Origin of the sequence: Streptomyces sp. NPDC052036, from assembly GCF_040680495.1 — a bacterium.
GTDB lineage: Bacteria > Actinomycetota > Actinomycetes > Streptomycetales > Streptomycetaceae > Streptomyces.
This window is the reverse complement of the sequence record NZ_JBFAWW010000050.1, coordinates 1-56,581: the sequence shown is the minus strand read 5'-3', so window position 1 is coordinate 56,581 and position 56,581 is coordinate 1. Positions and strand designations below refer to the sequence as shown.

Below are 56,581 nucleotides of genomic sequence, written 5' to 3'. Positions count from 1 at the left end.
CCCCGACAACGCGGCGAGGTGCCGTGCCTGGGGGCACCTCCCAGCCGCCGGGCTGGGGGAGTCGCGGGCCAGACGGGACTTTCGAAACACGCCCTGGTTCTCTGCCGTCGTACGACGGTCGCGACGGGCGCCACCCGCAGCACGACACCCGCACCACGAGAAGCGGGACCGGATGGACCCCCCGGCCCTCCGGTCCCGCTCTCTTGTGCTCCCCCGTGTTTCCCCCGTGCTCTTGCGGTTCCCCCCGGTACCGCTCCCCCGTTACTCCCCCGCGATGACACTCCCCCGTGTCACGCGGCGGCCTTCCCCCGTGGCCCCCGTGTCCCCCCGTCCCTCAGGCGACAAGCTCCCCGAAGGACTCCTCCTGGTCACGGCCGAAGCTCAGGACCTCGTCGTCGCGCAGCCGGCGCAGCGAACGCCAGATGCTGGACTTCACCGTGCCGACGCTGATGTCGAGGATCTCCGCGATCTCCGGGTCCGTGCGGCCCTCGTAGTAGCGCAGGACCAGCATGGTGCGCTGGAGTTCCGGCAGCCGGGCGAGCGCCTGCCACAGGACGGCGCGCAGTTCCGTGCCGCGCATCGCGTCCGTGTCGCCGGCGGTCTCCGGCAGCTCCTCGGTCGGGTACTCGTTCAGCTTGCGGCGGCGCCACGCGCTGATGTGCAGATTGGTCATGGTCCGCCGCAGATAGCCACCCACCGCGGCCTTGTCACTGATCCGGTCCCAGGCCCGGTACGTCGAGAACAGCGCGCTCTGCAGCAGGTCCTCGGCCTCGAAGCGGTCACCGGTCAGGTGGTAGGCGGTGGCGTACAGGGAGGCGCGGCGCTCCTCGACGTAGGCGGTGAACTCCGCCTCCGTCAGGGAGCGCCGCTCCCCCGATGCCTCCCCGTACGCGGCTCCCCCGTGCGCTTCCCCCGTGTGCGCGTCAACCACCGTCATGTACGCGGTGTGCTGACGTCCGGTGCCGCGAGCGCACCCCCGTCCGCTCACCGCACCAGACTTCTCCGTGTGCCGGGTCACGTCGTGAAGACGCGTGACAACTGCGCCCGTGCTGGTGCTGTGCAGCGTGTTCATCCCGCGCCCCCCGTCGTGGAGTCCCGTACTTCCGTGCGGCCTTGCTTGTGTCGAAAAGCTTGCCCGGGCCACTTCATGGCCGTGTCCGCCGACTGTCACAGACCTGTCACAGGGCCCCCTCCCCAGTCGCGGCACAGGTTCGTCACAGAGAAGAGTCGTACGGCTACGCAGCCGCACCGATGACCCGCGTTCCGGGCGTGCGGGAGCGGCGGGCGCGCTCCAGCAGTCGAAAGACAGCCGCGGCATGGGCCAGAATGGCCCCCGTGCCTTCCCTGTTGCTGATCGAGGACGACGACGCCATCCGAACGGCCCTGGAGCTCTCACTGACGCGCCAGGGACACCGTGTGGCCACGGCTGCCACCGGAGAGGACGGCCTGAAACTACTGCGTGAGCAGCGGCCGGATCTGATCGTGCTGGACGTCATGCTGCCCGGCATCGACGGTTTCGAGGTGTGCCGACGTATCCGGCGCACCGACCAGCTGCCGATCATCCTGCTGACCGCGCGCAACGACGACATCGACGTCGTGGTCGGACTGGAGTCCGGCGCCGACGACTATGTCGTCAAGCCCGTGCAGGGCCGGGTCCTCGACGCCCGGATCCGGGCGGTGCTGCGGCGCGGCGAGCGGGAGTCCAGCGACTCGGCGACGTTCGGCAACGTCGTCATCGACCGGTCGGCGATGACGGTCACCAAGAACGGCGAGGATCTGCAACTCACCCCGACCGAGCTGCGGTTGCTGCTGGAGCTGAGCCGGCGGCCCGGACAGGCCCTGTCCCGGCAGCAGTTGCTGCGCCTGGTGTGGGAGCACGACTACCTGGGCGACTCACGGCTCGTCGACGCGTGCGTCCAGCGGCTGCGCGCCAAGGTCGAGGACGTGCCGTCGTCCCCCACGCTGATCCGTACGGTCCGTGGTGTCGGTTACCGGCTGGACGCTCCTCAGTGACCGATCCGCACAGGGGACTCCGCGGCTGGGCCGCGGCACGCAGGGCCGTACAGTCACGCCTGCGCTTCACCAGCCTCCGGCTGCGCCTGGTCGTGGTCTTCGGTCTCGTCGCGCTGACCGCCGCGGTGTCGGCCTCCGCCATCGCGTACTGGCTCAACCGTGAGGCCGTGCTCACCCGCACCCAGGACGCGGTGCTGCGCGACTTCCAGCAGGAGATGCAGAACCGGGCGAGTTCGCTGCCGGTGCACCCGACACGGGACCAGTTGCAGCACACCGCCGGGCAGATGGCCAACAGCAGCCAGCGCTTCAGTGTGCTGCTGATCGCCCAGGACGAGCACGGCAGGACCGTGACCGGCAACTCCGACCTGGACACCTTCACGCTTCAGGACGTGCCCGCCTCGCTGCGCAAGGCCGTCGCCAAACAGCAGGTGTCGTCGGGCGGCAAGGATACCTACCACCTGTACTGGCAGCGGGTCATCGAGGACGACAAGCCGTATCTGGTGGGCGGCGCCAAGGTGACAGGCGGCGGCCCGACCGGCTACATGCTCAAGTCCCTGGAGCCGGAGGCGAAGGACCTCAACTCGCTGGCCTGGTCGCTCGGTATCGCCACCGGTCTGGCGCTGATCGGCTCCGCGCTGCTCGCGCAGGCCGCCGCCACGACCGTGTTGAAGCCGGTGCACCGCCTCGGCATCGCGGCCCGCCGGCTGGGCGAGGGCAAGCTGGACACCCGGCTGCGTGTGTCGGGGACCGACGAACTGGCCGAGCTGTCCCGGACGTTCAACCGTGCCGCCGAGTCCCTGGAGAAGACGGTCGCGGACATGAGCGCCCGCGAAGAGGCGTCCCGGCGCTTCGTCGCCGACATGTCGCACGAGCTGCGTACGCCGCTCACCGCGATCACGGCCGTCACCGAGGTCCTGGAGGAGGAACTGGACGCGGAGTCGGGCGGCATCGATCCCATGATCGAGCCGGCCGTACGGCTCGTGGTCAGCGAGACCCGGCGGCTGAACGACCTCGTCGAGAACCTGATGGAGGTCACCCGGTTCGACGCCGGAACGGCCCGGCTGGTCCTGGACTACGTGGACATCGCCGACCAGATCACCGCGTGCATCGACGCCCGCGCCTGGCTGGACGCCGTCGAGCTGGACGCCGAGCGCGGCAACATGTCCCGCCTCGACCCGCGCCGGCTCGACGTGATCCTGGCGAACCTGATCGGCAACGCGCTCAAGCACGGCGGATCACCGGTCCGGGTGTCCGTGCGCGAGGAGGGCGAGGAACTGGTCATCAGCGTGCGGGACCACGGTCCGGGCATCCCGGAGGACGTCCTGCCGCACGTCTTCGACCGCTTCTACAAGGCGAGCGCCTCACGCCCGCGCTCCGAGGGCAGCGGTCTCGGCCTGTCCATCGCGATGGAGAACGCGCACATCCACGGCGGGGAGATCACCGCCGCCAACTCCCCCGAGGGCGGGGCGGTGTTCACGCTGCGGCTGCCGCGGGACGCGTCGCCGCTGGTCGAGGAGGAGCTGCGGAACGGCAACGGCACCAAGGGGAACGCCCGATGAGCATACGAGGCGGACGCCCCTGGCTCGCCACCGCGCTGCTGGCCGCGTTGCTGTCCGGCTGCGGCATCCGCGCCACCCAGGTGCCGACGGACTTCGGTCCCGCGCCGTCCCGGATGCCCTGCGCCCTGTCCGGCACGGACGCGTCGACGCAGGCGGGCCGCGGCATTCCGGTCCAGGTGTTCCTGCTGTGCGCCGCGCAGCTGGTGACCGTGGACCGTTTCGTACGCATCCCGGACGGTGCCGCGGAGGCGGAGCGCCGGGTGCTGGTCGCGCAGGGGCTGCTCGACCAGCTCGCCGTGAAGCCGTCGCCCGCGGAGAAGCAGGCCGGGTACACGACGGACGTGACCGACGGGATCAAGGTCAGCGGTCCGCGCGGCAAGGACCCGTCGGACACGTTCCGGCTGAGCACCCGCCCGGACGGCCTCACCTCGTACGCCCTCGGCCAGATCGTCTGTACGTTCGCCGACTCGGAGGCGACCACCGCCGACGACGGCAGTGTCGTGCTCGGCGGCCCGGACGCACAGCCGCTGCGCCGCTACGAGTGCACGGCCGACGTGCGTTCCCGTCCGGGCACCGTGGCACCGCCGTCGAGGGGGGTCTCCGGCGAGTGAGCCTCGGGCGCCGACGACGCCGGTGCCCGAGGCCGACGGCCGAAATGGCGGAAGGGGAACCGATCCCGCACGGCGTGGCGTCTAGGAGGGCGTGCAGCGTCAAGGCTCAGACGGCGGCAGTGCCGTGTTCCGCATCCGTGTGGCTGGGGGTGTTCTCCTCGTCGCGCATCTGGCCCTCGTCGCCTGGATCACGCTGCGCCCGCTGGACGTGCCCTGGGTGAGTCCCGCCAATCTGCATCCGCTGGCCGGTATCAGAGCCGATCTGGCGCTGGGCTGGCCGGAGGCCGCCCGCCGGATCGGCAGGGGGCTCGCGCTGCTCGCGCCGCTCGGGGTGCTGCTGCCGCTGACCGGCGGCCGGCTCGTCGGCTCGCCGTTCGCCTCGATGGTCCGTACGGTCGCCACGGGCACCCTGATCTCGCTGGGCATCGAACTGGTGCAGACGGGAGTGCCCGGTCAGGTCGTCGACATCGACTCGATCCTGCTGAACACCGTCGGGGTGGCGCTGGCCCACGTGCTGGTCGTGCCCGCGGCCCGGGCCAGGCTCCGTCGCCAAGCCGAGTCACGGCGGCGGGCCGCCCACCCTCGGGAGGAGACGACTCAGGGGCGGACCCCGACGATTCCCAGGGTCGGAATAGCTCCCTAGAGTGACCCTTCTCCCGCTTCGTCCCCGTAGCGTGGAACACATCGGAACACCGTCGAAGTCATCGGCAGCGTCGAGGACTCGCACTCCGACCGGACGTCCCGGCAGCCGCCGGGAGCCGCTTCCCGCCACGGTTCGCGAAGGAGCCACCATGACCGCCATTTCCCGCCCCACCCACGGACGGATGATCGGCGGAGTGTGCGCAGCGCTGGCACGGCGCTTCGGCACCTCCGCGACCACGATGCGGGTGATCTTCCTGCTGTCGTGTCTGCTTCCCGGCCCGCAGTTCCTGCTCTACATAGCCCTGTGGATCCTGTTCCCGTCGGAGGACAAGGCGGGCGCCCACACGGCCTGGTGACGGGACGCGGTCCGGTCCGCCGGACGCACTGACGCCGATGGGCGGCCCCCGGCCGGGGGCCGCCCATCGGCGTCACGGATTGCGCTCGTGTCAGGCCAGCGGGATGCCGTTCAGCGGCAGGCCCTGCGTGGGCAGCGGCTTGACGGGCAGGCCGCCGAGCAGTCCGCCGACCGGCACGACCGGTCCGTCGGCCGCGGCCCGCTGCACGGCGGGCACCGCGGTGCCGAGGGCGCGCTGCCCCTGGCCGAGCACCTCACCCGCGCCGGGCAGCGCCCCGGTGACGTTGTCCAGCGGCAGCGCCTGGGTCGCGGTGTCCGGCCCGGCGATGTCCTGCGCGGCCGGGGCCGCGCTCGCGACGCCCGCGCCCGCGGCGGCGAAGGCGGCACCGAGAGCGGCGACCCCGAGGGTTTTGGCAGCAGACTGCTTCATGATGAATGCGTCCTTGGATCCGTTGACGGGGATGTGAGCGGTCCCGAAACCGTAAGCACGTGAAAGCGGCTCCGCAAACGCCCCCGAACGGACGGACCCTTGCCGCCCGGACGCCGGAAATCGGTCCCCGTCAGCCCTCGTTGACCGGGGAAGCGCTGGTGGAGGCGGTCTGTCGGAACAGCCATTCGGACTTCAACTCGGCGTAGCCCGGCTTGATGACGTCATTGATCATCGCCAGCCGTTCGTCGAAAGGAATGAATGCCGACTTCATGGCATTGACGGAGAACCACTGGAGATCGTCGAGCGTATAGCCGAAAGCCTCGACCAGGTGCTCGCATTCCCGGCTCATGCTGGTCCCCGACATCAGACGGTTGTCCGTGTTCACCGTGGCCCGGAAATGCAGCCGCCGCAGCAGCCCGATGGGGTGGTCGGCGTAGGAGTCGGCGGCTCCGGTCTGGAGGTTGGAACTGGGGCACAGTTCCAGGGGGATGCGCTTGTCGCGTACGTACGAGGCGAGACGCCCGAGCTTCACCGAGCCGTCCTGAAGGACCTCGATGTCATCGATGATGCGCACCCCGTGCCCGAGTCGGTCGGCGCCGCACCACTGCAGCGCCTGCCAGATGGACGGCAGTCCGAAGGCCTCCCCGGCGTGGATGGTGAAGTGGTTGTTCTCCCGCTTCAGGTACTCGAAGGCGTCGAGGTGGCGGGTGGGCGGGTAGCCGGCCTCGGCGCCGGCGATGTCGAAGCCCACCACTCCCAGATCGCGGTAGCGGTTGGCCAGTTCGGCGATCTCCAGGGCACGGGCCGCGTGGCGCATGGCGGTGAGCAGGGCGCCGACGCGGATGCGGTGGCCGTTCCCCTTCGCGCGCCGCTCGCCCTCCCGGAAGCCCTCGTTGACCGCCTCGACGACCTCCTCCAGGGTGAGTCCGCCCTCCAGGTGCTGCTCGGGGGCGTAGCGCACCTCGGCGTAGACGACCCCGTCCTCGGCGAGGTCCTCGGCGCACTCGGCGGCCACCCGCACGAGCGCGTCCCGGGCCTGCATCACGCCGACGGTGTGGGAGAAGGTCTCCAGATACCGCTCCAGGGACCCGGAGTCGGCGGCCTCGCGGAACCAGATCCCGAGCTTGTCCGGGTCCGTCTCGGGGAGGTGTGAGTACCCCGTCTCCCGGGCGAGTTCGACGATCGTGCCGGGGCGCAGGCCCCCGTCGAGGTGATCGTGCAGCAGGACCTTGGGCGCCCGGCGGATCTGATCCCAGCTCGGGGTGTTCTGGTGCTGGCTCGTCATTTCCGCACCATACGCCCTACGCGCGTAGAGCATGGGAGGACGGCGAGACGTCGATACGCAAAGGTGACCCGAAGGACGGGTCGCGTACACCGTCGCTTCTGACACTGTTCTGTCATGGCACACCAAGCGACGCCGGTTCGCAGAGCCCGGCTGGGGAGGGCGCTCGGCCCGGAGCCGACGACCGTGAGCGGCGCGGTGCTGCTGCTCCCGGGCTGCGACGAGATCTCGGCCCGCAGGCCTTCCGCCCTGCTCGCGACCGCCTCCGTCCACACGCTGGGGCGCCGACTGGCCCGGGCCGGGCACGGCGAGGGCCTGATCACGCATGTGGTGCACTACCGTTACGGGGGGTGGAACGGCAGCGAGGCGCATCCGGCGCGGGACGCCGCATGGGCCGCCGACGAGGTCGTACGACGCCATGGGGATGTGCCGGTGTGTCTCATCGGCGTGGGCATGGGCGGCCGGGCGGCGCTGCGCGCGGCCGGGCACTCGGCCGTCGTCTCCGCGCTCGCCATGTCACCCTGGCTGCCCGAGGAGGACATGGCCGCGTCGCCCGAACCGGTGAAGCAACTCGTCGGCCGGCGCGTGCTGATCGTGCACGGCACGAACGACGAGCGCACGGACCCGGAGCTGTCCTTCCGGCTGGCGGCACGCTCGAAGAAGGCCAACCGCGACATCTGCCGCTTCGAAGTGCACACGGACGGGCACGGGTTGCGCCAGTACCGCTCCGAAGTGCACGCGCTGGCCCAGGACTTCGTGATGGGCACGCTGTTCGGGCGGCCCTTCTCCCGCCCGGTGGAGGACGCCCTCGCGGCTCCCCCGCCCATCGGGTTGCGGATGCCGCTCGCGGCCGGGTTCGGGCGGTCGTTGCGCAAGTGAGGGTGGCCGGCGCCGCTCAGTCGGGCAGCAGCCGTCCCCTTCTCGACAGCAGGAACTTCTTGAAGGCCGCCACCGGCGGGGTGTCGGCATGCCCCTCCAGCCATGCGACACCGATCTCCCGCACCGCTCGGGGCGCCGTGACCGTCAGCTCGACGACACCGGGCCGCGGCACCGTCGGCGGCGGCAGCAGCGCGACGCCCAGTCCCGCCGCGACCAGGCCCCGCAGGGTCTCGGCCTCCTCGCCCTCGAAGGCGATCCGCGGCTTGAACCCGGCCTCGCGGCACACGTCGTCGGTGATGCGGCGCAGCCCGTAGCCGGGTTCCAGGGTCACGAACGTCTCGTCCGCGGCCTCGGCGAGACGGATGCGCCGACGGCTCGCGAGCCGGTGGTCGGCGGGCACGACGAGCCGCAGCTTCTGCTCGTCGAGGCGGCGCGCGACCAGATCGGGCGCGTCGGGCACCGGCGAGGTCAGACACAGGTCCAGCTCCCCGGCGCGCAGTTTCTCCAGCATCGCCTCGCCGTAGTTCTGCACCAGACTGAAACGGACCCGCGGATGGTCGGCGCGGAAGGCGTGCAGCAGACCGGGGACGGTCTCGGCACCCATCGTGTGCAGAAAGCCGAAGGCGACCTTGCCGGTGGCCGGGTCGGCGTCCGCGCGCACCTCCTCGGCGGCCCGCTCGATCTCCGCGAGGGCGCGCTCGACGGACGCGAGGAAGGTCCGCCCTGCGGGGGTGAGGGCGACCGTGCGCCCGCGCCGCGCGAACAGTTCGACGCCCAGGTCCTTCTCCAGGCGCACGAGCGCGCGGGACAGGGTGGACTGGGGGACCTGCATCTCCTGCGCGGCACGCGTCACATGCTCGGTTCGGGCGACACCCGCGAAGTGCGCCAGGCGCGGCGCGAGCAGCGCAACGATGTCTTCTGCGTCACTTGTGTCACTGGACGGTGACAGGCGTCCGGCTGACCTCTGCTGATGCACCATGGGATCGATTATCGCGTTTCTGTGCATTGGACGGATGAGTCACGGCGTTCGTACGGTCGAGACATGCCTGCCGCTGATATCGGGGCGTCCACCACCACCGTGGGCGCCGACACCGTGACCGCCCCCGTCGACACCTCCCGGCTGACCCCGGGCGGCCCCGGCTACCGCAGGATGAGCCTCGCCCTCTTCCTCGCCGGGGTCGCGACCTTCGCTCTCCTCTACTCCACGCAGGCCCTGCTGCCGCTCGTCTCCCGCGACTTCGGGGCGACGGCGAGCGCGGCGAGCTGGACGGTGTCCGGCGCCACCGGCGGACTGGCGCTGTTCGTCCTCCCCATGAGCGCGCTCTCCGAGCGCTTCGGACGGCGGACGCTGATGACGGCGTCGCTGGCGGTCGCGGTGGCGGTGGGGCTGCTGGTCCCGTTCGCCCCGTCGCTCGGCACGCTGATCGCGCTGCGCGCGGTCCAGGGCGCGGCCCTGGCCGGACTGCCCGCGTCGGCGACCGCGTACCTCGCCGAGGAGGTCACCCCCAAAGCGCTGATCACGGCGATCGGCCTGTTCGTGGCCGGCAACAGCGTCGGCGGGATGAGCGGCCGGGTCATCACGGGCTGGGTCGCGCAGGAATGGGGCTGGCGGGTCTCCGTCGGCACGATCGGGGTGATCGCGGTGGGGTGCGCGGTGGCCTTCCGGCTGCTGCTGCCGGAGCCGAAGCACTTCACGCCGGGGTCGCTGCGCCCGCGGGTGCTGGCCCGCACGGTCCGCGACCACCTGGCCAACCCGCTGCTGTGCCGGCTCTACGCGATCGGCGCGCTGTTCATGATGGTGTTCGGCGGTGTCTACACCGTGATCGGCTACCGCCTGACGGAGCAGCCGTTCGGGCTGCCGCAGGGCCTCATCGGCTCGATCTTCCTGGTGTACCTGGTGGGCACGGTCGCGGCGTCGACGGCGGGCCGTCTGGTGAGCCGGCTGGGCCGCCGCGGGGCGCTCTATCTGGCGGGCGGCACCACGACGGCCGGCCTGCTGCTGTCCCTGACCTCCACCCTGGCGCTGGTCCTGCTGGGTCTGGTCCTGATCACGGCGGGCTTCTTCGCGGGCCACGCGGTGGCATCGTCGGCGGTCAGCCACACGGCGCAGCGGGGTCGTGCCCAGGCGTCGGCGCTGTATCAGTCGTCGTACTACCTCGGCTCCAGTACGGGCAGCACGGTCGGCGCGATGGCGTTCCACTCGGCCGGCTGGTCCGGGACGGTGGGCATGGGCGTGCTGGCGGTCCTCGGCGTCGTGACGATCACGGTGTTCGGATCCCGCGCGGCCCGCGCCGAACGGCGGCTCGCCACGGCCTGAGTCCGGGCCCGGCCCGGATGTGGGGCCGAACCCGTTCCGCATTCCCCCTGGTCGGCACCGGTTGTCAGCGGTCACCTATAGCGTCCGCTGATCGACTGGGCCGAGCAGGGGGTTTGTTCATGGAGTTCCGGATCGACCGCAGGGACCTCGCCGAGGCCGTGGCGTGGGCGGGCCGTGTGCTGCCCGCGCGGACGCCGGTGCCCGTGCTGGGCGGGCTGCTGCTGGAGGCGACGGCGGGGCGGCTGACCGTGTCGGGGTTCGACTTCGAGACGGCCGCGCGCATCGAGACCGGGGCGGAGACGGCGACGGACGGGCAGGTGCTCGTCCTGGGCCGTCGGCTGCTGGACATCTGCCGGGTGCTGCCGGACGGTCCGGTGAGCTGTGGGCTGGAGGGGACACGGTTCACGGTCGAGGCGGGCGGTACGCGCTTCGGGCTGTCGACGCTGCCGCGCGAGGAGTACCCCCCGCTGCCGGTCCCTCCCGAACCGTACGGAAGCGTGGACGCCGCCGCCTTCGCGACCGCCGTGGGCCAGGTCGCCGTGGCCGCGGGCCGCGACGACACCCTTCCCGCGCTCACGGGTGTGCAACTGCGGCTGGACGGCGACACGATGACGCTGTCCTCCTCCGACCGGTACCGGTATGCCGTACGACGGCTGGGGTGGAAACCGGAGGCCGTGGCGTCCGGCGGCACGGCGGAGGCGCTGCTGTCCGCCCGCCGGCTGCTCGACGTCGCGCGGTCGCTGGCCCGTACGGGCCGGGTGCGGATCGGCCTGGCCCCGTCGGGCGGGGGGCTGATCGGCTTCGAGGGCGGCGGCATGCGCACGGCGGTACGGCTGTTGGACGGCCGGCTGCCGGGGTACGGATCGCTGTTCGCCATGGCGGGGGCCGCGGTCGCCGAGGTGGAGTGCGGGGCGCTGGCGGAGGCGGTGCGGCGGGTCGCGGTGGTGGCGGAGGCGAACAGTCCGGTGCGGCTGGACTTCGCGGCCGGCGGATCCGTGCTGCTGAGAGCCGGATACGGGGACGACGTCGCCGCGCAGCAGCTGCCGGCCGGGCTGCACGGGGCCGCCGAGATGTCCGTGGCCTTCAACCCGGTGTATCTGCTGGACGCGCTGGCGTCCTTCGAGTCGCCGCGCGTACGGATGGAGCTGCTGGGGCCGGGACAGCGTGCGCTGCTCACGGGGGTGACGGCCGAGGGCTCCGCCGCCGCGGAGGGACCGGAGGCGGACCACCGCCATCTGCTCATGTCCGTCAAGCAGCTGGTCTGACCTGGGCCTTCGCCCGCTCCGGGGGCCGTTGTCAGTGGGCTGGGGTAGCTTCCGAAGGGCTGGGGCGCAAGGGTGCGCCCCAGGTACGGCCACGTGGGGTGGGTGGACCATGAGTGACAGTACGGCGCCGGTTGACGACCTCGACGTCCGGCTGGAGAAGCACAGGACCGAGCTGACGGGGTACTGCTATCGGATGCTCGGCTCGTCCTTCGAGGCCGAGGACGCGGTGCAGGACACGATGGTCCGCGCCTGGCGGAGCCACGAGAAGTTCGAGGGCCGCTCCTCGCTCCGCTCCTGGCTGTACCGGATCGCGACGAACGTCTGCCTGGACATGCTGAGCGCGGGCAACCGACGTGCCCGTCCGATGGATCTGACCGAGTCCACGCCCCTCGCCCGGGCCGCCCTCTCCCCGCGCCCGGACAGCATCTGGCTGGAGCCGATGCCCGACGCGCGCGTCCTGCCGACGACCGGCGACCCGGCGGAGGCGGCGGTCGCCAAGGAGTCCGTCCGGCTGGCCTTCATGGCAGCCCTCCAGCAGCTGCCCGCCAAGCAGCGCGCGGTGCTCATCCTGCGCGAGGTGCTGGCCTGGCGGGCGAGCGAGGTGGCCGAACTGCTCGACACCTCGGTCGCCTCGGTCAACAGCGCGCTCCAGCGGGCGCGGGCGACGCTGGCGGAGCGCGCGGGCGAGGGCGCGGACGCCGCCGTCTCGGACCCCCTGGACGCGGAGCAGCAGCAGCTCCTGGAGCGCTATGTGGCGGCCTTCGAGGGGTACGACATGGCGGCGCTGACGGCCCTGCTGCACGAGGACGCGGTGATGACGATGCCGCCGTTCGACCTGTGGCTGCGCGGCACGCGGGACATCACCCGTTTCATGACCACGCTCGGCTCCGCCTGCGCGGGCTCCCGTCTGGTGCCGGTGGCGGTCAACGGCCTGCCGGGCTTCGCCCAGTACAAGCCGGACCCGGACACCGGCGCCTTCTCGGCGTGGGCGGTCCAGGTCCTGGAGACATCACAGGGCAGGATCTCCGGGTTCCACTGCTTCCTCGACACGAAGCGCTGGTTCCCGCTGTTCGACCTGCCCCTCCAGCTCGATGGGGAGGCCGGAGAGGTCGAGTAGCGCACGGAGAGCGGGCGCCGGATCTCGCAGCCGGATCCGGCCCCCGGCCCGCCGGGCGGCGAGCTGCAACCGGGCGAGCGCGTCAACGGTCGTGAGTGCCGGTGGGCCCAGCCCGGACGCATCGCACACCACGACCTCGGCCCTGTCGGACACCAGCCGCACGCGCACGTCCTCGCACAGCGCCACCACCTCGTGACGGCCGAGGGAGGCGGGCAGATGCAGCACCGCTGGTGTTGTCGCGTCCACGCTCGGTAGACGGCCGCAGCACGCGGAAGTCATCGGCGGACGGACTCGGCGGCGTGGCTAGACCTCCCACTCCTCAGGAATCACGGAAATCAGGCGGCGGTGGATTCGCGCGGCAATGACGTTGCGGCCGTACGCGGGAGCGGTGACACGGTGACGACCCCTTCGATGATCTCCACCTTGCTGCCCTCGGGCCATTCCATCTCCTCCCAGAACCGGACGAGGTCGTCCCAGCTCTGATCGGGGTCCTGGCTCACGGTGAGTGCGCTCATGGCGGTGTCTCCTATCGGTGCGTCACCGAACCCAGCGTGCCGAACGGGACCGGTGCAGGTCCACCGGTCCCGTTCACCCGAACGATAAAAGCCCAGGTCAGGCGATGCGTTCCAGCACCACCGGCGAGGCGGTGAAGTCCGTGCCCGGGGCCGCCACGTCGTACGAGCCCTCGATCGCCTGAAGGGCGTACTCGAAGCGCTCGGGGGTGTCCGTGTGCAGGGTCAGCAGCGGCTGGCCCGCCGTCACCGTGTCGCCCGGCTTGGCGTGCATCTCGACGCCCGCCGCGGCCTGCACCGGGTCCTCCTTGCGGGCGCGGCCCGCGCCGAGGCGCCAGGCGGCGACACCGATGCCGTAGGCGTCGAGCCGGGTCAGGACGCCCGAGGACGGGGCCTTGATCACGTGCTGTTCCTTCGACGTCGGCAGCGTCGCGTCCGGGTCGCCGCCCTGGGCCGCGATCATCCGGCGCCAGACGTCCATCGCCGAACCGTCAGCCAGTGCCTTCGCCGGGTCCGCGTCCTTCACGCCGGCCGCGTCCAGCATCTCGCGCGCCAGGGCGATCGTGAGCTCCACGACGTCCGCCGGACCGCCGCCCGCCAGGACCTCGACCGACTCACGGACCTCCAGCGCGTTGCCCGCCGTCAGGCCCAGCGGCGTGGACATGTCGGTGAGCAGCGCCACCGTCTTCACGCCGTGGTCCGTTCCGAGGCCCACCATCGTGGAGGCCAGCTCCCGGGCGTCCTCGATCGTCTTCATGAAGGCGCCCGAGCCGACCTTGACGTCCAGGACCAGCGAGCCCGTGCCCTCCGCGATCTTCTTCGACATGATCGAGGAGGCGATCAGCGGGATCGCCTCGACCGTGCCGGTGACGTCGCGCAGCGCGTAGAGCTTCTTGTCGGCGGGGGCCAGACCATCGCCCGCCGCGCAGATCACCGCGCCCGTCGTGTCGAGGACGTGCAGCATCTCCTCGTTCGACAGCAGGGCGCGCCAGCCGGGGATCGACTCCAGCTTGTCCAGGGTGCCGCCGGTGTGGCCGAGGCCGCGGCCGGACAGCTGCGGGACGGCCGCGCCGCAGGCGGCGACGAGCGGCGCCAGCGGAAGGGTGATCTTGTCGCCGACGCCGCCGGTCGAGTGCTTGTCGGCCGTCGGGCGGGACAGCGACGAGAAGTCCATCCGCTCGCCGGAGGCGATCATCGCGGCGGTCCAGCGGGCGATCTCACGGCGGTTCATGCCGTTGAGCAGGATGGCCATCGCGAGCGCGGACATCTGCTCGTCGGCGACCTCGCCCCGCGTGTACGCGTCGATGACCCAGTCGATCTGCTCGTCGCTGAGTTCACCGCGGTCCCGCTTGGTGCGGATGACGGAGATGGCGTCCATGGCCATGGTTTCCTTCCGAAGGTCCGAAGGTGTGCGGCCCCCTGAGCCAGGAGGTTCGACTCGGGGGGCCGCACGGGAGTTACTTGGTGAGATGGTCCGGGCCGAACGCCTGGGGAAGCATCTCCGACAGCGGCAGGATGCCCGCCGGGGTCTCCAGGAGCAGATCCGGGCCGCCGAACTCGTACAGCAGCTGGCGGCAGCGGCCGCACGGCACGAGGATGTCGCCCTTGCCGTCGACACACGTGAAGTGCGTCAGCCGGCCGCCCCCGGTGTTCTGCAACTGGGAGACGAGTCCGCACTCCGCGCACAGGCCGAGACCGTAGGAGGCGTTCTCGACATTACAGCCGGTGACGACACGTCCGTCGTCGACCAGCGCCGCGACACCGACCGGGTAGCCCGAGTAGGGGGCGTACGCGCGGGCCATCGCCGTGCGCGCCTGCTCCCGCAGGGCTTCCCAGTCGACCGTGGCGGGCGGGGTCACTTGCCCTGTCCCTTCCGGTACGGCAGACCGTCCGCCTTCGGCATCCGCAGGCTCTGCGCGGACAGCGACAGGACCAGCAGGGTGACGAGGTACGGGGTCGCCGTCACGAGCTGCGCGGGGACGTCGTTCGTGGTGGAGTACCAGACGAAGAGCAGCGCCGCGGCCACGGCGGTGACCACCGCGGGGACGTACCGCTTCTTCCAGGCGAGGTAGGCCGCGCCGAACACCACCAGGATCCCGAGCAGCAGGATCAGGGCGTGCACGTTGGTGGTGCCGCCGCGCAGGTTCAGGCTGTCGGTGTAGCCGAACAGGCCCGCGCCGAGGGCGAGTCCGCCCGGCATCCAGTTACCGAAGATCATCGCGGCGAGACCGATGTAGCCGCGGCCGGCGGTCTGGCCGTCCAGGTACACGTTGGACGCCACGATCGACAGGAACGCGCCGCCGAGGCCCGCGAAGCCACCGGAGATGATCACGGCGATGTACTTGTACTTGTACACGTTGACGCCGAGGGACTCCGCCGCCACCGGGTTCTCGCCGCAGGAGCGCAGCCGCAGACCGAAGGCCGTGCGCCACAGCACCCACCAGCTGAGGGGGACCAGCGCCACCGCGATCACGGTGAGCGGGGACAGGTCGGTGACCAGACCGCCGATCAGGCCGGCGATGTCGGAGACCAGGAACCAGTGCTTCTGGTTGAGCGTGTCCAGGGCGCTGGACAGGCCCGGGATGTCGAAGGTGCCGAGCGAGTCGATCGGCGGGGACTGCTTGGAGGAGCCCTGGGGCGCGTTCTCGAAGGTGAACTTCGACAGATAGCGGGTGGTGCCGAGGGCCAGGATGTTGATCGCCACACCGGAGACGATGTGGTTCACGTTGAAGGTGACGGTGGCGATGGCGTGCAGGACGGCGCCGAGCGCACCGCCGATGATGCCGAAGACGACACCGGTCCACGGGCCCCACTGGTAGCCGGCCCAGGCACCGAACCAGGTGCCGAGGATCATCATGCCTTCGAGGCCGATGTTCACGACGCCGGAGCGCTCGGCCCACAGGCCGCCGAGGCCCGCGAGACCGATCGGGACGGCCAGGCGCAGCGCCGTGGACATCTGGCCGGTCGAGGTGATGCCGTCCGCGCCGGTGATCAGGCGGACGATCGAGGTCAGGATCAGTACACCGGCGATGATCAGCAGGAGTACCGGGAGCGACATGCGGCGGCTGCCCTTGCCGGGCTGCTGCGCCTTCGGTTTGGCGACGGTCGCGGTGGTCATCAGGCAGCCACCTCCTTCTTGTGCGAGTTGTTGAGGGCCCGGGCGGCCAGCTCCGCGCCGACGCGCTTCTGCTGGCGGCGCAGGCCCCACTGGCGTACGGCCTCGTACGAGATGACGACCGCGAAGACGATCAGGCCCTGCATGATCGTGGCGATCTCCTTCTCGTACGCCACCGGGGTCGCGTAGTCGAGGGCGGGAGACGCCTTGTCCAGGAAGGCGATCAGCAGCGCGGCGAAGGCGATGCCGACCGGGTTGTTGCGGCCGAGCAGGGCGATGGTGATGCCGGTGAAGCCGAGGCCCGTCGGGAAGCTCAGGCTGTAGGTGTGGGCGTCGCCGAGCAGCAGCGGCAGGCCGGACAGGCCCGCGACCGCGCCGGAGATCAGCATCGCGGTGAGGACCATCCTCTTGGCGTCGACACCGGAGGCCGCGGCGGCGGTCTCGGAGGCGCCGGTGGCGCGCAGGTCGAAGCCGAAGCGGGTGCGGTTGAGGACGAGCCAGTACAGGACGCCCGCGACGACCGCGAGGAAGACCAGGCCGTAGATCTCGCCGACGTCGGAGCCCAGGTTGATGCCCGGGAACCAGCCGGACTTCTTCATGATGCCGGTCGTCATGTTGTTGCCGACCTGCACGCCCCAGACGTTGGAAAGGGTGAGGTAGCCGATGACGCTGGTGGCGATGGCGTTGAGCATGATCGTCGCGACGACCTCGCTCACACCCCGGGTGGTCTTCAGCAGGCCCGCGATACCGGACCAGAAGGCGCCGGTGAGCATGGCGACCAGCATGAGCACCGGGATCTGCAGGAAGGACGGCAGCGCGAGGTGGGCGCCGACGACGGCGGTCATCATCGCGGCGAGGCGGTACTGGCCGTCGACGCCGATGTTGAACAGGTTCATGCGGAAGCCGATGGCCACCGCGAGCGCCGCCAGGTAGTACATCGATGCCTGGTTGACGATCAGCACCTGGACGTCGGAGTACGTCGCCTGCTCGATCATCAGCCGGTACGGCTCGAACGGGTTCTTGCCGGAGGCGATCAGCACGACCGAGGTGAGCAGGATCGCCGAGACGAGCGCGATGACCGGGCCGGCCACCGCGAGGAGCACCCGCTCCTTGTCGAACTTCTTCATCGGGCGTCGTCCTCCGGGCCGGCGTCTGCGTCGCCTTCAGTGGCGTTTTCTACGTGTTCCAGGTGACCGGTGGCGGCACCCGTCATGGCCGAGCCCAGTTCCTCCGGGGTGATGGTGGCGGGGTCGGCGTCGGCGACGAGGCGGCCGTTGTAGATCACCCGCAGGGTGTCGGAGAGACCGATCAGCTCGTCCAGGTCGGCGGAGATCAGCAGCACGGCCAGGCCCTCGCGGCGGGCCGCGCGGATGTGGTCCCAGATCGCGGCCTGCGCACCGACGTCCACACCGCGGGTGGGGTGGGCGGCGATCAGGAACTTCGGCGCGTGGCTCATCTCGCGGCCGACGATCAGCTTCTGCTGGTTGCCGCCGGAGAGGGAGGCGGCGGTGACGTCGATGCCGGGCGTGCGGACGTCGTACTCCTTGACGATCCGCCGGGTGTCCTCCTGGGCGCCCTTCGGGTCGAGCCAGAAGCCCCTGGCGTTGGGGCGCTCGGTGACATGGCCGAGGATGCGGTTCTCCCACAGCGGGGCCTCGAGGAGGAGGCCGTGGCGGTGGCGGTCCTCGGGGATGTAGCCGACGCCCTGTTCGCGACGCTTGCGGGTGGGCCAGGAGGTGATGTCGTCGCCGAGGAAGGCGATGGAACCGGAGTCGGCGTTCTTCAGGCCGATCAGGGCCTCGATCAGCTCGGTCTGGCCGTTGCCCTCGACACCGGCGATGCCCATGACCTCACCGGCGTGGATGGTGAAAGTGACGTCGTCGAGGACGCGGCGCACAGCCGCCGCGCTCTCGGCGGTCGTCTCGGTGAGCAGGCCGGTGGAGGCGGGTTCGTCGAGGTCGCCGAGCGAGGAGCCGCCGGTGGCGCGGATGGTGAGGTTCGTGACTTCGATCACCGGCCGGTCCGTCACGGTCGACTCCGCGGTCTCCGGGGTGGGCAGCTCGCTGCCGACCATCAGCTCGGCGAGCTGGCGCGGAGTCGTCTCGGAGGGCACGGCGGTACCGACCGTCGTGCCGCGCCTTATGACGGTGATGTCATCGGCGACCGACAGGACCTCACCCAGCTTGTGGGAGATGAAGATGACGGACAGGCCCTCGGACTTCAGCTCGCGCAGGTTGTCGAAGAGTGCGTCGACCTCCTGCGGCACGAGCACGGCGGTCGGCTCGTCGAGGATGAGGGTCTTGGCGCCGCGGTAGAGGACCTTGAGGATCTCGACACGCTGGCGGTCGGCGACGCCGAGGTCCTCGACCAGGACGTCGGGGCGTACGCCGAGGCCGTAGCGCTCGGAGATCTCCTTGATCTTCTTGCGGGCGCCGCTGCCGATGCCGTACAGCTTCTCGCTGCCGAGGACCACGTTCTCCAGGACCGTGAGGTTGTCGGCGAGCATGAAGTGCTGGTGGACCATGCCGATGCCGCGCGCGATGGCGTCGCCGGGGCTGTTGAAGGTCACCTGCTCGCCGTCGATGGTGATGGTGCCCTCGTCCGGCTTCTGCATGCCGTAGAGGATCTTCATCAGCGTCGACTTGCCGGCGCCGTTCTCGCCGACGAGGGCGTGCACGGTGCCCTTTCGGACAGTCAGGTGGATGTCGTGGTTGGCGACGACACCGGGGAATCGTTTGGTGATCCCCGCCAGCTCGACCGCGGTCGTCGACGGTGCGGTGAGCGGAGGGCTGCTGGACGCGTCGATGGCGCACTCTCCTTGGGAAAGGGGCCATCTACGCGCGTAGCGCCCCTGCTTTAAATAGTGCTCGGATCTGATCACTTTCGATCCGTTCCGAGCATTCTGCCGCGCGAACGGGGCGCGAGTGGGTCATCCTTCCCGCGCCCCGTTCCGCGACCGTAACGCTGTCATTACAGCGTCCTTTTGGCCATGCTTGCGGCCGACCGAGACCGTTCGGTCAGTTGGTCTTGACCTTGATCGAGCCGTCCTTGATGCCCTGCTCGGCCTTCTTCAGGGCGGCCTGGAGGTCGGCGTTGTTCTTGAAGACCGGGTTGGAGTCGGCCAGGCTGACGCCACCGTTGGAGAGGCTGCCGCGGATCTCGCCGGACAGCGGCTTCTTGTCCTGGATGACCGACTTGGCCAGGTCGTACACCGCACCCGAGACGTTCTTCATGGCGGAGGTGAGGATGTAGTTCTTGTACGACGCCAGGGCGCTCTGGGTGTACTGGTCGGAGTCGACACCGATCGCCCACACCTTGTGCGTGGCGGCGGCCTTGATGACACCCTGGCCGGACAGGCCCGCGGCGTGGTAGATCACGTCGGCGCCGGCGTCGATCTGGCCGTTCGCGGCGTTCTCGCCCTTGTCGGGGCTGGCGAAGCCGCCTTCCTGGGCGGTCTGCGTCAGGAACTGGGTCTCGATCTTGATCTTCGGGTTGACCGACTGGGCACCCTGGACGAAGCCCGCCTCGAACTTGTGGATCAGCGGGATGTCCACGCCGCCGATGAAGCCGATGTGGTTCTTCTTGGTGGTCTTGGCGGCGGTGACACCGGCGAGGTAGGAGGACTCCTCCTCGTGGAAGACCATGTCGGTGACGTTCTTCGCGTGGATCTCGTTGTCGTCGATGATGCCGAAGGTCACCTTCGGGAACTTCGCCGCGACCTCCTTGACGGCCGGCGCGTAGACGAAGCCGACGCCGATGACGGGGTTGTAACCCGCCTTGGCGAGCGTCTCCAGGCGCTGGGCCTTGTCGGCGTCCGTCTCGCCGTCCTGCGGCTCGACGTCCCGGCCGCTGACGCCGAAGTCCTTCTCGGCCTTCTGGAAACCGGCGTACGCGGCGTCGTTGAAGGACTGGTCCCCCTTGCCGCCGATGTCGTAGGCGAGGCCTATGCCCTTGGACTTGCCACTGCCCCCCGCGGACGAGGTGGAAGAGCTGCCACAGGCGGATACGGTGATGGCGAGAGCTGCGGTCGCAACCCCCGCGGCGGCAATACGGGACACCCGGCGCATGGAACGTGACTCCTTTGTGCAAGCGCCCATACCAGGCGCTGGTTCCGCGGCAGCGTAACGCGCGTAGACCGGACGGAAAACCCCTTCTGTCCGGTCCGTTATCGAGATGTGGCCACGGTCTCAGGGACAGGTTACGGAGAGCGCCGGGGCCCTTGCGTGAGGCGAGGAAGCCGGCGGGGGTGGGGCCGGGGAGCCCTGCGGGGCTGGGGACGGCCCTGAGGTGCAAGGGGTGTTTCTGGCCACTGATGCCGACGTGCCCAGTGTGCCGCACGGGAACGCACGGAACCCACCCCGCACGCGGGGTGGGTTCGGTGTCCGAGCGTCAGGCCGTCGGCCCAACCGCCGGTGTCACTGCGTGGCGACGGTGACCTTGCCGTCGATGATGTCCTGCTTGGCCTTGTCGACCGCCGCGACGACGTCCTTCAGCGCCTTGTACTTCGGGTTGGAGTCGGCGAAGCCGACGCCGCCCGTCTTGAGGTCGCCGCGCTGTTCGCCGTTCAGCGGCTTGCCGTCGACGACCGACTTGGTCAGGTCGTAGACCGCGCCGCCGACGTTCTTGAGGGCCGAGCCGAGGATGTAGTCCTTGTACTTGGCCAGGGCGCTCTGCTGGTACTGGTCGGAGTCGACGCCGATCGCCCACACCTTGTGCGCGGCGGCGGCCTGGATCACGCCCTGGCCCGAGAGACCCGCCGCCTGGTAGAGCACGTCGGCGCCCGCCTCGATCTGACCGTTCGCCGCGTCCTTGCCCTTGTCGGGGCTGGCGAAGCCGCCCTCCTGGGGCGTCTGGGTCAGATACTGCGACTCGATCTTGATCTTCGGGTTGACGGACTTGGCGCCCTCGACGAAGCCCGCCCTGAACTTGTGGATGAGAGGGATGTCCACGCCGCCGATGAACCCGATGTGGTTCTTCTTGGTGGCCTTCGCCGCGGCGACACCGGCCAGGTACGAGGACTGCTCCTCGTGGAAGACCATGTCGGCGACGTTGCTCGCCTTGACCGTGTCGTCGTCGATGATGCCGAAGGTGATCTTCGGGTACTTGGCCGCGACCTCCTTGACGGCGGGCGCGTAGACGAAACCGACCCCGATGATCGGGTTGTAGCCGGCCTTCGCGAGCTGCTCCAGACGCTGCACCTTGTCGGCGTCGGTCTCGTTGTCACTCGGCTCGACGTCCCGGCCGCCGATCTTGAGTTCCTTCTCGGCCTTCTGGAAACCGGCGTACGCGGCGTCGTTGAAGGACTGGTCGCCCTTGCCGCCGATGTCGTAGGCCAGGCCTATGCCCTTGCCCGAGTAGCCGGACGAGTTCTTGCCACCCGAGGTGCCCGTGGACTCGCTGCTGGACTTGCCGCATCCGGCGGCGGCGAGAGCGATGACCGCGACGGCCACCGCAGCTTGGGAGAACCTCGTCCTCCGAGAGATCAGACGCACAACAAGCACCCCTTCATCCCCACGGCACCGTCACCGGTCCGCTTCCCCAATGCGCCGCCACCGCAGCGATTTCGGCGCACAGTAACGCGCGTAGAAGGGGAGGGGAACGGGGTTCCTCCTGGCCGTTATCGATTCGTGCCGACATCCGGGCGCAATTCCGCGTCGCCTGTTACGGGCGGGTCACGCAGGCGGACGAAGGGGGTGAAGGGGACGGCTGCTTCGGCCGTCGGGGAGGATGGGGGCGAGCGAGGCCCCGGCAGGTGAGCTGGGCGCTCCCACGGGCGAGGCTGAGCGCTCCCACGGGCGTGGTCGGGCACCCCGCGGGAGCGCGGGGCGCCCGGCGCCGCATCCGGTGCTGCGACCGCGCCCTAGCGTTCCGCGTCCAGCAGCGCCGCCGCCGTGAACAGCTCCACCCCGACCGTGATCGCGTGCTCGTCCACGTCGAAGTCGCCCTGGTGGAGGTCGCGGACGGTGCGCTCGCCCGGCCGGCGGACGCCGAGGCGGGCCATGGCGCCGGGCACCTGCTCCAGATACCAGGAGAAGTCCTCGCCGCCGAGGCTCTGCTGGGTGTCCTCGATGGAGTGGACACCGCGGCGTGCGGCCATGGCGTCGTGGAGGAGTTCGGTGACGGCCATGTCGTTGACGACGGGCGGCACTCCGCGCACGTAGTTGATCTCGGACTTGGCCTTGTAGAGGTTCGCGATCTCGTCGATCGCCGCATGGACGACGTCGGGCGCGTGCCGCCAGGTGTCCAGATCCAGGCAGCGCACGGTCCCGGCCAGCTCGGCGTGTTGCGGGATGACGTTGCACGCGTGCCCGGACTCGATGCGCCCCCAGGTGACCGAGAGCCCGCTGCGCGCGTCGACGCGGCGTGCGACCAGGCCCGGCACGTCCGCCGCGACCCGCGCGACGGCCGTGACCAGGTCGGTGGTGAGGTGCGGGCGCGCGGTGTGGCCGCCCGCGCCGGCGAGCGTGACCTCCAGCCGGTCGCACGCGGAGGTGATGGGGCCGTGGCGCAGCCCGATGCGTCCCGCGTCGACCCTCGGGTCGCAGTGCACGGCGATGATCTGTCCGACCCCGTCGAGCGCACCGGTCGCGATCACGTCGGTGGCCCCGCCGGGCAGGACCTCCTCGGCGGGCTGGAAGATCAGCCGGACCGGCCGTGGCAGCCTGCCCTCGCGGTGCAGCTCGGCGAGGACGAGTCCGGCCCCGAGAACGACCGTGGTGTGCACATCGTGTCCGCAGGCATGGGCGCGGTCGGGCACGGTGGAGCGGTAGGCACAGTCGGTCTTGGTGTCGGGGATCGGGAGCGCGTCGATGTCGCCGCGCAGCGCGAGGATCGGGCGTACGCCGTCCGGCTCGCCGATGTCACAGATGAGCCCGGTGCCGGCAGGAAGCACACGCGGCGCGAGTCCCGCCTGTTCCAGGCGGGCCTTGATCGCGGCGGTCGTGCGGAACTCCTGGTTGCCCAGTTCCGGATGCATGTGCAGGTCGCGGCGGAAGGCCACGAGTTCGGCACGCAGCGGCTCGGGCAGGGAACCGGGGAGCAGGCTGTCCCCGGGGTGATCGGCCTCGGACTCTCGGGACATCAATTGGTTCACCCTTTGAAGGGTAGGGCGATCGGGCGGTCGTTCTCCCCACGATCAACAAAACTTCATACCGTCAGGGGAAGAAAAACCGGCCGCGCGTCGCATAGCCGACGGTGACGATGGGTACACTCGCCCGTCTTTCCGGACGATGGGATCCTTGGAAGGCCGTGAGCGGGTCCGCCGGGGTGACCGCGGAGCCGTCCCGGCGCCGCCGACGGCGCCCGGTGATCCCTGCCCGGGACCGCTCCCGTGTCCGAGCGTCCCGCCGGGGCAACGCTCGGAGAGCCCGATCCGTTCCCCTCCGCCAGGGGTGTCACGCCGGCCTCTCCTCTCCCCGGTGCCTCCGGCACACCGCCGGGCCTACCGTCTCCTCCGGGTACCCCGCCACGCCGCCGTCTCCCGCCCCGCCTTCTCCTCCTCCGGGGATTCGCGAAGCCCTCCCCCTGCCCCGGTGACAAGCGGATGAACCCTCGGAAGCAGCCCCCGGCGCGCCCGCCCCAGTCAGTAGCGTGCGTCAGTGTGAACGCCGAGGAACCGGACTTCCTGCGCACCGCCCGGGCGTCGTACGACGCCATGGCCCCCGACTACGCCACCCACGTGCCCGACGGCCTGGTCACCCGCCCCCTGGACCGGGCCCTGGTGACCGCCTTCGCGGACCTCGTACGGGAGAACGGACCCGCACCCGTCGCCGACCTCGGCTGCGGACTGGGCCATGTCACGGCGCGGCTGGACGCCCTCGGCGTCCCCGTGTTCGGCGTCGATCTGTCCCCGCGCATGGTGCACCTGGCCCGCCGCGCCCACCCGGGGCTGCGGTTCCATGTGGGCACCGCGACGGCCCTGGATCTGCCGCCGGAGACGCTGGGCGGCATCGCCGCGCTCGACGTGGTCGGCCATGTGCCGACCGGGCATCTGGCGACGGTGTTCACCGAGTTCCGGCGGATCCTGGTGCCCGGCGGCCAGGTCCTGCTGGGATTCCGGGCGGGCACGGACGACCGCACCCGCCTCACCGAGCGCTTCGGGCACGGCGTCGAGCTGGACCACTACTGGCATGCCCCGGACACGATCACCGGGCAGCTCGCGGAGGCCGGTCTGCTCGTCCACGCGCGTACGCTGCTCGACCCGGACGAGGACGGGAAGCGGGACCGAGTGTTCCTGCTGGCGCGCAAGCCGTCGGCCGGGCGGCCCCAGCGGCCCATCGCGTAGTCGGCGGCCCGCCGGGCGGCCGACGCCACCCGCCGCGTAGTCGGCGGCCCGCCGGGGCGGCCGCCCGCCACATCCACGCCGCCCGCCGGGCAACCGAAACCGCCCGCGACACAGCGGTCATCTCAGGCCTCGCTCTGTGCACCGGACCGGGAGCGGGCAACGACGGAGGCGGTGAAGTTGACCGCCAGGGTGAACAGGAACAGCGCCAGGCCCGCTGCCATCAGCGCCGACATGCCGAAGGTGGAGGCGGCTCCGTAGTGCAGGGCGATCAGCGAGAAGACCGAGTTCGAGCCGGTCTGGAGGATGTGCGGCCGGATGACGAAGACCGGCGAGATGATCAGGTAGACCGCGATGGTCTCGCCGAGCGCCCGCCCGAGACGGAGCATCGTGCCGCCGATGATGCCGCCCTTGCCGTAGGGCAGGACGACCGAAAGGGCAGGCCCCGTGCCGTCAGCCGACGGTCGCGGTCCTGCCCCGCAGTCCCGCGCCGGACCAGCCGGCCCCTACGCCGAACTCGCAGAGCGCGGGGAGTCCGCCGGGATCGTCGAGGACAGCCGGTCCACGTCCCGGGCCGTCCCGGTCACTCCCGACAGGAAGCCCTGGGCACGGGGTGAGGCCCCGTCCGTCAGCCAGGCCGGGTCGATGTCGCACACCGCCACCCGCACCTCCGTGCCGACCAGGGCCAGGGGAAGGGTGTGGACGACCGTGGACGGGAAGCTCAGAATCGTACGGCCGATGGGGCCGCGACGGGCGATCAGTTCCAGGGGGAGGTCCGGACGGACCACCTCCAGGCCCACCTCGACCGCCAGCCGGTGCAACTTCTCGGGGCTCTCGCGGCGGTGGGCGAAGTAGCGCCGTGCGCCGTGCGCCGCGGCGAGGCCGCGGACCGCCTCCATATAGCGCTCCCCGTCCACCACACCCGTCTCCACGAGCGAAGTGCCCACCAGGTCCGCGCCCTTGGTGAGACGCGGCGGGCCGAAGCGGGACCGGGTCCAGGAGAAGTCGTTCGCGGTGACCGTGACCCCGGCCGGGGTCTCGTCGATCGGCATCGACGAGAACACCTCCACGGCGCGCCGCGCGCGCGGCGTCAGCCTGCGCCGCGCCACCGCCGAGACCGGCGCGAAGAGGAGGTCACGGGCGCCGGGACGGCCGCCCTTGCGGTGCCAGCGCACCAGACGTTCGCCGCGGGCGAGCTGGGCGACGAACTCCATGGTCGCCGTGCCGTCGTCCACCACCACCAGCTCGCGGGCCCGGGTGATGGTCAGCAGCAGTTGGACGTAGCGGGAGAAAGGGTCCCCCATCACCACCCGGCGGGCCCGGCGCAGCAGGGGGGTGAGGCCGCCGATCGTCCGGAAGGGCGCCGTCGCGCCGCCCCGGGCCTCCTCCCAGCGGACCTCGTGGCCCTCGTCGCGGGCCAGTTCCGCCATGCGGCGCAGCTGGCCGCGGGTCATCGGGTCGGTGGGCGCGAGCACCACGAGGACGAGCCCCTCGCGCTCCGGACCCGCCGAGACCGCCGAAGCCGCCGCGGCCGGCACCGCCGAAGGCCCCGTGCCGGTGGCCCCCGGGCCTATCGCCGCCGTGCTCCCCGCGCCGGACCGAGGTCCGCCCTGCGCGGGGATCGCCGCCCCGCGCTCGGACGCGCCGCTCCCCTGGGTGCGGAGCCTGTGCGCGTGCGCCCACTCCAGAACGTTCAGGAGCTGGACCGGGCTCTCCACGAAGGCGAGCGTGGGCTGGCCGGCGGATCCGGCGCGGGGGCTCATCGGCGTGTGACCGTCCCGTAAGGCGCTCAGACCGACACCGGCTCGCCGGCGGCCGCGGCGATCTCCGCCTCGGCGACCGCGCCGGCGACGCGGCGCAGCTTCTTCATCGGGCCGAGCTCGGAGTCGTAGACCTTCTTCACGCCGTCGCCGAGCGAGGCCTCGATGGTGCGGATGTCGCGGACCAGGCGCTGCAGGCCCTGCGGCTCCACGGAGGCGGCCTGGTCGGAGCCCCACATCGCGCGGTCGAGGGTGATGTGGCGCTCGACGAAGGTGGCGCCGAGGGCGACCGCCGCGAGGGTGGTCTGCAGGCCGGTCTCGTGGCCGGAGTAGCCGATCGGGACGTTCGGGTACTCCTTCTCCAGCGTGTTGATCACGCGGAGGTTGAGCTCCTCGGCCTTGGCCGGGTAGGTCGAGGTGGCGTGGCACATGAGGATGTTGTCCGAGCCGAGGACCTCGACCGCGTGGCGGATCTGCTTCGGGGTCGACATGCCGGTGGAGAGGATGACCGTGCGGCCGGTGGCGCGCAGCGCCTTCAGCAGCTCGTCGTCGGTCAGGGACGCCGAGGCGACCTTGTGGGCGGGAACGTTGAACTTCTCCAGGAACGCGACGGCCTCGGTGTCCCACGGGGACGCGAACCAGTCGATGCCCTTCTCCTTGCAGTACTCGTCGATCTGACGGTACTCGTCCTCACCGAACTCCACGCGGTGGCGGTAGTCGATGTAGGTCATCCGGCCCCAGGGGGTGTCGCGCTCGATGTCCCACTGGTCGCGGGGGGTGCAGATCTCGGGGGTGCGCTTCTGGAACTTGACGGCGTCGCAGCCGGCCTCGACGGCCACGTCGATCAGCTTGAAGGCGTTCTCCAGCTCACCGTTGTGGTTGATGCCGATCTCGCCGCAGACGTAGACGGGCTTGCCCGGGCCGACCTCACGCGTACCGAACGTGCGCAGACGGGAGTTGGTGGTCATGGCAGAAGATGTCCTTACTTGGTGAGGGAATCGAGAGAGGGGCCGAGGATCCAGCTGGCGATCTCTCGGATCGCGCCGTCGCCGCCGGGAACGGTGGTGACCGCGCGTGCGGCGCCGCGCACGACGTCGTGGGCGCTCGCGACCGCCACGGGCCAGCCGACGAGGGCGAAGCACGGGAGGTCATTGACGTCGTTGCCGACGTAGAGCACGCGCTCAGGCGCGATGCCCTGCTCCTCGCACCACTGCTTCAGTGCGAGGTCCTTGCGGTCGATGCCGTGCAGGACCGGGATCTTGAGCTTCCGGGCCCGTGCGGCGACGACCGGGTTCTGCTCCGTGGACAGGATGAGCATCGTCAGGCCGTTGTTGCGCAGCGCGGCGATGCCGAGGCCGTCCCCGCGGTGAACGGAGACGAACTCGTGTCCCTCGGAGTCGATCAGCACCCTGTCGTCGGTCTGGGTGCCGTCGAAGTCGAGTACGACCGCGTCGATGTCGTCGCGGGTCGGGAGGGCGCCGGGCCGCGCGCCGTCGAAGTGCGGCGCGAGGGCGCGGGCGCGGGCCAGGTCGTGCGGGTCGTCGATCTCCAGCACGCGGGCCGGGTCGGTGCGCACGAGTTCGGTGCGGCCGAAGAAGCGGTGCCGGTGCTCGCGCAGTCCGGCGGCGTCCATCGCGTACGCGGCGCCGGTCTCCAGCAGGTCCTGGGGGCGGTCCTGACGGCGCGGCCGGAAGGACTTGTCGTGGTTGACGCCGTACCCGCCGTCGGTGGCCGTGGCGTTGGCGACCCGGGTGGCGCCTCCGACCTCGCCGGTGCGCTGGGAGCCGATGACGGGGGCGGGCTCGTCGGCCGCGTCGCGCCAGATGAAGCCGTGGAAGGGCGCCACCGTCAGGGCCGTGTCCGCGCCGTTCTCGACGACCGCGGCGGCCACCCCGTCGACGTCCTCGCGGACGAGGAAGGGGCTGGTGCACTGGACCAGCAGCACCACGTCCACGGACGAGCCGTGCAACGTCTCGTGGGCGTCCATGGCGTGCAGGACGGCGTCCTCGGAGGTGGCCGTGTCGCCGGCGATGGCGGCGGGGCGCAGCACGACCTCGGCGCCCGCCTCGCGGGCGGCGGCGGCGATCGCCTGGTCGTCGGTGGAGACCACGACGTCGGTGACGAGCCGGGCGGCCAGGCACTCGCGCACGGCGCGGGCGACCAGCGGGATCCCGCCGACCGGGGCGAGGTTCTTCGCGGGCACACCCTTGGAGCCGCCGCGCGCGGGGATCACCGCGAGCACACGGCGCACCGGCGCCGCCTGTCCCGCTTCCGGGTTGGACATGGGTTCAGCTCCTTGGGGTCCTTGGCGTGGGAACCGCTCGTTCACAGCTCCCCCATCCGTCGGATCACGGGCGCCACGCGCTGCACACCGTGGCGGTAGGCGCCTCGCGCGGCGCGGCGGACGATCTGGCGTACGGGGCTCGGCGCCTTGTCGGCGGCGGGCGCGCCGGGCAGCGGGCTGCCGTCCGGGGCGAGGTGGTGGCGGGCGAGGACGCCGGGCAGATAGCCCGGCGCGGTCACGGGGGTGTAGTAGGGCGCGAGGGGCGGGAGTTCGCCGGCGGCGAGCAGCCCGGTGATGCGCTCGCGCGCCTCGTCGAAGGCGGTCGCGTACTCGCCCTCGGCCGCGACGCCCTGCCGGGACACCCACTCCGCGTCCGGCACGGGCTCGTGCCCGGCGTCGAGCTGGTCCCAGGAGGCGAGGCAGCCGGAACCCACGAAGTGGTGGTTGCCGAGCGCCTCCCGCACCCCGAGGTCGGTGAGCACGACGGTGGGGATACGGCGGTGCAGCGACTCCAGGGCGGCCGTCGAGCTGACGGTGACCAGCAGGTCGGTGCGGTCGAGGACCTCGCCCATGTTTCCGTACACCAGACGGAAGTTGGCCGGCAGGTCTTCCTTCTGGGCCAGCTTCTGGTACGGCAGTTCCTCGATGTGCGTGGTGTGCTCGCCCGGCTTGGAGCGGAGCTTGAGGAGCACCTCGCGCTCGGGGTGCTTGCGGGCGTGCCGGATCAACCGCTCCAGCAGGTACGCCCGGTCCTTGCGGCTCTCGGGCACGGAGGGCTGCGCGGCGAAGACGACCGTGTACGGGTCGCTCTTCTCGTAGGCGGCACCCCCGAGGAAGGGCAGCGCCACCTCGGTCACCGACGAGGCGTCGGCGCCCACTCCCTCGTACACCGCACGGAAACGCTCGGCGTCCTGGCGGGAGTTGGCGAGCACGAGGTCCGCGCCGTGGCGCAGCAGCAGGCCGTCGGCGAGCTTCTCGTAGACAACGCCGACATAGCCGGTGACGACCACGGGACGCTGTGCGCGTCCCTGCCAGGCGTGGGCGAGTCCGTGCAGCATCGCCTGGACACCGCCGCCGACGAGGGCGAGCACAAGGATGTCGTAGCTCTCCTTCGTCATCTCGCGCAGGAACTCGACGGCGGTCACCTCGCGGAGGGAGTCCGCGCGGACGCCGACCTCTTCGAGCTGGCGGGCGGTGGGGGTGGCACGGCCCCTCAGGAGGAAGCCGTCAAGCCGTATGTCCGAATCAACTGATTTGCGAGATTCGGCGGGTTCGGCCGATTCGCTGGATTCGGTGAATTCCGACGGCTTGATGCGGTTCGCGGTGAGCGCACCCCATTTCCACCGGGTGTCGGAATCGGCTAGGACGGCGACCCGAAGGGACTTCGCGGTACTGGCTGGCACATCGAAGACGCTAGGAAGCGATTCCGATGCGCAGCCCAACCGAAATACAACAAAGGGTTAACAGCACATCGCCGAACGGCGAATCAGGCCGCGAAACTCCGGGGAAACAGCTTGGTTCACTGTTCCGCCACGCGTCGTTCACCTGACATCAAGCCGACGGTCAAGACGAATGCCGGGCCGCCGCCTAACGTCACAGGGGTGGTCAAGCTCTCCGTCATCGTGCCGTTCTACAACGTGCAGCAATACGCGCCAGACACCCTGAAGAGCCTGCGTGCGAACGCACGTCAGGACTTCGAATTCATTCTCGTCGACGACTGCTCGCGCGACGAGACCCCGGACATCCTCGCGCGCGCCGAGCGCGAGCTGCCGGGCGCGGTGTACGTCCGCCACGAGAAGAACGGAGGGCTGGCGACCGCACGCAACACGGGAATCGACAAGGCGCGCGGCGAGTACCTCACGTTCCTCGACGGGGACGACTGGCTCGCTCCCGGCTACTACCCCCAACTCCTCGCTGCTATCGAGGAGTTGGGCTGCGACTTCATCCGCACCGACCATGTCCAGTCCACCGCCCGGGCGCGCACCATCCAGCGGGTGCCGCAGGGCCGGCGCGGGGTCGTGATGAACCCGCGCGACGCGATCCTGCCCGCCGACCGCTCCACCTCCGTCGACTACGCGTACGCCTGGGCGGGCATCTACCACCGCCGGCTCGTCGACCGCGGTCTGCTGCACTTCACCGACGGACTGCGCACGGCCGAGGACCGGCCGTGGATCTGGAAGCTGCACCGGGAGGCGGAATCCTTCGCCACAGTGGGGCTTCTCGGTGTCTTCTACCGGCGTGGTGTCGCCTCCTCACTCACCCAGATCGGCGACGTACGCCAGCTGGACTTTATTCGTGCGTTCGACCAAGTGGTGGCCGAAACAGCCAAGGACCCGGACGCGGATAAACTGCTCCCCAAGGCTGTTCGCACATATTGCGCAATCATTTCCCATCATCTGGGATCCATCGAAAGGTTCGAGCCGGCGGTGGCACGGAAACTGAAGTCGATGAGCGCTGCCGCGCTACGGCGCATGCCGCAGGACGTACTCGACGAGGCCCTCGACTCCATGGACATCCAGCGGGCCTCGCGCCTGCGCCGGCTGCGCCGCCGTCCCGCCTCCGCGGGGGTGGCCGCGTGACGACGCAGATCTTCCTGGCGTCGACGCTCTACGGCACGGCGACCCTGGCCGCGGCGCTGGACAGCGACTGCTTCGCGCCCGCCGACCGGCGCATACTCCTCGTCTGCAACAACGCGGCGACACCCGAGACGACGCCCGGCCTGAACGAGATGCCCGGCTTCGAGCAGTTGCGCCGCCGCTTCGACGACGTCATCTCCTGGAACGAGACCATCTCCCCGTTCCACCCCGGCGGCTGGGCCCCGCGGCTGGACGATGTCCCGCTCTGGGAGCGGTATCTGCGGATGCTCTGGAACCTCGGCGACGACGAGATCGAGCTGGTCGTCGAGTCGATCCAGGTCAACCCGGCACTCGGGTTCTGCCAGCTCTTCACCGGCGCGCCCGTCACGGTGTACGCGGACGGCCTGATGAGCTACGGCCCCACCCGCAACAAGATCGACCCGCTGGTCGGCACCCGTATCGACCGCCTGCTCCACCTGGACCTGGTGCCCGGTCTGAAGCCGCTGCTGCTCACCGAGTTCGGGGTCGAGCCGGAGATCGTGCCGACCGAGGCGTTCGCCAAGGTCCTCACCGAACTGGAGAACACCGGCGACGCGCTGCCGTCCCTCGACGCTCCGGCGCTGCTGCTCGGCCAGTACCTCTCCGCGCTCGGCATCCTCACCGCCGAGGAGGAGGAGGACCTCCACGTACGGATGCTGAAGGGCGCGGTCGCGCTCGGGCACACCCGGGTGGTGTTCAAGCCGCACCCGACGGCCCCGGCACGCTGGTCGCGCATCCTGGAGAAGGAGGCGGAGAAGCTCGGCGCCGATCTGACGGTGCTCGACACCCCCGTCCTCGCCGAGGTCCTCTACCAGCGCATGCGTCCGGCGCTGGTCGTGGGCTGCTTCTCCACCGCCCTGCTCACCGCCTCCGCGCTCTACGGCCTCCCGGTTGCCCGTATCGGCACCGAGACCCTCCTGGAGCGTCTGACGCCGTACGAGAACAGCAACCGCGTTCCCGTCACGATCGTCGACGCGCTGCTGCCCGAGCTGACCAACCGCAAGGCTGTCACGAGCCAGCGCCAGGGCATGGAGGTCGACTCCCTGAACGCGCTCGTGCGCGCCGTGGGCTTCGCGATGCAGCCCAAGATCTACCCGGGGCTGCGCACCGAGACCGAGAGGTACCTGACCAAGCATCTCGGTCCGCACACCTGGCGCTACTTCAAGCGGCGCCGGCTCACCTCGCTGGTGCTGCCCGGCGGGATCCCCGTCCAGCTCGCGTTCATCCCGCGCAACGCGACCGTCCGCAAGGTGGCCCGCCGGGCCCGCGAGCTGCGCCGCGGCGCCAAGGGCTGACGCCCGTCGCCACGACCGTGCCCATCGACGCCCCTGTCCCGGTCGCCGGGGCGGGGGCGTCGTGCCGCCCCGCGGTGACGGCCTGCGAGGCGCGGGCGCCCCGGCTCCGCCCCCATGGGGCCCCTGTCACAGCCCGGTTCGGGCAGCGGGTGTCATGGATCGGCGGTCACCGGGCAGGCGCACCGCGCTCGTCGTACGTCGCACACCGCGACAGCGCCACCTCCCATCTGCTGCCTCCCCGAGAGAGTCCGGCATGACCACGTCCGAGCAGACCATGGCCGCCCCTCACCCGGGCCCCGACCCGACCCCGACCGCGGTGGCCCCGCAGCCACCTCCGTCCCCGGCCGCCGGCCCGTCCCCCGCTCCCGCCCCCGTCCGCCCCCGCGGCGGATCCCGGCTGCGCGCCCTCGACGGGCTGCGGCTGGTGGCGGCGCTGATGGTGGCCGCCTATCACTACGGCGGGCGCGACGGGGAGGTCGCCCAGGCCTGGGGCAGCTCGCCCCGGCACCAGTTCCCCACCCTGCACTCCTTTTTCGCCTACGGCTGTCTGGGAGTGCAGATATTCTTCGTGATCAGCGGCTTCGTCATATGCATGAGCGGGTGGGGCCGTCCCCTGCGCTCGTTCTTCGCCTCCCGCGCCGCCCGGCTGCTGCCCGCGTACTGGGCCGCGATCGTCCTGGTGACAGCGGTGTTCGCACTGCCGGTGGTGGCGTACAAGGCGGTCTCGCCGAGCGACGCCCTGGTGAATCTGACGCTGATGCAGCAGCCGCTCGGCGTGGACCGCGTCCTCGGCGTCTGCTGGACCCTGTGGGCGGAGATACGGTTCTACGCCCTGTTCGCCCTGTGCATCGTGCTGCCAGGAGCGAACCGGCAGCGGGTGATCCTCTTCTGCGCCTGCTGGACTCTGGCGGCGGCGGTCGCGCAGGGCGCCCACCAGCCACTGCTGGACATCGTCCTGATGCCCGAGTACGCGCCGTTCTTCATCGGCGGCATCGGGCTCTATCTCGTGCACCGCGACCGGCGCGACGCGTACGCGTGGGGCATCGTGGCCGTGAGCTGGCTCATAGGTCAGCACTACGCGGTGCGGGGCCTGTGGCACGCCGAGAACGCGCCCGGCTTCTCCTACCGCACCGCCTCCGGCATCATCCTGGTCGTCACCCTGGGCTTCCTCGCCGTCGCCGTGATCGCGCTGGGCCTGCTCGGCTGGGCGAACTGGCGCTGGCTGACCGTCGCGGGCGCGCTGACGTACCCCTTCTACCTCGTCCACGAACACCTGGGCTGGGTCGTCATACACGCCCTGCACAAGGGACTGGGCATACCGTCCTACGGCACGTTCCTGCTGACGGTCGCCGCCATGCTGCTGCTGGCCTGGCTGCTCAACCGGTTCGTGGAGGATCAGCTCACACCGAGGATCCGCAGGGTCCTGACCCGGCCGGGGCCCGCCTGATCGCGTACCGGAACGGTGCTATGCGCTCGCCAGCGACAGCTTCACCGCGAAACCCAGGAAGAGGGCGCCCGCGGCCGAGGTGGCGCCCGCCGACAGACGCTTGCGTCGGCGGAAGGCCGCGGCCAGGCGCGTACCGCTGAATATCAGCGCGGTGAGGTAGAGGAAGCTGGCGAGCTGGGCGAAGGCGCCGAGGACCACGAAGGAGAGCGCCGGGTAGGCGTACGCCGGGTCGACGAACTGCACGAAGAAGGCGACGAAGAACAGGATCGCCTTGGGGTTGAACAGGCTGACCACCAGCGCGCGGCGGAAGGGCCGCTCCACTGCGGCGGTGGCGGCCGGGGCCTCCTCCTCCACGGCCTTCTCCCGACGGGTCCGCCACATCCCCCACGCGGCGCGCAGCATCCCGATGGCGAGCCACGTCAGATAGCCGGCCCCGGCGTACTTCACGATCCCGAACAGCACGGCGTTCGCCTGGAGCAGCGAGGCGACGCCGGCCGCGGACAGCGTCATCAGCACGGTGTCCCCGCACCACACTCCGGCCGCCGCAGTGTAGCCGGCGCGCACACCACGCCGGGCCGCGACGGAGAGGACGTACAGGGAGTTGGGGCCGGGCAGGAGGACGATCAGGACGAGTCCTGCCAGGTAGGTGGGGAGATCGATGACACCGAACATGGATAGGAGTGTCGCACGGGGGTACGACAGGGCGGTCCTGGGTTTCGGAGTCCGGACAGGTGTGATCAGCCGTCCAGAAGAGAGTCCGCCAAGAGTTCGACGCTGATACCGATCGTCTTCGGCAGGGCTACGCTCTGGCCCCGCTCGAAGCGCTGCGGGTCCGGGTACTTGCCGTCGGCCGGGTCGGTGGAGAGGAGCGCCTCGTCGTGCTTGCGGTCGGCGATGAGGCAGCCGGGGATGCCGGCCTCTGCATAGCACTCGACCTTGGGGCCCAGGTCGTCCGCCCAGTTCGACGACGTCACCTCGACGACCAGACGGAAGACGTCGGGCGCGTAGTAGTTCTTCCTGACGTGGGCATCACGGAAGTCCTCGTCGAGGATCGAGAGATCGGGAATCGCGAAGTCCTCGGGCAGTGTGGGCAACCATAGGCCGACGCCCCAGGCAGTGCACGGGAGGGCAGGTCGGCGGCCTCGCCCAACGTCAGCCCGTGTTGCAGTACAGCCACGGCATCCTCCATTTCGGGGCTCACTCTTCACGAGCGTAACCGGGAGTGCATGAATCCCGCCCCCGATCACCCATACGGACGAACCGCCCAGGTCAGAACGCATCCGACGGTACGTACGTCCCCCAGACCTCCCGCAACGCGTTGCACACCTCGCCCACCGTCGCGCGGGCCTTGAGGGCGTCCTTCATCGGGTACAGGACGTTGTCCTCGCCCGCGGCGGCCTTCCTCAGGGCGGCCAAGGCCGTGTCCACGGCCTGCTGGTCGCGTTCCGCGCGGAGCTTGGCGAGGCGTTCGGCCTGCCGGGCCTCGATCGCGGGGTCCACCCGCAGCGGCTCGTAGGGCTCCTCCTCGTCGAGCTGGAAGCGGTTGACGCCCACCACGACCCGCTCACCGGAATCGGTCTCCTGCGCGATGCGGTATGCGTTGTGCTCGATCTCCCGCTTCTGGAAGCCGTGCTCGATCGCCGACACCGCGCCGCCGAGGTCCTCGACCTTCCGCATCAGCTCCAGCGTCGCGGCCTCCACGTCGTCCGTCATCTTCTCGATCACGTAGCTGCCCGCGAAGGGGTCGACCGTCGCCGTCACGTCCGTCTCGTACGCCAGCACCTGCTGCGTACGCAGCGCCAGCCGTGCGGACTTGTCCGTCGGCAGCGCGATCGCCTCGTCGAAGGAGTTCGTGTGCAGCGACTGCGTCCCGCCCAGCACCGCGCCCAGGCCCTGCACCGCCACCCGCACGAGGTTCACCTCCGGCTGCTGCGCCGTCAGCTGCACCCCCGCCGTCTGCGTGTGGAACCGCAGCATCATCGACTTCGGGTTCCGCGCCCCGAACTCCTCCCGCATCACCCGCGCCCAGATCCGGCGCGCCGCCCGGAACTTGGCGACCTCCTCCAGGATCGTCGTCCGCGCCACGAAGAAGAACGACAGGCGCGGCGCGAAGTCGTCCACGTCCATCCCGGCCGCGACCGCGGTCCGCACGTACTCGATGCCGTCCGCGAGCGTGAAGGCGATCTCCTGCGCGGGCGAGGCGCCCGCCTCCGCCATGTGGTAGCCGGAGATCGAAATGGTGTTCCATTTCGGGATCTCGGCCCGGCAGTACTTGAAGATGTCCGCGATCAGCCGCAGCGACGGCTTGGGCGGGAAGATGTACGTCCCGCGGGCGATGTACTCCTTCAGCACATCGTTCTGGATGGTGCCCGTCAGCTTCTCGGCCGGCACCCCCTGCTCCTCGGCCACCAGTTGGTACAGCAGGAGCAGCAGTGCCGCCGGAGCGTTGATCGTCATCGACGTCGACACCTTGTCCAGCGGGATCCCGCCGAACAGCACCCGCATGTCGTCGACCGAGTCGACGGCCACTCCCACCTTGCCGACCTCACCGTGCGCGATCGGCGCGTCGGAGTCGTGGCCCATCTGGGTGGGCAGGTCGAAGGCCACCGACAGACCCATCGTGCCGTTCGCGATCAGCTGCTTGTACCGGGCGTTGGACTCCGTCGCCGTACCGAACCCGGCGTACTGCCGCATCGTCCACGGCCGGCCCGTGTACATGCTCGGATACACACCTCGCGTGAACGGGTACGCGCCGGGCTCGCCGAGCTTCTCCGCCGCGTCCCAGCCCTTGAGGGCGTCCGGCCCGTACACCGGCTCGATGGGCAGCCCCGACTCCGACTCGCGCGCCATGGTGTGTGCCTCCGCGTTGCTTCGTGACCCGGCTTGGTGACCCGGCTTGGTGACCCGGCATTTGGTTACTCGCCAGTAGACATCTCTCGCGACGGACTGTAGCGGCGGCCGTGCGCCGCGTGGAGATCCGTCGGCTGGGACCTTGCTCACAACCATGCTCCTTGGTTCGGCGGCGGTCACGCAGGGGGAACATCTCGGAGACACGGCGGGATGCCGGAGAGCGGTGGTCGCGGTGGGGCCGACAGGGCGGGCACGGACAGGGGGCGCGGCATGCGTACGGAGCGCTGGGGACGATCGCTCGCCGCGGCGGCCGGTGCCGTGGCGCTCGCCGCGGTCGTCGGCTGCACGGCACAGCCCCTGGACGCCCAAGGGGGTGACGGCAAGGGCCGTTCGCCGGTGCACATCGAGGTCCCGCACACCCCCTCCGGCGTCGGCACCCGGAGTGCCGCGCCCGCCCCGAGGCCCCCGTCCGCCGCCGTGCTGGAACGCGGGGACTCGGGTCTTCAGGTGCGCGAACTACAGGCCCGGCTGCGCCAGGTCGACTGGCTGTTCGACGGGCCGACGGGGACGTACGACGACCTCACCGAGAACGCCGTCAGAGGCTTCCAGGGCAAGCGGGGGCTGGCACGGACGGGCGAGGTCGACCCGGTCACCTGGCAGCGGCTGCTGAGCATGACGCACGAGCCGGGGACGTGGGAGCTGTATCTGATGGGCGGGCAGCCGGCCGCCGCGCCGGACCCGCGCTGTCTGACGGGCCGGGTGCTGTGCATCAGCAAGAGGACCCGGACGCTGCGCTGGATGATCGACGGACAGACGCTGTCGACGATGGCGGTCCGGTTCGGCACGCAGTACACCCCCACCCGCGAAGGTGTGTTCCGGATCTACTGGAAGTCACGCCACCATGTGTCCACGCTCTACGACGCTCCGATGCCGTACGCGATGTTCTTCAGCGGTGGTGAGGCGGTGCACTACTCGTACGACTTCGCGGCGCGCGGATACGCCGGGGGCTCCCACGGCTGCGTGAACGTACGGGACGAGGCCGCGATCGCGGCGCTGTTCTCCCAGGTGAGGACGGGCGACAAGGTCGTCGTCGGCTGGTGAGACAGGCCGACGGGGAAGCGTGTGGGGCGCGGGCGGGACCGGGGGAACGTGTCCCGCCCGCGCCGGGGCACAGAGCCGTGGGTACGGGGGGAACCCCGGCTCTGTGCGACGGCCGATGACCAGTCGGCTCACTCAGTACTGCGTTGCGGGGCCCGAAAGTGTCACACCCCTATGGAAGAAAATTCAAAAAACACGAAACCGCAGGTCAGACGGGGTTTGGTGTCGACAGGGCCGAGATCGGGGCAGGCGAAGCGCCCGACGGGACGCCGAACAGACCGCTCCCACCGGGGCGTATGTGACCCTCGTCGCCGCCGCTGCCGCCGTGGTCGTCGCCGCCGTCACCCTGGCCGTGGCCGCCCTCGCCGCCCCGGCCGTTCCCGTCCTGGCCGGAGCCCAGGCCGTCGCCGTCGCCGGAGCGGCCCTCGCCGTCGCCCAGCACGCCCTTGCAGAAGGTCTTCACCCGTCCGCTGCCGCCCGCCGCGTCCTGCAGATCGCGCAACCGGTCGGCGCGCAGCTCCCGGCCGACGGTCATGTCACGGCAGGACGAGCGCAGGGCGAGCCACCAGGTCCCGGTGTGCCGGCGCCGATGGTCGTCTCCGCCGGGGCTCGCCGAGCCGGTCGCGCCGGGACCGGCGCCGGCCTCGTCGTGTGAGGAACCGTCCGGCGCGGACCCGCCCGCGTCCGGCGTCGACGACAGGGGCGTACCGGTCTCCGTGGCGCCGGGCGTGGGCGTGAGCGGCGGCTGCGACGGCGACACCGCCGCCGACACGGACGCCTCGGGTCCCGGCTCCTTGCGGAAGGGCGTCGGCAGGGCTCCGGTTCCGGCCGCGACCGCGACTCCGCCGATCATCCCGGCGGCCAGCGCGGCGGCCAGGCCGAACCGCAGGGGACGCCCCCAGCGGCTGCCTCGACCGTTTGCGGCGGGACGCCCGAGGCGCACCAGACCGGCGTCGGCGGCCCGGTGGGCGGCATACGCGGGATCGGGCCTGCCGGACGTCGCCCAGGCCTGGTCCGCGCCGGTGCGCGCGGCCCGGAACGCGGCCAGCGCGGCGGCCTCGCCCGGCAGTTCCTCGCTGGTCGACGGGGGTGTGACGGCGAGTGCGGCAAGGGTTTCGGCAAGCCTTGCGGCCTGGTCCCGGGCGTCGTCGTCGATGGCGTCCAGCGGCTCTCCGCGCAGCAGACGCTCCGCCGCGTCGCCGTCCAGCCACCTGTACTGCTCGTCGGCCATCACATGTCCCTCTGCGTACGCGAACGCATATGCGTCACACCGGCAGACGTCACCGCGCGCCCAGGGGTTCCGCGTTGGGGAGGCATGGCGCCGAGCACGCCGGCCGATTCCGGATCCGCGTCCGGGCCGGCGATCAGCTCCGCGAGCCGTTTGAGACCACGGTGGGCCGCCGTGCGGACGGCCCCGGGGCGCTTGCCGAGCGTCTCGGCCGCGGACTTGGCGTCGAGGCCCACGACCACGCGCAGCACCACGGCCTCCGCCTGGTCCTGCGGGAGCTGGGCGATGAGGGAGAGGGTGCGGCCGGTGGCCAGCGCCTCCATGGCCTCGCCCGCCGTGTCGGACTCGGCCGCCTTGCCGGTCAGCTCCGTCTCGTCGCCGCCGATCGCGGGGCGGCGCCCGCGCATCCGTATGTGGTCGAGCGCGCGGTTGCGGGCTATCCGGGCCGCCCAGCCGCGGAACCGGTCGGCGTCTCCGCTGAACCGCTCCAGGTCACGGGCGATCTGCAGCCATGCCTCGGAGGTGACGTCCTCCGCGTCCGGATCCCCGACCAGCGTCCGCACATATCCGAGCAGCCGTGGGTGCACGGCGCGGTACACGGTACGGAACGCGGTCTCGTCCCCGGCCTGGGCCGCAAGTACCGCGGCCGTCAACTCCGCGTCGTCCCCCAGCACCCGAACTGCCCCTCTGTGCGCCTCAGCCCGCACGCTTCCGCGGACCGGGTTCTCGCTGTCGTGATTCCTCATCGTTCGTTGCGGTCTGCGGCCGCTCGTGATGTGCGGCGGATCCTCTCACCAGATCTACTGATCATCCGCGGTCGGCGCGAAAGGCACGTTACGACTTGAAACCGGTCCACGTCCATGTCCGCACGCCGCGCAACCGACCTGTGACGCGGCGAGGTGTGACAGAAAACGCATCCACGGCGCTGTAGAGAGTACGGGCCGCCGCGCGGCCCGTACCGCGCGACGGTCGGGGCCTCTCCTGTGGGGGGTGGCGGCCCCGGCCGTTGCCATCGGTACGCCGGGGTCAGTGGCACGCGTTTTCTGTACCTCTTCTCACCCGCGTCCCCACCCGTGCTCTCACCCGCGGGCAGAGTTCCCGGCGGCCTCGTCCCCCGTCCCGGTGCCGTCTTCCGGCGCACCCGGGACGGCGAGTTCGCGCGCGAGTCGCTTCAGGCCCCGGTGGGCGGCGGTTCGGACCGCGCCGGGGCGCTTGCCGAGCACCCGGGCGGCGGCGGGCGCGTCTAGGCCGACGACCACGCGCAGCAGCACCGCCTCCGCCTGGTCGCGCGGCAGCCGCGCGACCAGGGCCAGGGCGTGCTCGGTGGACAGGGACTCCAGAGCCTGGTCCTGGGTGTCGTGACGGCCGGGCAGCTGGAGGACATCGGCGTCCAGGGCGGTGGGGCGGGGGCGGACCTTCTGGCGGCGCAGATGGTCGAGGGCGCGGTGCCGGGCGATGGTCGCGGTCCAGCCGCGGAAGCCGGCGCCGTCGCCCCTGAACCGGCCGAGGTCACGGACTATCTCCAGCCAGGCGTCGGACGCCACGTCCTCCGCGTCGTCGCCGACCAGAGCGCGCAGATAGCCGAGTAGCCCCGGCTGCACGATCCGGTACGCCGCCGCGAAGGCGGCCTCGTCCCCCCGCTGGGCCCGTGCGACGGCCGCGCCCAGCTCCCCGTCGTACGCCTGCGTGCGGCGGGGTTCCCCTCCCTGGCCCAACGCTGTCCTCGTTCGTGGCGAGTGGTCTCGCGTCCCCACACGTGGGGCACTCCGGTCGTGCCCACGCCCCTGAGGTCATCAGCGTCCGTCGCCACATAAACGTCACTGGCCGTCAGGCACCGGGGCCGGCGCCTGCTGCGGATGTGCCGGTCCGGTGCGGGTCTGTCGGGCGGGACGCGCCGGGGCCCTGCCGGCCGGGGGTCCCGGGGTCAGCGGGTGCCGTGCCCCGTCGCGTCCCGGCACAGCAGCCGCAGCGAGCCGTCGCCCCGGTAGCAGCGACGGGCCTCTTCGATCGGGTCCCACAGCCGACCGTCGGGGGTGCGCACCCAGTGGTCGCTGCCGCTCGCCCACCACTCGCCGCCGGTCAGCCGTACGACCACCTCGCCCGCGTACGCGCCGAAGCCGCGCAGCGCCGTCCGCACTGCGTCATAGGGCGCGCCCTGACTGCGTATCTCGTCGATCGTCCGGTCCAGCCGCCACAAGCTCTGTGCCGAGTAGTCGAGCCGCAGCCGGGCGCCCTCGCGCAGGGCCGTGACGGCGTCGGCCGCCCAGCGCGCGGGCTTGGCGGCGGCGGGGGGCCTGGTCACCTCAGTTGCGTTCACAAACGGAAGAGCGCGGTGCCGCCGCGAAATGTCACGCCCCCCGGACGGGCTCCCCGACACCGGCGCAGGACCGACCCACCGCCGTACCGGACGGACACAGGATCCTTGCACGCAAGGAGGTTTACGCAGGCGGGGCCCGCTGCGGCTACGAGGCGCCCATTGTGTTCGGAGCTCTTAAGAACGGCCGCGGGCGCGGCGCGAGACCACCGCCTGCAGCACCCGCCGGCCCTCGGTCGCCACGTCGCGGGCCTGGCGCAGTCCGGTCGCGCCGTGGTCGCCGACCAGTTCCAGGACGGCGCTCTGGCGCCGCAGTTCGGCGGCCACCAGGGGCGACATGCCGTCCGTACGGCCCTCGCGGTGGGCCGCCACGGAGGACTCCCCGTCGCCGTCGGCGGGGTCCAGCAGCTGGTGGATCCGCAGCGCGTCGACCGAGCAGGCGTCGGCCCACCGGCGCAGGGCGTCGGCGGTCGGCTCGGCGGGGATGCCTTCCAGCATCCGGCGGGCGAGTCCCGCGGCCTCGGCCTCGAAGGCGCAGTCCGCGGCGGAGTCGTCCTCCGGCGGCAGCTGAGTCCCCAGTGCGGCCTGCGCCTTGGCGAGCCGCTCCTCCCACTCGCGGCCCTCGACCAGGCTCGCCCACAGCGGACGCAGGGTGTCGTCGTCGCCTCCGAGGAGCGGGACGCACCGATCCAAACAAGCCAGTCCGCTTGCCGCGAGCCCCCGCTCGTCGGCCTGTCCGATCAGGTCCACCAGGCTCATGACGCCTCCTCGAAACCCTCGACTGGGCGCCTCGTGTCTACGGAGCCCGCACTTCCCCTTACTGCGTGCAACGGTCCCGGAGTGTCACAGACGCGCACCCCACCGTGCCGGTCGGGTGCCGGCCGAGATTCCGAACGGAGCGAAGAGCTGATTTCAGCCATCTGCGCCCCGGTTCCGTCGCCGGGTTCCGAATAGACCACAGCAACACCGGGCGCGCGCCCGGAATGCAGCATTCCGGGCGACCGGGGTGTCCGTCCTCCGAGCCGGACACCCCGGTCCGCCCTCATCCCAGACGGTCCGCCAGCTGACGGAACTGCGTCCAGGACAGCGTCGGTGTGCGCGGGTCCCACAGCTTCTGGATCGTCGCCCGCAGCGGCATCCGGATGCCGGCCGCCACCTGGTCCTGCGTCTGTGCGCTCGGCCGGTCGCCCCACACCGCGAACACTCCGCCGAGGATCTGCCCGTCGTACTGCGCGGGCACCGCCGTCGTGCCCCGGACCACCCGTGGTGTCCACTGTTCGTAGATCCGCTGACCGGTGGGGTAGACGAAGGTCTGCGGCTGGCCGAGCACGTAGTAGAGGAGGTCGTCGTTGTAGACGATCAGCTGCCGGCCCGCGCTCAGATAAGAGGTCGGCGGCCGGGCGCCGGCCTCCTTGCCGGTCCAGTACGCGACCTGGAGGTCCTTGGCCGGCGACACCGCGCTCGCCTGGTAGAAGCCGTCGTTCCAGGCGCGCATCGTGCGACCGTGGCCGCGCATCACGTTCGCCCGGTCGTTGAGCCAGCCGGTCGCGAGGTCCGCCACGCCCGCCTGCGGGCCGTACTTCGCCCGCGCGGCGGCGACGAGCTGCGGGAAGGACGCGGTCGGGTTCGCCACCGTGAGCGCCAGGTACTCGTCGCCGCCCAGGTGCCAGAAGGGAGCCGGGAACACGCCCGCGTACTCGTTCAGGAGGTCGTCCACGATCTTCGCGGCGGCGGGCTTGGAGATGTCGAGCGACCCCTGGAACGGCACGCCGTTGGCGTTGCGCAGCTGGAGGTCGGGATGCGCGGCGATCACGGCGCCCAGGTGGCCGGGCGAGTCGATCTCGGGGACGACGGCTATGTGCCGGCTCGCGGCGAGGTCGACGATCGTCTTGACCTCCGCCTTGCTCAGGTGCTGCGCGGACACGATCTCCGGATGCGAGGAGGACTCGATCCGAAAGCCCTGATCGTCGGAGAAGTGCAGCCCGATCTCGTTGTACTTCAGGTCGCCCAGTTCCTTGATGCGGTCCTCGATCCAGCCGGCCGTGTAGTACTTGCGGGCTATGTCGAGCATCAGGCCGCGCCGGGACTTGGCCGGGGTGTCGTGGACGACGCCCTCGGGCGCGGTGCCGCCGCCGTGCACCTCCTGCTTGAGCGTGCGGGTGCCGTAGAAGACCCCGGCCTCGCCCGGACCGGTGATCCGGACCTTCCCGTTCTGGACGGACAGGACGTACGACTCCTGGTCGCCGCTCCCGGTCACGGCCAGCTCCACGTCACCGGCGCGCGCGCCGGTCCGCCCCCCGTACGCCATCCCCAGTTCCCCGGCCAGCAGCTGCCCCTCGTCGGCGAGGGAGGCGTCGTCCACGACCACCCGGTTCCCGGAGGCGGGCCGCCAGCCCGGACCACGGGCGGGGGCGAACTCCCGGACGGCCGGAATGGTGCGGGGCGCCTGGGAGAGGGGGTAGGTCGGGGACGGGGTCGCGGCGGGGGTGCCCCCCGTGACCCTGGAGCCGGGAGGCGTGCCGCCGCCCGACGGCCACAGCGCCACGGCCGCCGCGACCGCGCCGGCGGTGACGACTGCGGCTCCCAGCAGCAACCGGTTGCGCCGCGTGTGCGTCTCCCTCTCGGGAACCCGCCGCCTCTGGCCGGTCACCGCGCCGCACCCCGCACCGCACCCGCGTACGGACACACCGTGCCCGTAGGCCTCGGCTCGACGTCACGCACCACACCCGTACGTATTCGCTGTCGCTCCACTTTCGCCCACACGCTACCCACCTCCAGGCATTCGACCTTCTTATCCTCTTTTGTCCCCTTCGAACCTACGACCCCGACGCCCTCCGATCGTCCACAGAAGGCCCCACAGCTCTCCCGTTCGGGTGAAATCGGGACAGGCGCCGGACGCCCGCCCGACCGCCGTCGATAGCGTGACGGCGCGTTTCGCCCACCCTCCCTGCCGTCCCGCACGTGACGTCCGCGCGACGCCACGCCGCCATCGCCGAGGACCCACGCTGCCCCCGCACCGTCTCCCCCGCCTCCCCGGCCCCACCGCCCTGCCGGCGCAACACCGCCCCCCGGCCCCCACCGGCCTGGAGAGGTTCAACTCCGCGCCCGCAGACGAGGTCCGGCACGCCCTGCTGGCCTGCTGCCACAGTCTGCGCTGGGTCCATCGCGTCGCCGAGCACCGCCCCTACCCGGACGTGGACTCCCTGCTGGCCGCGGCCGACGAGGCGGCGTACGACCTGTCGCCCGCGGACCTCGCCGAAGCCCTGGCGGGCGAGAACCTCACCCAGCTGCCCGACGGCGCCTACTCCGCGGCCCACACCGCGCTGAGCGCCGCGCACGCGGCCTACGAGAGCCGATTCGGGCATGTGTTCGTCATCTGCCTGGACGACGTGACCCCGGACGAATCCGCCGACCTGATACTGGCGGCCATCCGATCACGATTGGCGAACGATCCGGAGGAGGAACGCCTGCTCGCGGCCGAGGAGCTGCGCCGCCTGGCGAGGGGCAGACTGACCCGACTCGTCCGGGATCCGTCGGGACGGCCGGTGGCGGAGCACGCCCAATAGGCCGTCCGTGCTCGTTTGATTGCCGGTTCGATCACTTCGGTAGGGGCGCCGTAAGCGTTCTGACAACACGTCGCTACGATGCTGGGGGCCGGTGGACCGTACCCGGCCGGGCCCGACCGACACAGAAGCCGGCGCGGCCCTAGTCCCCGCTCCCGGAGGGTTCTTCCGTGCCGGCTGGAACGCTGTACCGCGGCCGGGAAGGAATGTGGTCCTGGGTGGCTCACCGAGTCACCGGCGTCCTCATTTTCTTCTTCCTGTTCGTACACGTGCTGGACACCGCTCTCGTGCGTGTCTCTCCCGAGGCCTACGACAAGGTCGTGGCCACGTACAAGTCGCCGATCGTCGCCGTGCTGGAGTACGGCCTGGTCGCCGCCATCCTCTTCCACGCGCTGAACGGCTTGCGTGTCATCGCCGTCGACTTCTGGTCGAAGGGCCCGCGCTACCAGAAGCAGATGCTCTGGACCGTCGCCGGCATCTGGGTCGTGCTGATGCTCGGGGCCATCTACCCCGTCCTCGGCCACGCCGCTCGTGAAGTGTTCGGGAGCTGACGCGTATGTCCACGACTGAAACCACCGCCTCCGGCATCGGCCCCGTCGAGGGTGCCCCGCTGTACGACGTCGACAACCCGGCGCCGGTCATCGAGGCGCCCCGCAAGCGGACGAAGAAGACCCCGAAGTCGACCCGCGGCAACTTCGAGATGTACGGCTGGCTGTTCATGCGCCTGTCCGGCATCGTCCTCGTCGTCCTGGTCCTCGGCCACCTGCTGATCCAGCTGGTCCTCGACGGCGGCGTGACCAAGGTCGGCTTCGCCTTCGTGGCGGGCCGCTGGGCCTCCCCGTGGTGGCAGGTCTGGGACCTCGCCATGCTGTGGCTTGCCATGCTGCACGGCGCCAACGGTCTGCGTACGGTCATCAACGACTACGCCGAGCAGGCGAACACCCGTCTGTGGCTGAAGGGCCTGCTGTACACCGCCACGGTGTTCACCATCCTGCTGGGCACGCTGGTGATCTTCACCTTCGACCCGAACATCCGCTAGGCACGGGGCTGCGAGAATCATGAAGATCCACAAGTACGACACCGTCATCGTCGGCGCGGGCGGCGCCGGCATGCGCGCGGCCATCGAGTCGACGAAGCGCAGCCGCACCGCCGTGCTCACGAAGCTCTACCCGACCCGCTCCCACACGGGCGCCGCGCAGGGCGGCATGGCCGCCGCGCTGGCCAACGTGGAGGAGGACAACTGGGAGTGGCACACCTTCGACACGATCAAGGGCGGTGACTACCTGGTCGACCAGGACGCCGCCGAGATCCTGGCGAAGGAGGCCATCGACTCCGTCCTCGACCTGGAGAAGATGGGCCTGCCGTTCAACCGGACGCCCGAGGGGAAGATCGACCAGCGCCGCTTCGGCGGTCACTCCCGCAACCACGGCGAGGCCCCGGTCCGCCGCTCCTGCTACGCGGCCGACCGCACCGGCCACATGATCCTCCAGACGCTGTACCAGAACTGCGTCAAGGAGGGCGTGGAGTTCTTCAACGAGTTCTACGTCCTGGACCAGCTGATCACCGAGGTCGACGGCGTCAAGAAGTCGGCCGGTGTGGTGGCGTACGAGCTGGCGACCGGCGAGATCCACGTCTTCCAGGCGAAGGCCGTGATCTACGCCTCCGGCGGCACCGGCAAGTTCTTCAAGGTGACGTCGAACGCGCACACGCTGACCGGTGACGGCCAGGCCGCGGTGTACCGCCGTGGTCTGCCGCTGGAGGACATGGAGTTCTTCCAGTTCCACCCGACCGGCATCTGGCGCATGGGCATCCTCCTCACCGAGGGTGCGCGCGGCGAGGGCGGCATCCTCCGCAACAAGGACGGCGAGCGCTTCATGGAGAAGTACGCGCCCGTCATGAAGGACCTGGCGTCGCGTGACGTCGTCTCCCGCTCCATCTACACGGAGATCCGCGAGGGCCGGGGCTGCGGTCCCGAGGGCGACCACGTCTACCTGGACCTCACCCACCTCCCGCCGGAGCAGCTGGACGCCAAGCTGCCCGACATCACCGAGTTCGCCCGTACCTACCTCGGCATCGAGCCCTACACGGACCCGATCCCGATCCAGCCGACCGCGCACTACGCGATGGGCGGCATCCCGACGAACGTCCAGGGCGAGGTCCTGGCGGACAACATCACGGTGGTCCCGGGCCTGTACGCGGCCGGCGAGGTCGCCTGTGTGTCCGTCCACGGCGCGAACCGCCTCGGCACCAACTCGCTGCTGGACATCAACGTCTTCGGGCGTCGCGCGGGTATCGCCGCCGCGGAGTACTCGCAGCGGGCGGAGTTCGTCGAGCTGCCCGAGAACCCGACGGACCTGGTGGTCTCGCAGATCGAGCGGCTGCGGTCGTCGACGGGCACCGAGCGCGTGGCGGAACTGCGCCGCGAGCTGCAGGAGACCATGGACGCCAACGTCATGGTGTTCCGCACCGAGCAGACGATCAAGACGGCCGTCGAGAAGATCGCCGAGCTCAGGGAGCGCTACAAGAACGTCGCGATCCAGGACAAGGGCAGGCGGTACAACACGGACCTGCTGGAGGCCGTCGAGCTGGGCAACCTGCTCGACCTGGCCGAGGTCATGGCGGTGTCCGCCCTGGCCCGCAAGGAGTCCCGCGGCGGCCACTACCGCGAGGACTACCCCAACCGCGACGACGTCAACTTCATGCGCCACACCATGGCGTACCGCGAGGTGGGCGACGACGGCACCGAGTCCATCCGTCTCGACTACAAGCCGGTCGTCCAGACCCGCTACCAGCCGATGGAGCGTAAGTACTGATGGCTACCCCTGTTCTGGACAAGGTCGAGGCGGAGTCCGCGGCCTCTCCGTACATCACCGTCACCTTCCGGGTCCGCCGCTTCAACCCGGAGGTCTCGGCGGAGGCGACCTGGGAAGACTTCCAGCTGGAGATCGACCCGAAGGAGCGCGTCCTCGACGGTCTGCACAAGATCAAGTGGGACGTGGACGGCACGCTGACGTTCCGTCGCTCCTGCGCGCACGGCATCTGCGGCTCCGACGCCATGCGGATCAACGGCAAGAACCGTCTGGCCTGCAAGACGCTCATCAAGGACATCAACCCCGAGAAGCCGATCACGGTCGAGCCCATCAAGGGCCTCACGGTCCTCAAGGACCTGGTCGTGGACATGGAGCCGTTCTTCCAGGCGTACCGGGACGTGATGCCCTTCCTGATCACGAAGGACACCAACGAGCCGACGCATGAGCGTCTGCAGTCGGCGGAGGACCGCGAGCGCTTCGACGACACCACGAAGTGCATCCTGTGCGCCGCGTGCACGTCCTCGTGCCCGGTGTTCTGGAACGACGGGCAGTACTTCGGCCCGGCAGCCATCGTCAACGCGCACCGCTTCATCTTCGACTCGCGTGACGAGGCCGGCGAGCAGCGCCTGGAGATCCTCAACGACAAGGACGGCGTGTGGCGCTGCCGCACCACGTTCAACTGCACGGACGCCTGCCCGCGCGGTATCGAGGTGACCAAGGCGATCCAGGAGGTGAAGCGAGCGCTGATCACGCGCCGCTTCTGAGGTCTTCCTGCACGACGGCTGAGGGCCCCTGTTTCCGCTGGAAACGGGGGCCCTCGGTCGTGAGAGCCACGATCGGGCGAAGCGCCATGATCGGGACGAATCCGGGCTCCCCTGTCTACGATGATGCTCTCGACACCAGCCCCCAGGAGGCACCCGATGTCAGCAGCAGCTGTCGAGCGGCCCCGTGGCGAGCGCTCGCTGATCGAGGAGGCGAAGCGGATCACGGACCGCCTGCCGGGCTACCGAGTCGAGATCATCGGAGACCAGATCATCGCGTCCCCGCCCCCGGACGCCCCCCACTCTCGCTCCCTGACCAAGCTCATGCGCCCGTTCATCGAGGCAGGTCTCGACGACGGCGAATCGGCGGTGCTCCAGGGCATCGGCTTGTGGTTCCACGCAGGCGAGGACTACGCCATCCCAGACCTGGCGATCGTCGACTCCGACATCGATGAACACATTGTCAAGGACAACTGCTACGACCCGGTGGCCTTCCGGCTCGTCCTGGAGGTCATCTCCGGCAACTGGAAGACCGACCTGCGCACCAAGGTGTCCGCATACGCCGCCGCCCGCGTCCCCGTGTACGTGGTCGTCGACCGCAAGCACCAGCGCATCCACGTGCTCACGGACCCGAGTGGGGACGACTACGCCACCCACCGCGTCCACGCCCCCGGCGAACTGATCACCCTCCCCGACTCCCTCGGCGCCAAGGTCACGCTGGACGTCACGGAGATCCTCGAAGCGGGGCAGCGCACACAGGGGGACTAGGCTCTCTCCTCGTGCCCACCAAGTCCGAGCAGACCCGCGCCCTGATCATCGAGACGGCGATGCGGCTGTTCCAGGAGCGCGGCTACGACAGAACGACCATGCGGGCGATCGCCCAGGAGGCCGGAGTCTCCGTGGGCAACGCCTACTACTACTTCGCCGGCAAGGAACACCTCATCCAGGGTTTCTACGACCGGATCGCCGCCGAGCACCAGGAAGCCGTCCGGGAGATCCTGGCCGAGGAGACCGACCTGGAGACGCGGCTCGCGGGGGTGCTGAAGGCATGGCTGGACATCGCCGCGCCGTACCACGAGTTCGCGGTGCAGTTCTTCAAGAACGCCGCCGACCCGGACAGTCCGCTCAGCCCCTTCTCCCCCGAGTCGGAGCACGCGCGCGTGGAGGCCATCAGCGTCCACAAGGAGGTGCTCCGCGGTGCGAGGACCAAGGTGGCGGAGGAACTGCGGGACGTACTGCCCGAGTTGATGTGGCTCGCTCAGATGGGGCTCGTCCTGTACTGGGTCTTCGACCGGACCGAGGGACGCGAGCGCAGCTACCGGCTGGCCGAACGCGGTGCCCGGCTCACCGCCCGGGGCGTCTCGCTGGCCCGGTTCCGGGTGCTCAGGCCGCTCGTCCACGAGGTGCACGAGCTGTTCACGGACTTCCTGCCGGGGATGACGAAGGCGCTTCCGGATCCCGCCGCGCGGAGGGGGGCGCCCGCCGCGGACGGGCGCCCCTGAACGCTCAGATCCAGCCCAGCCGCCACAGCCGGAAGACACCGGTACCGTCCGACAGATACTGTCCGCCGCCGACGTCCTCGCTGCTGACCACGTACTCCTTGCGCTGCCACAGGGGGATCAGCGGCACCTCCTCGGCCACGATCTTCTGCATCTGCCGGAAGTCGTCGGCGGTACGGCTGCGGTCCGAGTAGCGCTGGCTGTCCAGGATGAGGCGGTCGACGTCCTTGCTGCTGTACCCGTTCTTCATGCTGCTGCCGGTGCCGACCAGCGGGGCGCCGAAGGTGTCCGGGTCGGGGAAGTCGGCGACCCAGCCGACGGCGTACGCGTCGAGCTTGCCGCTCGCGTACCGCTTCTGGAAGTCGGTCCACTCATAGCCCTTGGTGTCCACCGTGAACAGACCGCTCGCCTCCAGCTGCCGCTTGAGCTCGGCGGCCTCCTCGGCGGCGGCACCGCTGCCCTCGGCATAGCCGTAGGTGAAGTGGACGGGCAGATGCACGCCCGCGGCGACGAGCAGGGCGCGGGCCTTGTGCGCGTCCGGCTTGTCGTAGGCGTCGAAGAAGGACGTGGTGTGCCCGGTGATGCCCGCCGGGATCAGCGAGTACAGCGGGTCGGTGGTGCCTTCGTACACCTTGCTGACCAGTTCCTCACGGTTGACCAGCAGGGCGAGGGCCTGGCGGACGCTGCGGTCGTGCAACGGTGATCCGGCGGCGGTGTCGAGCACCAGATTGCGGATCTCGGCGCTGTCGGTCTCACTGACACGCTCGTTGGGGTCGCTGGGCGAGAGCCCGGCGAGCACAGAGGGCGGCAGCTGACGCGTGGCCACATCGATCTGCTTCGCCTTCCACGCCTTCGCCAGGGCGTTCGGGTCGGCGTAGTAGCGCAGCACCACGGGTCGGCCGGTGCCCTTCACATCGCCCTGGTAGTGCGCGTTGGGCGCGAGGACGGCCTCCTTGTCCTTGGTGTACGAGGTCAGGGTGTACGGGCCGGTCCCGTCGGCGCCGTTGTCCTTGCGCAGCGCGTCGCTCGGGTACGTGCTGCGGTCGACGATCGAACCGGCGCCGGTGGCCACCTTGAACGGGAACGTCGCGTCGGGCGACGACAGATGGAACGTGACCGTGAGCCCGTCGGCGTCGACCGAGTGGAGCGTCTCCAGCAGACTCGCTGGACCGACGTCGGAGTTGATGCGCTTGACCCGGTCGAAGGAGTACTTGACGTCCTCGGCGGTCACGGTGCGTCCGCCGGGGAACTTCAGCCCCTTGCGCAGGGTGCAGCGGTACGTCGTGAGGTCCGTCCCCTCGAAGGCGCAGCTCTGGGCGGCGTCCGGCACGGGGGCCACGCCGTCGGGTTCGAAGGTCAGCAGCGACTGGAAGACATTGCTGTACAGCGCCCAGGACCCGGCGTCGTACGCACCTGCCGGATCGAGTGACGTGACGGCGTCCGCCGTGCCGACCGTGATGGTCTTGCCAGTGTTCTCCTCGGCCGGCAGCAACTGCCACCCGCCCACTCCCACTCCCGCCAGTACCAGCACGGTCGCGAGAATCCGCATGCGAACCGATCGCATCGGCGCCCCTCCCCAGGCCCTCAGCGCATGCCACTCCCCTGTGGCGCGGATCACCTAATCACAGGTGTTTCACCTGGGGGAAGAGGGATCTTTCAAGATGAGAAAGAAGTTACCGAGGGAATGTTTCAAGCCGATGTCACCGCTGGTGAAGCGCTTGCCCTCCGCGCCGGGGCATTCACGCCCTCGCCGTCCCTCACGCCCGGCGCGAGGCCAGTTCCACCACCGTGATGTCCGACGGCGCCCCCACCCGCGTCGGCGGGCCCCAGGCGCCCGCTCCCCGGGTCACATACAGCTGGGTGTCGCCGTAGCGGTCCAGGCCCGCGACGGTCGGGTTGGCGGCGGCCGCGACGAAGTTGCCGGGCCAGAGCTGGCCGCCGTGGGTGTGGCCGGAGAGCTGGAGGTCCACGTGGTGCCGTACGGCCTCGTGGATCTGGACGGGCTGGTGGGCCAGGAGCACGACGGCGCGCGCGGGGTCACGGTCGCCGAGCGCCTTGGCGAAATCGGGCCCCTTACCCTCGCTCTCGCCCGCCAGGTCGTTGACACCGGCCAGATCGAAGGCGGGCAGTTCCGTGCGCGCGTTCTCCAGCGGACGCAGACCGAGCCTGCGCACCTCTTCGACCCACTGGTCGGCGCCGGAGAAGTACTCGTGGTTCCCGGTGACGAAGTAGCTGCCGTGACGGGCCCGCAGCTGCGACAGCGGTGCCGCCGCCGGGCCCAGGTCGGGCACGCTGCCGTCGACCAGGTCGCCGACGACGGCGATCAGGTCCGGCTGGGTCGAGTTGACCGTGTCGACCACGCGTTGGGCGAAGTCCCGGCCGAGTACCGGGCCGAGGTGGATGTCGCTCACGACGGCGATGCGGAAGCCGTGCGCGGAGCGCGGGAGTTTGGCCAGCGGGACGGTGACGTGCTTCACGGCGGGGCCGCGCAGCACGCCGTAGGTGCCGTAGCCCACGGTGCCGACCGCGGCGGCGGCCACGGCCCCGCCCACGACACGCGAGACGAAGAGACGGCGGGAGGGGTCGGTGACCGGGGTCACGGCAGCCGGATTGGGGTCCGGGGCCGCGTTCGAGGCGGACTCGGGAGTCAGGGTCACCAGCTCGGTGTGCGGGGCCGTGGAGGCTGTTTCCGCCGGTACCTGGGCCGGGCTCGACGTGGTGTTCCGCGTTGGTGCGGCACGGTCCACCAGACGGCGCACCAGCGGCCGTAGGACCTCGCCCGCCACCAGTGCCAGCAGCAGATACAGCGACAGCGCCAGCCACAGGAAGCCCGGCCAGCCCAGGACGCGTTGGATCCGGAAAGGGGCTCCGGAGCGCTCGGTGACCAGGGCCGCGACCGTCAGCACCGGTCCGGCGACGAACACGGCCGCGCCGGCGCGCCGGGCCGGGCCCGGGCCGCGGGTCGTGTCGCGGACCAGTCGGCGCCACGCCCACCAGTGCAGCGCCGCGAACGCGGCCAGGACGGCCACGGCGACCAGGACGAGGACGACGACCACCACCGTGTTCCCGTTCTCCGCTATGGCGTTCGTCGCAACGCGCGCAGCCCGCGCAACCCGAGGATGCCGATGACTGTCCCCAAGACAAAGGAGACCACGGCGAGCGTCAGATGCACCCAGAAGTACGCCGTCGGGTTCCCCGCGTTGTCGAACGCGAGTCCACTGCCGTCCTTCCAGAGGTTCTTGACGAAAGTGATCCAGATGACCCAGCTCCACACCCCGAAGGCGAGCAGGAACCAGGAGATGGGGCGGCTGAGTTTCACGAGACCGGGCCTTTCCTCACTGCGCCGGGCACCCGAGGCCGAGCCGACCGGCCGGGGGTCCGGGGACTGTCCCCCGGTCAAGCACAGCATGAGCCAAGTATCTCTGTTCCCCGACGACCACTCGCCCGGGGGTGCGGAGCATCGGCCGGGACCGGCCGCGACTTCCCGTCGCGCACCCGGTACGTTCGCGACCGTGTCCGCCTTGAAGAAGATCGCCCGGCACCGCCTGCCGATCGCCTCCGCCGCCGTGTTGTCCCTCTCGCTCACCGCACCCGCGACCGCGTTCGCGGCCCCGCGCAGCCCTGCCGTGGCCCCCTCCGCCGCGCCTCCGGCGGCGATGTCCACGGTCGGCGGCCAACTGCTGGGCCGGCCCGGCACCCAGGTGAACCTGGGCGACGGCGCCCCGGTGCTCCCGAAGGACCTCACCGCGCGCTCCTGGGTCGTCGCCGACGCCGAGTCGGGTGACATCCTGGCCGCCCACAACGCGCACTGGCGGCTGCCCCCGGCGAGCACCCTGAAGATGCTGTTCGCGGACACCGTGCTGCCCAGGTTTCCCCGGACCGAGACGCACAAGGTGATCCCCTCCGACCTGGCGGGCATGGGCTCCGGTTCCAGCCTGGTAGGGATCAAGGAGGGCGAGACCTACACCGTCCGTGATCTGTGGCTCGGCGTGTTCCTGCGCTCCGGCAACGACGCCGTGCATGTGCTGTCCGCGATGAACCACGGGGTCGCGCAGACGGTCCGCGACATGCAGGCGCACGCGGACGAGCTGCAGGCCCTCGACACGCATGTGGTCAGCCCGGACGGCTACGACGAGCCCGGGCAGGTCTCGTCGGCGTACGACCTGACGCTGTTCGCCCGGTCCGGGCTGCAGAAGAAGGACTTCCGGGAGTACTGCTCGACGGTGCGCACCCAGTTCCCGGGCGAGACCACGAAGAAGAAGGGCAGGACGACCCGCGGGACCTTCGAGATACAGAACACCAACCGGCTGCTGGCGGGGGACTTCGACATCAGCACCTACCGGGGTATAGCGGGCGTGAAGAACGGCAACACCACCAACGCGGGCGCCACCTTCACCGGGGTCGCCGAACGGAACGGCAGGGTGTTGCTCGTCACGGTGATGAACCCCGAGAAGAAGGAGCACAACGAGGTCTACCGGGAGGCCGCCCGGCTGCTGGACTGGGGTTTCAGCGCGGCGGGGAAGGCCAGGCCGGTGGGCGAGCTGGTCGCCCCCAAGGGCGTCGGCACAAGCCCCCAGGGCGGCGGCGGAGCCACCCCGAACGGGGGCAACTCCGGGGGGAGCGCCAAGCCGGTGGCCGCCTCGGCGAAGAGCGGCGGCTCCGGGGGGGCCGGGGTGGCGCTCGGCATCTCCGCCGGCGTGCTCGCCCTGCTCGCCGCGGGTGCCTTCCTGGTCAACCGCCGCTGGCCGCTGCCCGATCTGGTGCGTCGCCGGACGCGCCCCTGACCTCCTCGGCCCCGCTGTTCCGCGTCGCCGTCCAGGCGGCGCAGAACAGCACCAGTTTCGCGGTGAAGTTGATCCACAGCAGCAGCGCGACCGGCACCCCGAAGGCGCCGTACATGCTCTTCGAGGCGACGCCCTGGATATAGCCGCTGAGCAGGAGTTTGAGCAGCTCGAAGCCGACGGCGCCGATCAGCGCGGCGACCAGCAGCCGGTGCCGTGGGGGCTCGACGCCGGGCAGCAGGGTGAGGGCGTAGAGCAGGACCAGGAAGTCGGCGAGGACGGCCACGGCGAAGGCGACGATCCGCAGCAGCACACTCCCCCAGCCGCCCTTGTCGAGGCCCAGCTCCCCGGCCATCCAGTCGACGAGGGCGGTGGCGAGGGTGGAGATGGCGATGGTCACCAGGATCGCGCCGCCCAGGCCGATGAGCACCCCGCCGTCCTTGAGCTTGGCCAGTATCGGGTTCTCGTCGCTGTCGGGCAGCTCCCACACCGCGCGCAGACAGTCCCGTATCTGGGCGACCCAGCCGATGCCGACGAGGAACAGGGCGGCGCCGGCGATGATGCCGACGGTGCCTGCGCTCTGGACCAGACCGTGGATGTCGAGCTGGCCGGAGATGCCGGGGAACTGTTCGGCGACCTTGCTCTGCAGCTTGTTCTGCCGGTCCACGCTGAGCGTCGCCGCGGCGATCGCGGCGGCGACGGTGAGCAGCGGGAAGAGCGCCACGAAGCTGACGAACGTCATGGCGGCCGCGAGCCGGGTCCACTTCACACGGGCGAGGCGTTCGTAGGAGCGCCAGGCGTGCGTGGCCATCAACCAGACGACCAGCGGCCCGATGCCGGGGAGTCTCTTCAGCCAGTCCATGATCAGACTCTCCCCTCGTGCCTTCGCCGGCTCTCGGCGTACTCAGCGTTCCCCGTATCACCCATTTCAGTGAGCAGCACCGCTGAGTGGGGATATTGAGAGGGTATGCCCCTTTTGCAGAGCTACGGTCATGGCCATGCCTGCCCACAAGGACGCTTTCAGCACTCCTCGCTCCCTGCTGATCCTCGGCGGCACGTCCGAGATCGCGCTGGCGACCGCCCGCCGCCTCATCGTCCGCGGCACCCGGACCGTCGGGCTGGCCGGCCGCCCCTGCCCCGAGCTGGAGAGGGCCGCCGGGCATCTGCGCGGGCTCGGCGCCCACACCTTCACCGTCGCCTTCGACGCGCTGGACGTCGAGTCGCACGAGAACGCGCTCGGCAAGGTGTTCGCGGAAGGGGCCGTCGATCTGGTGCTGCTCGCGTTCGGCGTGCTCGGCGACCAGGCGAACGACGAGCGCGACCCCTCGGCCGCGGCGCGCGTCGCGCAGACCAACTACACGGGCGCGGTCTCGGCGGGCCTGGTGTGCGCCCGGGCCCTCCAGAACCAGGGCCGTGGCTCGCTGGTGGTGCTGTCCTCGGCCGCCGGTGAGCGCGCCCGCCGCTCGGACTTCATCTACGGCTCCAGCAAGGCGGGGCTCGACACCTTCGCACAGGGTCTCGGCGACGCCCTGCACGGCACCGGCGTACACGTCATGGTCGTACGCCCCGCGTCCCTGCGGCGGCCCGGCACGGCCGCGCGCGACCAGGAGCCGCTGGCCACGACCCCGGAGGAGGTCGCCACGGCGATCGAGCTGGGGCTGCGGAGGCGGTCGGAGGCGGTGTGGGTGCCGGGGGTCCTGCGCGTGGTGATGTCGGCCCTGCGGCATCTGCCGAGGGCGCTGTTCCGGCGTCTGCCGCTCTAGGTTCAGGCCGCCCGGTCGCGGCGGGCGCTCCAGGTCGGCACTAGGGCGTGTTTCGAAAGTAGCGTCGCCCGCCCGAAGGGCGGGGCCCGCGGCGTCTGGTGCGGTGCATCGCAAGGCGGAGGGTCGTCCGCGTAC

Annotated in this window: 54 protein-coding genes and 1 pseudogene; 23 read left to right on the top strand and 32 right to left on the bottom strand. The window is 70.7% G+C overall.

Annotation, left to right across the window (positions count from 1 at the left end; genetic code table 11):
• Positions 1-334: 334 nt before the first annotated feature.
• Positions 335-1,072 carry a SigE family RNA polymerase sigma factor gene (locus AB0L95_RS37960; RefSeq protein ID WP_365170535.1) on the bottom strand — a complete coding sequence of 246 codons (738 nt, stop codon included), beginning with the start codon at positions 1,070-1,072 and terminating at the stop codon, positions 335-337.
• 263 nt (positions 1,073-1,335) lie between these two features.
• On the opposite strand from AB0L95_RS37960, the gene afsQ1 reads away from it, so the two are divergent.
• From afsQ1 to AB0L95_RS37935, 5 genes are all read left to right on the top strand, one after another.
• The gene (afsQ1, locus tag AB0L95_RS37955) at positions 1,336-2,013 is read left to right on the top strand and encodes a two-component system response regulator AfsQ1 (protein WP_046584895.1); all 678 of its coding nucleotides are present in this window, start codon (positions 1,336-1,338) and stop codon (positions 2,011-2,013) included.
• The gene (locus AB0L95_RS37950; RefSeq protein WP_365170531.1) at positions 2,010-3,572 is read left to right on the top strand and encodes a HAMP domain-containing sensor histidine kinase; all 1,563 of its coding nucleotides are present in this window, start codon (positions 2,010-2,012) and stop codon (positions 3,570-3,572) included. Before afsQ1 ends, AB0L95_RS37950 begins: the two co-directional genes overlap by 4 nt.
• The gene (locus tag AB0L95_RS37945) at positions 3,569-4,183 is read left to right on the top strand and encodes a hypothetical protein (protein ID WP_365170528.1); all 615 of its coding nucleotides are present in this window, start codon (positions 3,569-3,571) and stop codon (positions 4,181-4,183) included. The genes AB0L95_RS37950 and AB0L95_RS37945 overlap by 4 nt, the downstream gene beginning before the upstream one ends.
• Before the next feature lie 91 nt (positions 4,184-4,274).
• Positions 4,275-4,826 (top strand): VanZ family protein, encoded by a 552-nt coding sequence (locus AB0L95_RS37940; protein ID WP_365170525.1) that lies wholly within the window; start codon positions 4,275-4,277, stop codon positions 4,824-4,826.
• Between the two features lie 148 nt (positions 4,827-4,974).
• Positions 4,975-5,181: a PspC domain-containing protein gene (locus tag AB0L95_RS37935; RefSeq protein ID WP_355921410.1), complete on the top strand. Its 207-nt coding sequence runs from the start codon at positions 4,975-4,977 to the stop codon at positions 5,179-5,181.
• A gap of 90 nt (positions 5,182-5,271) precedes the next feature.
• Here the strand turns inward: AB0L95_RS37935 and AB0L95_RS37930 are convergent, their stop codons facing one another.
• Positions 5,272-5,610: an ATP-binding protein gene (locus AB0L95_RS37930; protein WP_365170522.1), complete on the bottom strand. Its 339-nt coding sequence runs from the start codon at positions 5,608-5,610 to the stop codon at positions 5,272-5,274.
• A 130-nt stretch (positions 5,611-5,740) separates the two neighbouring features.
• Positions 5,741-6,895 carry an adenosine deaminase gene (locus tag AB0L95_RS37925; RefSeq protein ID WP_365170519.1) on the bottom strand — a complete coding sequence of 385 codons (1,155 nt, stop codon included), beginning with the start codon at positions 6,893-6,895 and terminating at the stop codon, positions 5,741-5,743.
• A 114-nt stretch (positions 6,896-7,009) separates the two neighbouring features.
• Between AB0L95_RS37925 and AB0L95_RS37920 the strand changes: the two genes are divergently transcribed.
• Positions 7,010-7,771 (top strand): alpha/beta hydrolase, encoded by a 762-nt coding sequence (locus AB0L95_RS37920; RefSeq protein WP_365170516.1) that lies wholly within the window; start codon positions 7,010-7,012, stop codon positions 7,769-7,771.
• A 16-nt stretch (positions 7,772-7,787) separates the two neighbouring features.
• Here AB0L95_RS37920 and AB0L95_RS37915 read toward each other — a convergent pair whose 3' ends face one another.
• Complete coding sequence (locus AB0L95_RS37915; RefSeq protein WP_365170513.1) at positions 7,788-8,750, bottom strand: LysR substrate-binding domain-containing protein; 963 nt, start codon at positions 8,748-8,750, stop codon at positions 7,788-7,790.
• A gap of 63 nt (positions 8,751-8,813) precedes the next feature.
• Here AB0L95_RS37915 and AB0L95_RS37910 point away from each other — a divergent pair, with 63 nt between their 5' ends.
• The 3 genes from AB0L95_RS37910 (at position 8,814) to AB0L95_RS37900 (ending at position 12,470) form a co-directional block, all read left to right on the top strand.
• Complete coding sequence (locus tag AB0L95_RS37910; RefSeq protein WP_365170510.1) at positions 8,814-10,088, top strand: MFS transporter; 1,275 nt, start codon at positions 8,814-8,816, stop codon at positions 10,086-10,088.
• Between the two features lie 119 nt (positions 10,089-10,207).
• On the top strand, positions 10,208-11,353 hold the full coding sequence (gene dnaN, locus AB0L95_RS37905) for a DNA polymerase III subunit beta (RefSeq protein WP_365170507.1): 1,146 nt from the start codon (positions 10,208-10,210) through the stop codon (positions 11,351-11,353).
• Positions 11,354-11,462: 109 nt separating this feature from the next.
• Complete coding sequence (locus AB0L95_RS37900; protein ID WP_365170504.1) at positions 11,463-12,470, top strand: sigma-70 family RNA polymerase sigma factor; 1,008 nt, start codon at positions 11,463-11,465, stop codon at positions 12,468-12,470.
• Here AB0L95_RS37900 and AB0L95_RS37895 read toward each other — a convergent pair.
• The 10 genes and pseudogenes from AB0L95_RS37895 to AB0L95_RS37850 all read right to left on the bottom strand — a co-directional run bounded on the left by AB0L95_RS37895 (position 12,363) and on the right by AB0L95_RS37850 (position 23,178).
• Entirely contained in the window at positions 12,363-12,749 is a 387-nt protein-coding gene (locus AB0L95_RS37895) for an STAS domain-containing protein (protein WP_365170501.1), read from the bottom strand. The two genes, AB0L95_RS37900 and AB0L95_RS37895, sit on opposite strands and share 108 nt — an antisense overlap.
• Before the next feature lie 27 nt (positions 12,750-12,776).
• Positions 12,777-12,985: pseudogene (locus AB0L95_RS37890) on the bottom strand (Uma2 family endonuclease); the annotation flags it as partial.
• A 97-nt stretch (positions 12,986-13,082) separates the two neighbouring features.
• Complete coding sequence (locus tag AB0L95_RS37885) at positions 13,083-14,366, bottom strand: thymidine phosphorylase (RefSeq protein WP_365170499.1); 1,284 nt, start codon at positions 14,364-14,366, stop codon at positions 13,083-13,085.
• 73 nt (positions 14,367-14,439) lie between these two features.
• A complete protein-coding gene (locus AB0L95_RS37880) occupies positions 14,440-14,841 on the bottom strand; it encodes a cytidine deaminase (RefSeq protein WP_365170496.1) in 402 nt (133 codons plus the stop codon).
• Positions 14,838-16,100: an ABC transporter permease gene (locus tag AB0L95_RS37875; protein WP_365170494.1), complete on the bottom strand. Its 1,263-nt coding sequence runs from the start codon at positions 16,098-16,100 to the stop codon at positions 14,838-14,840. The genes AB0L95_RS37880 and AB0L95_RS37875 overlap by 4 nt, the downstream gene beginning before the upstream one ends.
• Entirely contained in the window at positions 16,100-17,224 is a 1,125-nt protein-coding gene (locus AB0L95_RS37870) for an ABC transporter permease (protein WP_365170492.1), read from the bottom strand. The genes AB0L95_RS37875 and AB0L95_RS37870 overlap by 1 nt, the downstream gene beginning before the upstream one ends.
• Positions 17,221-18,903 (bottom strand): ABC transporter ATP-binding protein, encoded by a 1,683-nt coding sequence (locus AB0L95_RS37865; protein ID WP_365170550.1) that lies wholly within the window; start codon positions 18,901-18,903, stop codon positions 17,221-17,223. The genes AB0L95_RS37870 and AB0L95_RS37865 overlap by 4 nt, the downstream gene beginning before the upstream one ends.
• A gap of 211 nt (positions 18,904-19,114) precedes the next feature.
• On the bottom strand, positions 19,115-20,164 hold the full coding sequence (locus AB0L95_RS37860) for a BMP family ABC transporter substrate-binding protein (protein ID WP_365170489.1): 1,050 nt from the start codon (positions 20,162-20,164) through the stop codon (positions 19,115-19,117).
• A gap of 348 nt (positions 20,165-20,512) precedes the next feature.
• Positions 20,513-21,547: a BMP family ABC transporter substrate-binding protein gene (locus tag AB0L95_RS37855; protein WP_365170486.1), complete on the bottom strand. Its 1,035-nt coding sequence runs from the start codon at positions 21,545-21,547 to the stop codon at positions 20,513-20,515.
• A gap of 410 nt (positions 21,548-21,957) precedes the next feature.
• Positions 21,958-23,178: an amidohydrolase gene (locus tag AB0L95_RS37850; RefSeq protein ID WP_365170547.1), complete on the bottom strand. Its 1,221-nt coding sequence runs from the start codon at positions 23,176-23,178 to the stop codon at positions 21,958-21,960.
• 519 nt (positions 23,179-23,697) lie between these two features.
• On the opposite strand from AB0L95_RS37850, the gene AB0L95_RS37845 reads away from it, so the two are divergent.
• Positions 23,698-24,381 carry a methyltransferase domain-containing protein gene (locus AB0L95_RS37845; RefSeq protein ID WP_365170483.1) on the top strand — a complete coding sequence of 228 codons (684 nt, stop codon included), beginning with the start codon at positions 23,698-23,700 and terminating at the stop codon, positions 24,379-24,381.
• 122 nt (positions 24,382-24,503) lie between these two features.
• On the opposite strand, the gene AB0L95_RS37840 is transcribed toward AB0L95_RS37845, so the two are convergent.
• The 5 genes from AB0L95_RS37840 to AB0L95_RS37820 all read right to left on the bottom strand — a co-directional run bounded on the left by AB0L95_RS37840 (position 24,504) and on the right by AB0L95_RS37820 (position 29,825).
• A complete protein-coding gene (locus tag AB0L95_RS37840) occupies positions 24,504-24,767 on the bottom strand; it encodes a hypothetical protein (RefSeq protein WP_365170480.1) in 264 nt (87 codons plus the stop codon).
• Between the two features lie 117 nt (positions 24,768-24,884).
• Positions 24,885-26,141, bottom strand: a complete 1,257-nt coding sequence (locus tag AB0L95_RS37835) for a hypothetical protein (RefSeq protein WP_365170477.1) — start codon at positions 26,139-26,141, stop codon at positions 24,885-24,887.
• A gap of 26 nt (positions 26,142-26,167) precedes the next feature.
• Positions 26,168-27,106 (bottom strand): N-acetylneuraminate synthase family protein, encoded by a 939-nt coding sequence (locus AB0L95_RS37830; protein WP_365170474.1) that lies wholly within the window; start codon positions 27,104-27,106, stop codon positions 26,168-26,170.
• A 14-nt stretch (positions 27,107-27,120) separates the two neighbouring features.
• The gene (locus AB0L95_RS37825; protein ID WP_365170471.1) at positions 27,121-28,422 is read right to left on the bottom strand and encodes an N-acylneuraminate cytidylyltransferase; all 1,302 of its coding nucleotides are present in this window, start codon (positions 28,420-28,422) and stop codon (positions 27,121-27,123) included.
• Positions 28,423-28,463: 41 nt separating this feature from the next.
• A complete protein-coding gene (locus AB0L95_RS37820; RefSeq protein ID WP_365170468.1) occupies positions 28,464-29,825 on the bottom strand; it encodes a DUF6716 putative glycosyltransferase in 1,362 nt (453 codons plus the stop codon).
• 198 nt (positions 29,826-30,023) lie between these two features.
• Here AB0L95_RS37820 and AB0L95_RS37815 point away from each other — a divergent pair, with 198 nt between their 5' ends.
• The 3 genes from AB0L95_RS37815 (at position 30,024) to AB0L95_RS37805 (ending at position 33,779) form a co-directional block, all read left to right on the top strand.
• On the top strand, positions 30,024-31,001 hold the full coding sequence (locus AB0L95_RS37815; protein WP_365170465.1) for a glycosyltransferase family 2 protein: 978 nt from the start codon (positions 30,024-30,026) through the stop codon (positions 30,999-31,001).
• Positions 30,998-32,332: an alpha-2,8-polysialyltransferase family protein gene (locus AB0L95_RS37810; protein ID WP_365170462.1), complete on the top strand. Its 1,335-nt coding sequence runs from the start codon at positions 30,998-31,000 to the stop codon at positions 32,330-32,332. The genes AB0L95_RS37815 and AB0L95_RS37810 overlap by 4 nt, the downstream gene beginning before the upstream one ends.
• A 253-nt stretch (positions 32,333-32,585) precedes the next feature.
• A complete protein-coding gene (locus AB0L95_RS37805) occupies positions 32,586-33,779 on the top strand; it encodes an acyltransferase (protein WP_365170459.1) in 1,194 nt (397 codons plus the stop codon).
• 18 nt (positions 33,780-33,797) lie between these two features.
• Here AB0L95_RS37805 and leuE read toward each other — a convergent pair whose 3' ends face one another.
• From leuE to AB0L95_RS37790, 3 genes are all read right to left on the bottom strand, one after another.
• Positions 33,798-34,451, bottom strand: coding sequence for a leucine efflux protein LeuE (leuE, locus tag AB0L95_RS37800; protein WP_365170456.1), 654 nt, complete (start codon positions 34,449-34,451; stop codon positions 33,798-33,800).
• Positions 34,452-34,516: 65 nt separating this feature from the next.
• Positions 34,517-34,873 carry a Uma2 family endonuclease gene (locus tag AB0L95_RS37795; RefSeq protein WP_365170454.1) on the bottom strand — a complete coding sequence of 119 codons (357 nt, stop codon included), beginning with the start codon at positions 34,871-34,873 and terminating at the stop codon, positions 34,517-34,519.
• Positions 34,874-35,048: 175 nt separating this feature from the next.
• Positions 35,049-36,629, bottom strand: a complete 1,581-nt coding sequence (locus AB0L95_RS37790) for a methylmalonyl-CoA mutase family protein (protein ID WP_365170452.1) — start codon at positions 36,627-36,629, stop codon at positions 35,049-35,051.
• A 270-nt stretch (positions 36,630-36,899) separates the two neighbouring features.
• Here AB0L95_RS37790 and AB0L95_RS37785 point away from each other — a divergent pair, with 270 nt between their 5' ends.
• A complete protein-coding gene (locus AB0L95_RS37785; protein ID WP_365170449.1) occupies positions 36,900-37,730 on the top strand; it encodes a L,D-transpeptidase family protein in 831 nt (276 codons plus the stop codon).
• 205 nt (positions 37,731-37,935) lie between these two features.
• Here the strand turns inward: AB0L95_RS37785 and AB0L95_RS37780 are convergent, their stop codons facing one another.
• The 6 genes from AB0L95_RS37780 to AB0L95_RS37755 all read right to left on the bottom strand — a co-directional run bounded on the left by AB0L95_RS37780 (position 37,936) and on the right by AB0L95_RS37755 (position 43,862).
• On the bottom strand, positions 37,936-38,958 hold the full coding sequence (locus AB0L95_RS37780; protein ID WP_365170446.1) for a hypothetical protein: 1,023 nt from the start codon (positions 38,956-38,958) through the stop codon (positions 37,936-37,938).
• Positions 38,958-39,629, bottom strand: a complete 672-nt coding sequence (locus AB0L95_RS37775) for an RNA polymerase sigma factor (protein ID WP_365170443.1) — start codon at positions 39,627-39,629, stop codon at positions 38,958-38,960. The genes AB0L95_RS37780 and AB0L95_RS37775 overlap by 1 nt, the downstream gene beginning before the upstream one ends.
• 405 nt (positions 39,630-40,034) lie before the next feature.
• Entirely contained in the window at positions 40,035-40,670 is a 636-nt protein-coding gene (locus AB0L95_RS37770) for an RNA polymerase sigma factor (RefSeq protein WP_365170440.1), read from the bottom strand.
• Between the two features lie 209 nt (positions 40,671-40,879).
• Positions 40,880-41,257 (bottom strand): hypothetical protein, encoded by a 378-nt coding sequence (locus AB0L95_RS37765; RefSeq protein WP_365170437.1) that lies wholly within the window; start codon positions 41,255-41,257, stop codon positions 40,880-40,882.
• A 189-nt stretch (positions 41,258-41,446) separates the two neighbouring features.
• Positions 41,447-42,028 (bottom strand): hypothetical protein, encoded by a 582-nt coding sequence (locus AB0L95_RS37760; protein ID WP_365170434.1) that lies wholly within the window; start codon positions 42,026-42,028, stop codon positions 41,447-41,449.
• Positions 42,029-42,311: 283 nt separating this feature from the next.
• Positions 42,312-43,862, bottom strand: coding sequence for a glycoside hydrolase family 20 protein (locus tag AB0L95_RS37755; RefSeq protein ID WP_365170544.1), 1,551 nt, complete (start codon positions 43,860-43,862; stop codon positions 42,312-42,314).
• A 412-nt stretch (positions 43,863-44,274) separates the two neighbouring features.
• On the opposite strand from AB0L95_RS37755, the gene AB0L95_RS37750 reads away from it, so the two are divergent.
• The 7 genes from AB0L95_RS37750 (at position 44,275) to AB0L95_RS37720 (ending at position 49,905) form a co-directional block, all read left to right on the top strand.
• A complete protein-coding gene (locus AB0L95_RS37750) occupies positions 44,275-44,835 on the top strand; it encodes a 2-oxo-4-hydroxy-4-carboxy-5-ureidoimidazoline decarboxylase (protein ID WP_365170541.1) in 561 nt (186 codons plus the stop codon).
• 167 nt (positions 44,836-45,002) lie between these two features.
• On the top strand, positions 45,003-45,383 hold the full coding sequence (gene sdhC, locus AB0L95_RS37745) for a succinate dehydrogenase, cytochrome b556 subunit (RefSeq protein ID WP_365170431.1): 381 nt from the start codon (positions 45,003-45,005) through the stop codon (positions 45,381-45,383).
• Between the two features lie 5 nt (positions 45,384-45,388).
• Positions 45,389-45,871 carry a succinate dehydrogenase hydrophobic membrane anchor subunit gene (locus tag AB0L95_RS37740; protein WP_365170428.1) on the top strand — a complete coding sequence of 161 codons (483 nt, stop codon included), beginning with the start codon at positions 45,389-45,391 and terminating at the stop codon, positions 45,869-45,871.
• A 19-nt stretch (positions 45,872-45,890) separates the two neighbouring features.
• Entirely contained in the window at positions 45,891-47,645 is a 1,755-nt protein-coding gene (gene sdhA / locus AB0L95_RS37735; RefSeq protein WP_365170426.1) for a succinate dehydrogenase flavoprotein subunit, read from the top strand.
• Positions 47,645-48,406: a succinate dehydrogenase iron-sulfur subunit gene (locus AB0L95_RS37730; protein WP_365170423.1), complete on the top strand. Its 762-nt coding sequence runs from the start codon at positions 47,645-47,647 to the stop codon at positions 48,404-48,406. Before sdhA ends, AB0L95_RS37730 begins: the two co-directional genes overlap by 1 nt.
• Positions 48,407-48,562: 156 nt before the next feature.
• On the top strand, positions 48,563-49,171 hold the full coding sequence (locus AB0L95_RS37725; RefSeq protein ID WP_365170420.1) for a Uma2 family endonuclease: 609 nt from the start codon (positions 48,563-48,565) through the stop codon (positions 49,169-49,171).
• 11 nt (positions 49,172-49,182) lie between these two features.
• Positions 49,183-49,905, top strand: a complete 723-nt coding sequence (locus AB0L95_RS37720) for a TetR family transcriptional regulator (RefSeq protein ID WP_365170417.1) — start codon at positions 49,183-49,185, stop codon at positions 49,903-49,905.
• Between the two features lie 4 nt (positions 49,906-49,909).
• Here AB0L95_RS37720 and AB0L95_RS37715 read toward each other — a convergent pair whose 3' ends face one another.
• The 3 genes from AB0L95_RS37715 to AB0L95_RS37705 all read right to left on the bottom strand — a co-directional run bounded on the left by AB0L95_RS37715 (position 49,910) and on the right by AB0L95_RS37705 (position 53,221).
• Positions 49,910-51,466 (bottom strand): ABC transporter substrate-binding protein, encoded by a 1,557-nt coding sequence (locus tag AB0L95_RS37715; RefSeq protein WP_365170414.1) that lies wholly within the window; start codon positions 51,464-51,466, stop codon positions 49,910-49,912.
• A 193-nt stretch (positions 51,467-51,659) separates the two neighbouring features.
• A complete protein-coding gene (locus AB0L95_RS37710) occupies positions 51,660-52,958 on the bottom strand; it encodes a metallophosphoesterase (protein ID WP_365170538.1) in 1,299 nt (432 codons plus the stop codon).
• 20 nt (positions 52,959-52,978) lie between these two features.
• Positions 52,979-53,221 (bottom strand): hypothetical protein, encoded by a 243-nt coding sequence (locus AB0L95_RS37705; RefSeq protein ID WP_365170411.1) that lies wholly within the window; start codon positions 53,219-53,221, stop codon positions 52,979-52,981.
• A 193-nt stretch (positions 53,222-53,414) separates the two neighbouring features.
• Here AB0L95_RS37705 and AB0L95_RS37700 point away from each other — a divergent pair, with 193 nt between their 5' ends.
• The gene (locus AB0L95_RS37700) at positions 53,415-54,686 is read left to right on the top strand and encodes a D-alanyl-D-alanine carboxypeptidase (protein ID WP_365170408.1); all 1,272 of its coding nucleotides are present in this window, start codon (positions 53,415-53,417) and stop codon (positions 54,684-54,686) included.
• On the opposite strand, the gene AB0L95_RS37695 is transcribed toward AB0L95_RS37700, so the two are convergent.
• Positions 54,634-55,545, bottom strand: coding sequence for a YihY/virulence factor BrkB family protein (locus tag AB0L95_RS37695; RefSeq protein WP_365170405.1), 912 nt, complete (start codon positions 55,543-55,545; stop codon positions 54,634-54,636). The two genes, AB0L95_RS37700 and AB0L95_RS37695, sit on opposite strands and share 53 nt — an antisense overlap.
• Positions 55,546-55,681: 136 nt before the next feature.
• On the opposite strand from AB0L95_RS37695, the gene AB0L95_RS37690 reads away from it, so the two are divergent.
• Complete coding sequence (locus AB0L95_RS37690) at positions 55,682-56,446, top strand: SDR family NAD(P)-dependent oxidoreductase (RefSeq protein ID WP_365170402.1); 765 nt, start codon at positions 55,682-55,684, stop codon at positions 56,444-56,446.
• Positions 56,447-56,581 lie beyond the last annotated feature (135 nt).

Coding starts and splice junctions, on each gene's coding strand:
- AB0L95_RS37780 (WP_365170446.1), bottom strand. CDS start 38,958: ATGGCCGACGAGCAGTACAGGTGGCTGGACGGCGACGCGGCGGAGCGT.
- dnaN (WP_365170507.1), top strand. CDS start 10,208: ATGGAGTTCCGGATCGACCGCAGGGACCTCGCCGAGGCCGTGGCGTGG.
- AB0L95_RS37840 (WP_365170480.1), bottom strand. CDS start 24,767: ATGCTCCGTCTCGGGCGGGCGCTCGGCGAGACCATCGCGGTCTACCTG.
- AB0L95_RS37790 (WP_365170452.1), bottom strand. CDS start 36,629: ATGGCGCGCGAGTCGGAGTCGGGGCTGCCCATCGAGCCGGTGTACGGG.
- AB0L95_RS37835 (WP_365170477.1), bottom strand. CDS start 26,141: ATGAGCCCCCGCGCCGGATCCGCCGGCCAGCCCACGCTCGCCTTCGTG.
- AB0L95_RS37760 (WP_365170434.1), bottom strand. CDS start 42,028: ATGAGCCTGGTGGACCTGATCGGACAGGCCGACGAGCGGGGGCTCGCG.
- AB0L95_RS37960 (WP_365170535.1), bottom strand. CDS start 1,072: ATGAACACGCTGCACAGCACCAGCACGGGCGCAGTTGTCACGCGTCTT.
- AB0L95_RS37935 (WP_355921410.1), top strand. CDS start 4,975: ATGACCGCCATTTCCCGCCCCACCCACGGACGGATGATCGGCGGAGTG.
- AB0L95_RS37715 (WP_365170414.1), bottom strand. CDS start 51,466: ATGCGATCGGTTCGCATGCGGATTCTCGCGACCGTGCTGGTACTGGCG.
- AB0L95_RS37920 (WP_365170516.1), top strand. CDS start 7,010: ATGGCACACCAAGCGACGCCGGTTCGCAGAGCCCGGCTGGGGAGGGCG.
- AB0L95_RS37695 (WP_365170405.1), bottom strand. CDS start 55,545: ATGGACTGGCTGAAGAGACTCCCCGGCATCGGGCCGCTGGTCGTCTGG.
- AB0L95_RS37875 (WP_365170494.1), bottom strand. CDS start 16,100: ATGACCACCGCGACCGTCGCCAAACCGAAGGCGCAGCAGCCCGGCAAG.
- AB0L95_RS37725 (WP_365170420.1), top strand. CDS start 48,563: ATGTCAGCAGCAGCTGTCGAGCGGCCCCGTGGCGAGCGCTCGCTGATC.
- AB0L95_RS37870 (WP_365170492.1), bottom strand. CDS start 17,224: ATGAAGAAGTTCGACAAGGAGCGGGTGCTCCTCGCGGTGGCCGGCCCG.
- AB0L95_RS37690 (WP_365170402.1), top strand. CDS start 55,682: ATGCCTGCCCACAAGGACGCTTTCAGCACTCCTCGCTCCCTGCTGATC.
- AB0L95_RS37925 (WP_365170519.1), bottom strand. CDS start 6,895: ATGACGAGCCAGCACCAGAACACCCCGAGCTGGGATCAGATCCGCCGG.
- AB0L95_RS37850 (WP_365170547.1), bottom strand. CDS start 23,178: ATGTCCCGAGAGTCCGAGGCCGATCACCCCGGGGACAGCCTGCTCCCC.
- AB0L95_RS37945 (WP_365170528.1), top strand. CDS start 3,569: ATGAGCATACGAGGCGGACGCCCCTGGCTCGCCACCGCGCTGCTGGCC.
- AB0L95_RS37915 (WP_365170513.1), bottom strand. CDS start 8,750: ATGGTGCATCAGCAGAGGTCAGCCGGACGCCTGTCACCGTCCAGTGAC.
- AB0L95_RS37805 (WP_365170459.1), top strand. CDS start 32,586: ATGACCACGTCCGAGCAGACCATGGCCGCCCCTCACCCGGGCCCCGAC.
- sdhA (WP_365170426.1), top strand. CDS start 45,891: ATGAAGATCCACAAGTACGACACCGTCATCGTCGGCGCGGGCGGCGCC.
- AB0L95_RS37885 (WP_365170499.1), bottom strand. CDS start 14,366: ATGGCCATGGACGCCATCTCCGTCATCCGCACCAAGCGGGACCGCGGT.
- AB0L95_RS37830 (WP_365170474.1), bottom strand. CDS start 27,106: ATGACCACCAACTCCCGTCTGCGCACGTTCGGTACGCGTGAGGTCGGC.
- leuE (WP_365170456.1), bottom strand. CDS start 34,451: ATGTTCGGTGTCATCGATCTCCCCACCTACCTGGCAGGACTCGTCCTG.
- AB0L95_RS37900 (WP_365170504.1), top strand. CDS start 11,463: ATGAGTGACAGTACGGCGCCGGTTGACGACCTCGACGTCCGGCTGGAG.
- AB0L95_RS37740 (WP_365170428.1), top strand. CDS start 45,389: ATGTCCACGACTGAAACCACCGCCTCCGGCATCGGCCCCGTCGAGGGT.
- AB0L95_RS37910 (WP_365170510.1), top strand. CDS start 8,814: ATGCCTGCCGCTGATATCGGGGCGTCCACCACCACCGTGGGCGCCGAC.
- AB0L95_RS37825 (WP_365170471.1), bottom strand. CDS start 28,422: ATGTCCAACCCGGAAGCGGGACAGGCGGCGCCGGTGCGCCGTGTGCTC.
- AB0L95_RS37895 (WP_365170501.1), bottom strand. CDS start 12,749: ATGACTTCCGCGTGCTGCGGCCGTCTACCGAGCGTGGACGCGACAACA.
- AB0L95_RS37730 (WP_365170423.1), top strand. CDS start 47,645: ATGGCTACCCCTGTTCTGGACAAGGTCGAGGCGGAGTCCGCGGCCTCT.
- AB0L95_RS37785 (WP_365170449.1), top strand. CDS start 36,900: ATGCGTACGGAGCGCTGGGGACGATCGCTCGCCGCGGCGGCCGGTGCC.
- AB0L95_RS37860 (WP_365170489.1), bottom strand. CDS start 20,164: ATGCGCCGGGTGTCCCGTATTGCCGCCGCGGGGGTTGCGACCGCAGCT.
- AB0L95_RS37930 (WP_365170522.1), bottom strand. CDS start 5,610: ATGAAGCAGTCTGCTGCCAAAACCCTCGGGGTCGCCGCTCTCGGTGCC.